Genomic DNA, 57,671 nt, shown 5'->3' on the forward strand with positions numbered 1-57,671 from the left:
CGCCCGATTGCGCGAACCACCGCCAGTGGCAATCAAGCGCGTAATCGCCATGCCGGACTGCTCCAGCAAAGCCAGATTGAGCTTCATCTCCAGCGCCACGCCTTCAAGCAGGCCCTTGAGCACTTCGCCGCGCGGCGTACTCAAACGCCAGCCCCAGATGCACCCCGGCGTATGCGGGTCGAAATACGGCGTCCCCGACGGCGTGAAATACGGCAGGGCCAGCAGGCCGCTGGGCGCGGCCGGCATCTCGGCGAGAATCTCGTCGTAGCTGTGACCGAAGCCGAACTGGTCGTGGCAATACTGCAGCAGGTTGCTGCCGGTGAGGCTGTACGCCACCGACGTGTAGCAGCCCTTGATGCTGTAGTCGTAGCTGCAGAGATTGTTCCGGCAGAGCGCCTCGCTGCGCGTCAAAGCCGGCACAACCGGGCAGAGGCATTCGACCGTCCCCGCCGCGTACATGGCCGTGCCCTGCTCGATCACACCGGCGCCCAACGCGCCAATCGTCTGGTCGTGCCCCCCCGTGACAACCGCCACGCCGCGCGGCAAGCCGAGCTCGGCGGCGACCGCGTCGCTCACCGTCCCGGCGATGCTGCCGCTGGCCAATGGCCGGGCGAGTTTGTCCGGCGACAACGCCAACGCGCCTAGTATCTCCGGGCTCCAGCAATGCTTCTCGACGTCGAAAAGCATGGTGCGGCCAGCCATCGGCCAGCCCATGGCCGGGTCGACGCCCAACCGCAGTTCCAAGAGGTCCTCGTAGCACAAGAATGCGCGGGCGGACGACCACACCGCCGGCTGGTACTTCTTCAGCCACAGCAGCTTGAAGAGGCTGAACATGGGCGACGGCGTGTGCCCGGTCAGGTGGTAGAGTTGTTCGAGCCCAAAACTGGCCACAAAGGGCGCGACCAAGTCCAATGCGCGGCAGTCCGACGACACCAGGCCATTGCCCAGCATTTCACCGTGCGCGCCAACCGGCGTAAAGGCCTCGCCTTGACTAGATATGCCCAAGCCGCGCAGCGGGTCGCCGGCCGGCGCCTGCGCCGCCGCCTCGGTAATCACCGCGCAGCAGGCGTCCATCACCTCGCTGGACGACAACTCGGCCCAGCCGGGCCGCGGCGTCTGTACAGCGTAGGCACGGCGCGCCGAACTAAGCTGCCGGCCCGCGTCGGAAAAGACCACGGCTTTGCAGCCGCTGGTACCAATATCCACGCCCATGTAACTCATGGTGGCGGTCCTCCTGTCAGTATGCGAAAATGGTCAGCGCCGCGCGTGCGGCATCACAGCTCGGTAATGTCGTAGTTGAGATAGCGCGTGAAGGCCTCCCGCAAGGCCACGGCGACCCGCCCCGGCGCCACACTGACGTGATGCCGATAGCCTGCGTAGGCCATCTTGTAGAGTTTCTGCTGCAGATCGGGAATGTGCGCCACGCCCGCGCAGCCGAAGAATTCCTCCGGAATGGGATCGTTGGTGAACTCGCCCTCGCCGAGGTAGAAGCGCAACTTGCCGTCCTGGGTGGTCGCGCTGGCGAAGGAGAAAGGCATGGGGCTGATACGGCCGACATTGCAGCCGTAACTGCAGCCGGCGCCGAGGCTCTTCACGAACATCGGGTGGTCAATGACTTTGCCCTTGGCGGTCATCAACGACTGCGGCACCGGCCCGCAGTGGAAGAGTATGCACTTGTCGTCGTCGTCGCCGTAGTTGTTGTTCCAGTCCAAGCAGGTGGGAGTCTTCTCAGTGGCCAGGTTCAACGCCCGCATCGCCACGGCGTTGCAGACGTCCAGCTCGCAGGCCGCTGGGAAGCCGCGGTCATTCAATTCACTCAGCAACACGCAGGGCGCAACGCCCAGCGATTTCTCCAACTCAAGCCAGCAACGCAGGCCCAGGGCGTCCAAGCCATTCTCGGCAATGATCTCATCCAAAACCACACTCAGTCGAACCATCGCAGAAAAATTCTTTGCGGGCACGCCGGAGAAGTCCGTGTAGGCCTTGAGGCGCTTGGCTTTTGCCTTGCACGCCGCCGTGGTGTCTTTCATGTTGTTGACGCGGAGGACAACTTCAGCCAGGTCGTTGGTCTCAGTAGTGATGCCGTACTTCTGCAGGGTCAATTCGTCAAAACGGACAGTTTTGAAAGGGCTGGTCCGCGCGCCAATGGCGCCGACGGTAAAGCGCTTCATGCCATTGACCACCCGGCATACCGCCGCAAAATCGCCGATCTGCTCGTCGAATTTCTTTGCTGACGGGTGCAGGGTCTGCGGCGGAAAGACCGTATAAGGCAGGCCATACTGGTAGAAGACGTCCATGACCGAGAACTTGCCGCAGAAGGCGTCCCGGCGGGACTCGAAGCCCATCTTGTCAAAGGTGTCCGGATAGGCCTGGATGTAAATGGGCACACCGCAGTCCCGCAGGGCGGCAATAGCACCATTTTCGTCGCCGAAATTGGGCAGGCTGAGGATGACACCCTGGAACTTGCCACGGTTCTCCTCCAGGAATTTGGCATAGACGCGGCCTTCTTCTGACGTCTCAATAGCGCCATTACGGGTGGCCGCGGCGTCGAGCATCAGCACGCCGTAACCCAGCTTGCGCAACTTCGCCGATATCTCTTTACGAGCCGATGCAATCAAACTCTCGGGAAAGAAGCCGCGATTGCCGAAGTACAACGCAAAGGTCATTTTTTCTGCCATGTCCGTCCTCACTTTCGTGTGTTGATGTGACTTCGACTCTGTATCTAAACCCAACGCTCTTCACTTAACGATTCGTTAATGTGCGAAGTTTTGTGATGAAACCTGTAGTTGCCAATCGGTGATTCCTGGTGCAAATATGATCTAACCTCTTCTTTTGCATAAAGAACTTTTACAATAACCTGCTTGTCAAACATTTGTGCATGAATTTGCCCCGTAGGGGCACTACCATGCTTAACCCCAGGCTTCAGCCTGGGGTAAGGTATCCTATCGAAATTAGTGCCTCGTAGAGGCACAACAGTTACGAAGTCGTGGTTAAAAATTGTTTGTAATCGTTTTCAGATTGTGTTTGTCAGGCATCCAGTAGTGCCCCTACGGGGCACGATTGGCAGGAGAGCATTTTTCCCCAGGCTAAAGCCTGGGGTTAAGCATGGTTAAGCGCCTACGGCGCAGACAAAGGATCCAGAACCACTGTGTCAAGTCTCTCTTTCTATCACAAGATTTCGCACATTACCAACGATTCGCCTGGTGCTTCTATGCTTCAACAATAAATACCTATTATCGGCGCAGCATTCCATCGCCGCGAAGCGGCAGAAACGCTGAAAGCGCGCGCCGCCCTGGGTACAACGGCGACTATGTCCAACGCTCTTCACTTAACGATTCGCCTGGTACTTCTATGCTTCAACAATAAATACCTAGTTATCGGCGCTGCATTTCATCGCCGCGAAGCGGCAGAAGCGCTGAAAGCGCGACACATACCAGCCCACGGCAAGCGCGCTGAAAGCGCGCGCCGCCCTGGGTACAGCGCCTATTGCGCTCGTGTTCCTCGGCCTCTTTGGCCCCAGTCGGCGAAGCTGACTGGGGCCAAAGGGGCAATGGAACTCACTTTTCTTGCTTGCCATGTCGCACCCCTCCAGGGTGCCATTTTGAGAAGGAACCCCAGGCTGGTATGCCTAACGCTTTCAGCGTGCTTATTGGTGTCAGCCCCTATGTTTTTGAATGATTTCACACTGGGCCGAAGATGGATAGGGAGGGGGCGCGGGGGAGGGGAAGGCGCGAGCGCCTTCCCCTCCCCCGCAAAACCTACCTATTCACCTTGGCCGAGGTCGGTGCCGAGGAGTTTCGGGGCCGACCCTTCGATATGCAACTCATCGCGGATGATGGTGAGCATTGCGTCATAGACCGCCTGTTGTGCAGCGGCAGTATCGCCGCCCTGCGCCAGCGTCCGCTCGTATGGCTGTCGGATAGCCGTCGCCACATTGATCTTGGCGATGCCGCGCTTGATGGCCTGCTGGACATACTCCGCGGCGATGCCGGTGCCGCCATGCAGCACCAGCGGTATTCCCGTGGCCTTCTGCAGCAGCGCCAGATGATCTATATCCAGCCGCGCGCGCGGCTTCTCCTTCTGCTTGCCGGCCGCTGAAATCGCCCCGTGGATATTGCCGATAGCCACCGACAGCCAATCCGCGCCGGACTCGGCAACAAAGCGCCGCGCCTCATCGGCGTCAGTAAAGCCCTTTTTGCTGGCAAAGAGCTCCTCGTATGGCGGCAACGGCCCGGCCTCGTGACCCATGACGGCGCCCAGTTCGGCTTCCACCGGCACGCCGTAGTCCTTGGCCAGCGCCGCGACCTTCGCCGTGCAGGCGATATTCTCCGCCAGCGGCAGCCGCGAACCATCGACCATCACCGACTCATAGCCCAGCGCCATCGCCTCACTGATCACGGCGGCATAATCAACCCGCAGATTGTCCTCGTCAATCACCGGCACGTGATCCAGATGCAGCCGGGTATGCCCAAGGTCCTTGACCTTCTCGTACTCATCGCGTATCGCCCGCAGACTCCCGGAGGAAAATTTGATCCATTCCAGCCTGGCGACCATCACCAGCCCAAAACTGTCGCAGTCCCGCAGTGCCTGCACCACCGGCGCCATCATCGGCAGGTAGGGTATGTTGAAACCAGGCACTGCCAGGCCCTGACGCCAGGCGTTCTTCACAATCGCATCCGTCCGTAAAGTCGACATCCACAACTCCTTACTCGCTCATTAGCAACCAGCCAACACCACGCGCCAGCTCCGACGCCCCTTGCGCGCTAACAACATCAGAAACGAAAGTGTAATCCAATATTGGCTATTTTCACCACCCATAGCCACTTTTTAGCCAGGACCGATGACAGGACCGCGGTAACGCCTTACACATGCAAAGCTGAAGCACCCCAATGCGCCTCTTCTTCGCATGAGTGAGGGAATACCAGGCGGAAAAATCTCCCACACAAGGCGACTTGAACGAACCAGACATCCAATTACATTGTCTTACAAGCTATTACAATCGTTTACAAAAAAGAGGAGTATTAACCATGAGTGTTGCCATATCCGTAAGACTTCCCGACGAGCTTGCCAAAGCGCTTGCCGACGTTTCGCTTGCCTCGGAGCGTTCCAAATCGTTTGTGTTGCAGAAGGCCCTTGAGGCCTACCTGGAAGAGCAGGCCGACTTGCAGATTTCCCTTGATCGGTTGAAAGATCCCACCGATGCCGTCATTTCACTGGAAGCGATGAGGTCCGAGCTTGGCCTATAGGATCACATTCAAGGCATCCGTATCACGGGATCTCAAGAAGCTCAGTAAGGACGAAGCTGACCGCATCCTGCTGGGCATTGCCGTCGATTTACCAGGGATGGCAGATAGATTGCCGGAACTCAAAGGCAAGTTTGCCGGCCTGCGAAAATACCGAATCGGCGACTACCGAGTGATCTTCGTCATCATCGGCGACGCCATACTGATAACGCGCATCGGACATCGGCGAGAAATCAACAAACACTGAGAAAGTGTACGGAATGCACCCGCCGGTTCCACCCCTGGCGCGCTGCCGGGCGAAGAAAGTGCCCGGTGGTAGCTAGTAAGTACAGAGTGACGGTTGTAACTTCCCCCATTTACGCACACGGCGTCCTCTGGCGCCACTATCACCACCAATCCAGGAAACACGAGGCGAAACCGATGCAAGAATGTCCGCTGATTCCGATGGGCGCCATTACCGGCAAGCCGAGCAAGGCCATATTGACCGAGACGCTGGAGGCCTATCGCGCACAGGGCATAACCCAGTTTCTGATCTATCCGCGTTCGGGCTGCGAACTGGAGTACCTGAGCGACGACTGGTTCGGCGTCTGCGAACATATCATCACCGAAGCCACGCGCCTGGGCTTCACTTCGCTCTGGCTTTATGACGAGTACAACTGGCCCAGCGGCACCTGCAACAAACAAATACCACAACTGCATCCCGAATTCGCCGCGCAGCAGCTGTGCGCCTATCCAGAAAATGGCGACATCAAGACCGTCGTCCGCAAAAACCCGCGCATGACTGATCTTATGAATCCAGACGCTGTCGACTGTTTTATTGCCATGACCCACGATCAATACGCCCGCCGTTTCAACAAGTACATGGGGACACTGATCAAGGGCTTTTTCACCGACGAACCCGACATCGCCTTCTTTTCCTACGACCACAAGGAAGATATTCTACGCATGCCCTTCTATTCCGGACTGCCGGAAGACTACCAGCGCGAAACCGGCAGCGATCTCTTCGCCGATATCCGCACCGGCCTGAACAACCACAGCAGCTTCTATCAGCCCGTCTGTAATCGCCTCTGCGCCGAAAAGTTCCGGGCGAACTTCGCAGAAAGAATCTCCGCCTGGTGCGCCCGCCACAACCTGGTTCTCACCGGCCACCTGATGAACGAATATTCATCCAACCTGGCCTTGCGCTGCAACGGCCATCCTCTGCGCGTGCTCAGCGCGTTCTCACAACCCGGCATGGACGAAATTTTCACCCAGCGCAGCGTCGCCACCATCGAATGGCTGACCCTCGGTACAGTCATGTACGCTGTCGAACAGCGCGGCAACCACGGCGGTCTGGCGGAATTATTCGCACTGGGCCCTTGCGATCTGACACCAGCACAAATCCGCCGGCAGCTCTGGCTAACGGCACTGTTCGGCATCAACCGCTATGTCATGGCCGTGGCCCATCTGGACAGTCGCGGCAGCGCCGAAAGAAAAGCATATTTCCATCCCTTCACCCGCACGCAGCCGTGGTTCCTCGCGTATGACGCACTGGGCGCCGAGGCAACACGAGCGGCCGCCTACGCCACCAAGAGCCGCAAACACCGCATTGGCGTGCGCTATCCCTACGCGCCCGCGCCACTCACCGACCTTCTCAAACACCTCACCGCACTCCAGTACGACTGGACGCTGCTACTGCCGGACGAAACGACCGACTGCGACGCCGTTATCCGCTGCCAGGACGGGGGCATTTACGAAGAACGGACGCAACGGGCCTTCTTCGATATCGGTTGCCTGGAACACGACCTGCTCGCGACCATGCCGCTGCGTTCGGCATGGATCAGCGACGCGGATGGCCAACTCGCCGACGAACTGTTCATCCGCTGCTTCCAAGACGGCAGCGTGGTCGTGCTCGATTTTTCCGGCCGGGACCGCCAACTCCGCCTCAACCGCGCCGGCATGCAGACCGTCTTTTGCCTCCCCGCCGAAGGCGTGATCTGCTTCCCCGGCTGGGCCGTCACCCTGGGCCACCCCAATACCCTGCGTGCCGATTTCGTGGACGGTCAATTCGCCTTCGACCTCCTCGCGCCCTGCCCGGACCTGCATATCGCTCTGCGCCATTGCGCCGACCTACCCGAAGTGCTGCTCGACGGCGCGCCACTGCCAGCGACGCAGCCCTGCACCGGTCTGCCACAGGGCTTCAATGAAATCTACCTGGCCAGCGAAACCCTGGCACTCGCCGCCGGGCCGCATATGCTGGAGCTGAAAAATGTCTGCGACGACCTGCCCTATCTGCCGCTGGCATGGCTAGTCGGGACGTTTGCCCGCGAATCCCAGAACCGCCTCGCACCCTATCAAAACGACGGTCTGGGCCTGGCTGGCTACGCCGGCGCCATCACTCAGCGCGCCAAGATGCTAATTCCAACCGACACCCTACGCCTGAACGTCGATCCCCAGGGTATGGCCACCGAACTGCGCATCAATGGCCAGTCGCTCGGCAAACGGCTCTGGCCCCCCTTCACCTGGATTTTACCCAGCGATACCCCCGGCACCAGCGCCGACATCGAAATCATCCGCTACAGCTCCTGCGGGCAAATCTTCGGCCAAAAAGCATTCACCAGCGACGACCATGCCCACCCCTGGCTGAAAGCCTACGCGCCCAACAACGCCACCGCCCCAAAGCCCTTCTGCGAAGTGCACCTGCTGTAAGTCAGCACGGCATGCCATAATCTGCATGTCAACAACGAGCACCTACACTCCGCCAGTGACGCCACCCGTTGGTTGCGGCAATGGCCGACGCCAGCACCACGCCAGCCAACCAGCAGGCGTCACCCAGAGGCTCTGGCGTCCTGCCGTGACTCGCCCCAGCAATGCCGTGCGTCAATTAACTGCATCGCTGAGAAAACGTAATCGGTCAGTAACCACCCCGGTGAATTCCCTGCCGGGGTGGTTACTCCTATGAAACCGATGCTCTGCATTTTACGGTATCCATGGCACTTGTTGTTTCAACCAAGCAGCCTTTTCTCGTCGTGCATTTCCGCCGCGAAGCGGCAGAAGCGCTGAAAGCGCGGCCTAAGATAGCCCAGGGCAAGCGGCGCCGAAGGCGCGCGCCGCCCTGGGTAGCGCGCCATATTGGTCCGTGTTCCTCAGCCTCTTTGGCTTCAGTCGGCGAAGCTGACTGGAGCCAAAGAGGCAATGGAACTCATTGATTGCTGCAGCAATTTTGCGCTGTGACCCTTCGTCGCAGGTCTTTTAGGCCGCCCCTTCAGGGCTCTATTGGGATGGGGCACCTTACCCAGGGCGACGCGCCCTGCGGGCGCTTGCCCTGGGCTATCTTAGGGCGCACCTTCGGTGCTCAAAACCTCGGCGAATGATCACGCGAACGGTCACCAATCAACTCATCGCCAACCATTGCCAGTACACCACGTGAAGAGCATTAATCCTATGAAACCCGTTGCCGTATAGGTCGGCGGAAATCAAGGTCGAATGGTTGGGCGGCGGCGGGCCGTGGGTTTCCTGCAAATTGTCCCCGGTGTTATCCCCACCAAGATAGTTACTTACCGATTACGTCTCGCGGCCGTGGAGTGGGCGTCTCGCCCACTCCGACAAGACGGCTCATTAAACCGTCCTCGTCATCCACGCCGACCGTACCCGGCCCGTCTCCGCCGCCCGCACGAGCCGCTGCTACTCTGGGCCCGCTATGAATTCGCAGCCGTAAAGGTCGGCGGAAATCAAGGTCGAATAGCTGGGCGGCGGCGGGCCGTGGGTTTCCTGCAAATTGTCCCCGGTGAATTCCCTGCCGGGGTGGTTACTCCTATGAAACCGATGCTCTGCATTTTACGGTATCCATGGCACTTGTTGTTTCAACCAAGCAGCCTTTTCTCGTCGTGCATTTCCGCCGCGAAGCGGCAGAAGCGCTGAAAGCGCGGCCTAAGATAGCCCAGGGCAAGCGGCGCCGAAGGCGCGCGCCGCCCTGGGTAGCGCGCCATATTGGTCCGTGTTCCTCAGCCTCTTTGGCTTCAGTCGGCGAAGCTGACTGGAGCCAAAGAGGCAATGGAACTCATTGATTGCTGCAGCAATTTTGCGCTGTGACCCTTCGTCGCAGGTCTTTTAGGCCGCCCCTTCAGGGCTCTATTGGGATGGGGCACCTTACCCAGGGCGACGCGCCCTGCGGGCGCTTGCCCTGGGCTATCTTAGGGCGCACCTTCGGTGCTCAAAACCTCGGCGAATGATCACGCGAACGGTCACCAATCAACTCATCGCCAACCATTGCCAGTACACCACGTGAAGAGCATTAATCCTATGAAACCCGTTGCCGTATAGGTCGGCGGAAATCAAGGTCGAATGGTTGGGCGGCGGCGGGCCGTGGGTTTCCTGCAAATTGTCCCCGGTGTTATCCCCACCAAGATAGTTACTTACCGATTACGTCTCGCGGCCGTGGAGTGGGCGTCTCGCCCACTCCGACAAGACGGCTCATTAAACCGTCCTCGTCATCCACGCCGACCGTACCCGGCCCGTCTCCGCCGCCCGCACGAGCCGCTGCTACTCTGGGCCCGCTATGAATTCGCAGCCGTAAAGGTCGGCGGAAATCAAGGTCGAATAGCTGGGCGGCGGCGGGCCGTGGGTTTCCTGCAAATTGTCCCCGGTGAATTCCCTGCCGGGGTGGTTACTCCTATGAAACACGCTGCCGCAAAGGTCGGCGGAAATCAAGGTCGGATGGCTGGGCGGCGACTGGCCGTGGGTTTCCTGCAAATTGTCCCAGCGAAGCGCCGGGGTGTACACTGACCGATTACAGAAAACGTAAAACCCTATATTCTGCAAAGTTGGCTATGCAAAAACATAGCATATGTTGTATACCACATTGCCACGGCTCAAGCACGGCCGCAGGGCAATTACCCGCATGCGACACCCAGGCGCTGCCCCCGAGAGTCCACAACAGCCGACCGACTGCGGAGCCTTTGCGGCATTCCCTGCCAGCCCAAATTTCAGGTTCAACCGCCGATCTATTGAAAAAAAGAGCTCCATTGCCAGAAATTCTCAATAGAACAATTGCAGAGTGTCTTTAGGAGTCGTGCGATTTCTTATACTGAACCAAGAGAGCGTATGAGGGTATTGAAGGGATCAAGGGAAGAATTTTTCTGGTGCTTCACCCAGGGCCTTGGCGAATTTACTAGCCGCTTTCATGGTCAGCTTGCGCTTGCCGGTTTCATACTCGCTGATCATCACCTGCGCAATACCGGAACGCTCAGCCAAGTCATTCTGGGTTAGGTCATGTTTCAAGCGAAACCCCATCAGCAGTGAGCCGGGAGTGACCGCCGTCCGCCAATAGCATGACTCTTGGACCTTGACAACGCTATCATCGTCCTCATCCGTGGAAAGAATCTCCACGTTGAATCCCTTCTGGAGACAATCCAGTATTTCTGCAGCCCCATCGCCATGAATGGATATCTCAGTACGGGGCGTTTTCACGACTGCCAACAGAGTACACATCGATGATTACACTGCCCCACCGTTGTCTCCCTCGCGTAATTAGTACGATTATCTCATTGCCTCATATGCCCCCCAAAAGACAGCTCAAAAGTCAATTCTTCAAGGCAGTCAAGGGCACGACAAATACGCCATCTGGCCTTTGGTAGGCGGCGTTGGTCAAGCCACAAACAACCGCCAGAACCGATGCTGGCGCACCGCCTGATTTTTCTATACTCGCGTTGACCGACAACAGCTGGTTGGCAGCACTGTCAATTTGATTTGCCCCAAGTTTGATCTCGAAAGCGCACCAGCTTTTATCAGGCAATTCAATTACGGCGTCGATTTCGTTGTTCTTGTAATCCTGATAATGATAGAGTTCGCCGCCAAAGGAATTTGCGTACACCCGCAAATCACGCTCAGCCAGCGCCTCAAACAGGAAACCATACGTTTCCAGATCATTGATCAGGCCCTCGGGGTTAAGTCTCAGCAGGGCACAAGTCAATGACGGATCGGCCAAATGGCGTTTTTCTGCTTGCTTGATGCGAATGGACGACCTGGTTGCAGGCGAAAAAGGCAGCTGGTTATCCAACAGGAACAGCCTGCGAAACGTTTCCAGATAGGCTGCAATGGTGTCATCATCAATATCTTCCGCATCAATTGCCCTGATGTCGTTCTTCAAAACCTTGTTCGTGGCCGTAGTGCTTTCGTTGCGCGCCAGCGATTTCAGCAACAAGGTCATCTTCTGAACATTTTTCTTACTGCCATCCAGTCGCGCGATGTCATTTTCCAGAATTGCCGCGAGGTACTCTTTCGCCAATAGCCCGGCGTTCGCAACTGGTACAGACAAATTACCCGGCCAACCACCGCGAACGATATGCTCTGCCAATGATCGTAATTCCACCTCGCCAGTCAAGGCGGGAGTCATTCGGCCTCGACATAACTCCGCCAACGATACCACGCCTGATGAAAGGCCCGCTTCAAAAAGACTCATCGGCCGCATCCGCAGCCGTCCAATACGACCGGCGCCACTATGCAAGACTCCCTTCTGGTTGGGAGTGGCAGAGCCAGTCAATATGAATTGACCTTTGGCGTTGCGCTTATCAACCTCAGCACGGACGGCATCCCATAACAGCGGGACCTCCTGCCACTCATCCAGCAGGCGCGGCACAACACCATCCAGAACCAAAGCAGGTGATAGTTCCGCTAGCCGCTTGTTCTGAAAATTGCCATCTGGACTGCCAAGCAGAAATTCACTCTGGCTGTGCTGGCGCGACGTCCAAGTCTTGCCACACCACTTGGCGCCTTCAATCACAACCGCGCCAAACGCAGTCAGATAGTCGGCAACGGCGACGTCGAGCAATCGGGGTAGATAAGTGTCTTTCTTCATGGCAGTACCTCGCAACTTATTGATCAATCGCAAAGTAAGATACTGCGGGGCAGCTCCTCATACAAGAAAATTCGGTCAGATTTCAGATTTTCATTCGGTCAGATTTCAGATTTCCATTCGGTCAGATTTCAGATTTCCATTCGGTCAGATTTCAGATTTCCATTCGGTCAGATTTCAGATTTCCATTCGGTCAGATTTCAGATTTTCATTTGGTTGGATTCTTCCAGGACATTCCACTGGCTGCCTGGCCCATGCGTGTAATGCTCTTTATGATACGGTTCTGCAGGGCTTTCAGCTTCCGCAACAAGCACAATGTACATTTCTACACCGGCGCAATTTCATCGCCGCAAAGCGGCAAGCACCACCAGGGAAAATACCATGCGAATGCGTGGCGGGCATTCCATCGCCGCGAAGCGACAGAAGCGCTGAAAGCGCGAAACATACCAGCCCACGGCAAGCGCGCTGAAGGCGCGAGCCGCCCTGGGTTAAGCGCCATTTTTGTTCTTGTTCCTCGGCCTCTTTGGTCCCAGTCGGCGTCGCCGACTGGGACCAAAGAGGCACTGGAACCTACTTTTCCTGCTTGCTATGTCGCGCCCACCGCATGCTTTTGGCCGCCCTTTTAGGGCTCCATATGTAGTGTGCCGTGCTCCCAGCGTCAGCGAGTGGCGTTGAGTTCCAGCAGGATGGCACTATGCGCGGCGATGCGTTCGGGCATGGCACCGGCGAGTGTCCAGCCGGGAGCGATGCTCAGCGGCGGCGGTACTTCTTCCGTGTGATTATTGACGGCGACGACCCAGAGATGCTGATCGCCGTCGGGGTGTTCCGTCAGAGTGACCAGCGGGTGGTTCGACCGGACTGCACGTTGCGCCAGCACGCGCCCAGCAAAGGCCTGGTAGAGCTCAAACCACGGCGCCTCACCCGGACGATGGAAGGCGCCCGCCCGGCCGGCCAGGTAACGCTCCAAAGGCAAGGTCAGCAGATAGACTTCACCCAGGCCAAAGGCGTGGCGAATATACACCGGATTGCCGTCGGCTTCCGTTGCCAGTATTTCGGCGTCATCGCAGAGCAATGCCAGGCGGAAAGGCGCGTCGATGGCGTACTGCACCCCGCCACGGGTGAATTGCGCCGGCCCACGGCGCGCCTCGCGATAGTCCACGCTGGCGCCGAAGACCTCCTCGAAGGGACTCAGCGCGCCGTCGTCCATGGACAGATACAGCGTCGCACCAGCCCGCACCCGTTCCAGCAGCGCCTGCATTTCGTGATTGCGCGACCAGTTGGCGCCGCAAATGCCCGGAACCACATAAAGTGCGCTGTCGACCAGGGGTTCGTCCACATACTGGAAACGCATATCGAAGCCGGCCTGCTTAGCCAGCATAAAAGCGCTCCAGCCATTTTCCATGAAGCGGTTGAAATTCATGTCGCGGCTAATGATGCACACGGCGTCCTGCCGGCAGGGCGGCAGAGGCGACACCGGCAGCGCGCTGACAAAATCGCCGAAAGCGCGGATTTCCTCCCCGACGGGCTTGAGCTGGAAGTCAGGCGTGTAGAGTCCGAGCTGCCGTTCCCAACTGCTCCAGTCGTAAGGCGGGTGTTTGAGTTGCGACTGGTCAAACGCGCACCACCAGACAAAATAGTCCGACCCGTGCGCCCAGGCGTTGAGCATGGCGTTGCGGGCAAAGGCCGCCTTGGTCTTTTCATTGCAATAACTCGGCGCAAAAGTGCCGATCTCCTCCACAAAGGCCGGCCGATGACCGAAATCGCGATAGAAGCACGTCTCGACCGTCGCCTGAAAGACCGCCCGGATCGACGTGTGCGCGTCCACCCGCGCCGGCAGCTTCGACGGCGAATGCGGATAGGGATGGGACGTCAGCAGGTCGCAGAGCTCGCCCTGCGTCTCAATCGCCCAATTTGCCCCGGCGGCGAATTCGGCGTCGGCAGCCGGCAGCAAGCCATGCATGCCCGATGCCACCGGCCGGCTGCTGTCCTCCGCGCGAATAGCGGCGGTGATGGCGTTGGTCCAGTTCCAGGCCTGCTCGGCGCTGCTCACCGGCCCCATGCAATTGCATTCGTTGCCCAATTCCCACATGCGTATCGCCGGCAAATCCCGCCATGCCCGCACCAAGCATCGCACCATGCGCACCTGCCATTTGATTGCCAGCGGGTCGGTGAGTGGATTAAGCCCCGCAAAGGCCGGCGGCATGTACAGCTCGCCGCTCATCCAGCCTGTGACCAACCCAACGATCAAGCCCATGCCGTGCTCCGCCGCAATCTCCGCCAGCGTGCGGAAGCGCGCCAACTGCACCTCGTCCACGCCAGCCTGGCCACTGGCCGTAGCCGGCAAAGGCTCGCCATGCAGGCGCAACTCAATCTTTTGCCCGCCAAAGCCGCGCAGGAGTTCCAACGGCTGGAATTCCGGCCAGCGCGGAAAAACCCGCACGACCTGCATCCCGGCGGCGGCCATCAGTGCGAAGTCCTGGCGCACCACGTCCTCCCGCCAATCCGCCCACATCTTCACACCCGCATGGGACGCCCAGTAGTTACAGCCGACCTGCATTGCCGCCTCCGTCCTTGTTTATTCTGACATCCTAGCAGTTCTCACCTTGTCAATAATTGGCAAAATCACCAATCAGGAACATATTCCTAGTTTGCCTTATAACCAAGTACCGTTCCAGGAGAAAATACTGCCATGGATTGCCTGCTGACCGACATCGAGGCCCGTATCCTCGGTTGCCTGATCGAAAAACAAGTCACTACGCCCGATAGCTACCCGCTGACCCTCAACAGCCTGATGCTGGCCTGCAACCAGAAATCCAACCGCGACCCCGTTGTCGACTATGACGATGTCACCGTGGTCAAGGGCCTTGACGGCCTGCGAGACAAAAAGCTCGCCATGATGATCGGCATGGACGGAGCTCGCGTCCCCAAATACGAGCACAACTGCGACTACACGCTGCCCATGCCGGCCGAGGAGCTCGCCCTGCTCGCCGTGCTCATGCTGCGCGGCCCCCAAACCGCCGGCGAACTGAAGACCCGCACCGAACGCTACCACGCCTTCGCCAGCGTCGAAGAAGTCGAAGCCATCCTCAGCCGCATGGCCGATCAACCCACGCCGCTGATCGTCAAACTGCCCCGACAGCCCGGCAAGCGCGAGGGACGCTTCGCACACCTCCTCTGCGGTGAACCCGTCGTGCCCGAAACGCCCAGCGCACAGCCCCAACCCGAAGCGGCGCGCCTCGAACTTGAAGCCAACAATACTCGTATGGACCTCATGGCCGACCAAATCAGCCAGCTGCAGGAAAAAATCGCCGCAATCCAGGAACAACTTACCGAACAATATTCCATCATCGAAAAGTTGCGCGAACTGCTCTGAAGTGCCGCCAGCCACGACACGAGCTGTTGCAGCAGCGAACACAAGCAGATATATTGGCCCCTAACATACGCTGGCTTCCGAAAAAAAGATGGATCACATGGATACGCCTCTGGAGCTTTTCATTTTCATCGACGCACTAGGCTGGCGTATTGCGCAGCACCATCATTTTCTCGAAGACCTGATGCCCTACCGGCAGCCCGTCACCATGCAGTTCGGCTACTCCTGCACTGCCCTGCCTACCATCCTCAGTGGCAAAAAACCCGTCGATCACGGCCACCTCAGCTTCTTCTACCTCGATCCGGCAAATTCGCCCTTCAAGGCCTTCCGCTTTCTCAAGCACGTGCTGAAGCCCGCGTCACTATGGGACCGCGGCCGAGTCCGCCACCAACTCTCCAAGATCTTTCGCGCCGCCTACGGCTATACCGGCTATTTCCAGCTCTACGCCGTGCCCTTCGACCGCCTACCCTACTTCGACTACTGCGAAAAAAAGAACATTTTCGGCCCCGAGGGCCTCGCGCCCGTGCCAAACCTCTTCGACCTTCTCCTGCGCTCAGGCCTGCAATTCCACATCACCGACTGGCAGCTGCCCGAAGCGCAAAACTTCGCCCTTGCCGGCGATGCCGCCGCACGCAAGGACATGAACTTCATCTTCCTCTACACGGCGTCGCTCGACGCGCACCTGCACAACCACGTCGGCGACGACAAGGCCATCCAGCAAAAACTCGATTTCTTCGACTTCAATATCCGCAAGCTCATCCAAGTCGCCAAGAGCCACCATCCGCGCTGCCATGTCACCGTGATATCCGACCACGGCATGACGCCACTGCGGGGCGTCTTTGATGCCAAAGCCCAGATTGCCGCCACACCGCTGCTCTTCGGCAAGGACTACACAGCCTGCTATGACGCCACCATGGCCCGCTTCTGGTTCCATCGTCCCGGCGCTGAAGAAAAAATCCGCCAGGCCATGGCCAAGGCCCCCGGTCATTGGCTCAATGACGACGAAAAATGCCGCTACGGCATCGACTTCCCCGACCACAAGTACGGCGATGCCATTCACCTGCTTGACCCCGGCTGGCAAATCGCACCCTCTGACATGGGCGTCAAGCCCCTCAATGGCATGCACGGTTATACTCCCGACGACGAGCTGTCCAACGCTAGCCTCCTCTCCGATACACCGTTTGACGACTGCCCCGTGCAGGAAGTGGCTGATCTCTTCACGCTGATGAAGAAACGCATTCAGGACATGCGCCTGGACGCCCTGGAGCACATCACCCTCTAGAGACCCGCAGCGCCGTCCGCACGTCAAGCCCCCGGGCACCACGTGCCAACAACCCTGACGAACGCCGCGACCAGCCCAGGCAGCCATGAAACACAATGCCCATATTCTCAAAAACACCCTGACCAACTACCTTCTCGTCGGCCTGCGCATCGTGCAAGGCGTCCTAGTCACCCGCTGGCTGTTCAACTCCCTCGGCAAAGAATACTACGGTTTCTGGTCACTGATCTGGATGATTCTGGTCTATGCGCTGCTGCTGGACTTCGGCTTCAGCAAGGCCGCCCAGAAATACACCGCCACCGGCCTGTTCAAAAGCAACCCCGATACCTACAATCGCTACCTGACGGCGGTCTTCTCACTACTCACGCTGATGGCCACCGCCATCGTCGCCGGCAGCTTCATCGCCAGCCACTTCCTGGCTGCGCTCACCCGCATCGACTCGCCAGAGCAACTCGCCTACTGCCAGCTCACACTGCGCGTCTTCGGCATCGGCTGTGCACTGGTTTTCCCCACCGGCATCTTCCCCGAAATACTCGTCGGCCTGCAAAAAATCTACCTGCGCAACTACGTCCTCATTGGCACGCGCATTGCTGAGACCATCGGCATCGCTGTCATCCTGGCCATGGGAGGCTCGCTGCTGGGCCTGGCCATCTTCTCCGTAACCCTTAATTTGAGTACCAATCTGGTGATGTACGCGCTCTGCCGGCGGGAAATACCCCACCTGCGTCTGCGCTTCCGCTGGGACCCGACAACGCTCAAAGAGCTCGCCAACTTCAGCGGCTTCATCTACCTCATCTCCATCAGCCGCCTCGTTCTCCTCAAAACCGACCACATCGTCCTCAGCGCCTTCGCCGGCCTCAACGCCGTTGGCGTCTACCAGCTCGGCAGCCGCCTGCCCGAACTCTGCGGCAATCTTGCCACTCAGTACCAGGAAAACATCGCGCCAATCAGCGCAGCCCTCCACGCCGACAATCAACAGCAGAGCCTGCGCGACGTTATCTTCTTCGCCATGCGTTTTAGCAGTTTCATGGCCGTAGGCGGCATCGCCCTGGCCTATATCGTCTGCCAAGACCTTATCGCCCTCCTCTTCAATGTCCACGACGCCGATGTCATCACTGCTTGCCGCTGGTTGCTCCTCAACGCCACTTTCACCATCGCCGTCCGCAGCGTTTCCGATAAATTTCTCATGATGTCCGGCCGCCACCGCCTCCTGACCGGCATCTATTTTTCCGAAGCCGCAGCCAATCTGCTCATCAGCCTGCTGCTGGTCCGCCGCTACGGCGTCACCGGCGTTATCATCGGTACACTTATTCCCAACGCCATCATCGCCATTCTCGTTCTGGTGCCTTATATTATGACCTTTACACATAGATCGCCCTTGGCTTTTTTGGACAAGGTGTATTTGCGACCAGTGCTGGCTGCGGCGCTGATGACCCTGGCAGTCATCGGTACTAGGCACGGCTTGGCAGGTACCATGCCACAGCTGCTACAGCTGAGCGTCACCATAGCAGTAGGCGCCTTGGTTTACTGCGCGGTCTCTTTGGGCATCAATCCCGACGACTGGCAGGCTTTGCATAGGGTTTTTCGTCATAAACTGAAGAAACAGGGGCAATCAGACACGACTGCCGGACATTGAACCACCGCCCAGAAACGCGGTCCGCAACAGGGAAGGAACGACGACGATGGAGATTACCCAGAATAACCAGAATGGCGTGCAAGTCATTGAAGTCAAAGGCCGCCTCACCGCCGACTGCGCGGAAACCTACAAGCAGACGCTGACGGACGTCGTCGCCCAAAACAATCGCCTGGTCATCGACCTCGCCCAACTGGAATATATTGACAGTACCGGCCTGGGCGCCATGGTCTATATCCTTCAACAGACGCTCGATAACGGCGGCGAGCTCAAACTAGCGCGCCTACAGGGCAAATCACGCATCGTCTTCGATATCACCAAGGCCTACAAAATCTTCGATATTTTCGACACCGTCGAAGAGGCCGCCGCCGCCATCAAGAACAAATAAGTACCGGGGCCACCCCTCGACCCGAATGCGCCAAGGGCACCATTCTGCCTGCCCCACTTTCCACCCCGTGGAAAACCACCCCCATTCGCGCCGCGGCCCCGACAGCATGTCGTCGCCGCGGCGCTGTGGTATTCAGCCACGACAGACACCGCACCATGTCCGCCATATCAATTATCATCCGCGCCCACAATGACGCTGTCTACCTCCCGCAGGTCTTGGCCGGTCTCCGTCGCCAGACCCGCAGGGACTTCGAGCTCATCGCCTGCGACGACCGCTCCAGCGACTGCTCGGCCGATCTCCTGCGCAGCTGGCCGGGCGTCGTCGTGCTCCCGCCCGAACAGAACGGCTACGTCCCCGGCAAAGTCCTTAACCGCGCTGTCCGCGCCGCCCACGGCGATATCGTCGTCTTCAACAATGCCGATGCGGTCATCCAGGACGAACGCTGGCTCGAAGAACTTGTCGCCCCCCTGGCCGACGATCACGTCGCGGCGGTCTATGCCCGACAGTTGCCCCGGCCAGACGCCTGGCCGATGGTCCAACGCGATCACGAACAAGCCTTTGGCGACAACCCGCAAGGACCCGGCTGGCGCCATTTCTTTTCGCTGGCCAGCTCCGCCGTCCGCCGCGATCTGCTGCTGGCAACGCCGTTCAGCGAATCCCTGCAGTACTCCGAAGACGTCGACTGGACCTGGCGCATGCGCAAACAAGGCTGGCTCATCCGCTACGCCCCCAGCGCCCGCGTCGAACACTCACACAACTACCCGCCAGCGGCACTACGCAAACGCTTCTACAACGAGGGTCTCGCTGACGCCGCCATCTTCGGCGACAAGCCGCAGCCCCTCCGCGCCTGCCTGCAGGCCGCCACTGACAGCGCCCGCGACCTCAAATACTGCGTCGCCAACCACCTCTGGACCGGCCTCCTCATGGCCGCACCCTACCGCTGGCGACAAAAACTCGCCCACGACCGCGGCCTCAGAGACTACCGCCCAAAACAGCAGTAGCCCAGAAGTCAGGCGAAATATCACCGCCTTGCCCCAAACCTGACAACACTTCGCCCACCGGGGTTCACTCGCCGTCGGGGAGGAATTTCTCCAGGTGTATGCCGTGTGAGGCCTTGAGGAACACCCAGCTGCCTTTGGGGAAGTGGCCGGCGAGGGCCGCCTTGGCCATGGCCGTATCGGGATAATGCTCCAGGCCCAGCGTGGCGGCGGCGGCGGCCATGTGCGGTCCGACGGTGATCACACGGGCGTCAGGCATCTTCTCGCGCACCCAGCGGAGCAGATCGCGATGCGCGGCTTCGCAATGGTCGCCCAATTCCAGCATGTCGCCAAGGAGGAGAATGCGCGTGGTCACCTGCCGGCTGATTTCGGCGAACCAAGTGATGCTGGCGCGCATGCTGTCCGGCCCGGCGTTATAGGCGTCATTGACCCAGTGAATGCCCTGGCGCTCGCATTCGGCCATGCGGTTGTCCGGCAGTACACACTGCTGTAGGCCGCGGGCGACTTCCGCCAGGCTCAGGCCGTAAATCATACCGACGGCGGCCGCGCCGGCGGCGTTGCGGGCCTGGTGCTCGCCGCCGATTTGCCAGGTCAATTCGACGCGTTCGCCGTTGTCTCGTCGCGTCAGCGCCAGCCCGTAACCGCCCTTGCGCTGGCCGAGATACTCGCAGCGCATATCGGCTTCAGCTGCGGCACCGAAGGTAATGATGCGGCGTGGCGCGGCATGCGCGCGCAGGATGTCGATGCCCTCGGCTTCCACGGGAATGATCGCCACGCCGTCCAGCGCGCTCATGGCCAGCAAATCGCCTTTTTCCTCGGCGACGCCACGCAGGTCCCGGAAGAATTCCAGGTGTGCAGCGCCGATGCTGCAGATCAGTCCGTGCTGGGGCATGGCCATCTTGGCCAACGTGACAATCTCGCCCGGGTGGTTGCTGCCCATCTCGATGACTGCGGCGGCCGTTTCACGGGTGATCCGCAGCAGATTGCGCGGCACCCCGAAGTGATTGTTGGTGTTGGCGATGGTCTTGAGAACCCGCCCCGGCCAGCGCTGCGCCAACACCGCCGCGCAAAGCTCTTTCGTGCTGGTCTTGCCGCAGCTGCCCGTAATACCCAACACTGGCAACGCAGAAAATTTCAGGCGATGCGCGCGCGCCAGGGCCTGGAAGGCCGCCAGGCCGTCTGCAACCCGCAGACAGCCGCAGCCGGCGGCCTCTGCGGCCGACCGCTCTTCGGCCGTCAGATCACGCTGCACACACAGCGCGGCCGCGCCGGCCTGCACGGCTGGCAAGATATAGCGATGGCCGTCGGTTAATTCGCCAGCTATCGCCACAAATAACGCGCCGGGACGCAACTCGCGGCTGTTGTCCTGGACGGCATTCACGCCCGTCCGCAACGACGACGGCGGCAAGAGCCACGTGCCCTCGGTGATCCTGGCAAGATCCTGCCACGAAAAAAATAAATCGCTCATTGACTAATCTCCACTGGCGATGTGAAAACAACCCGTGCCGCCGAGCTTGAGACGGCCTGTGCCTCTGCGGCGGCGAAAAAACGCATATTGCCTCAAGAATACTCCCGGCTTGGCGGCGGACAAAAACCATAAAGACTCAAGAATACTCCCGGTGCGGACACTTTGCAACGCTATACACCGGCAATTCCCGCTGGGACGGCGGCGCTCCCAGGACTATTGCCGCCGGGACGGCGGCGCGCCCAGGATGATTGCCGCCAATACTGGCGCGACGCATTGGACACCCAAGCTTCTCCCCCCCCAAATAATAATCTGCGTCAATCTGCGGCATTTGCGGATAGAAAGCACCCCGGCCGCGACACACGCGCTGCGACTGGACGATAGACCATGCCGCTTGCCGAATAGCCGTAAGCGGTCAGCCATTGATAACGGATGCTAGGCATGCCGCCGACGTCAACCCCAGGTATGCAAGTGAGTTCCATTGCCCCTTTTGGCCCCAGTCAGCTTCGCCGACTGGGGCCAAAGGGGCCGAGGAACACGAACATAGTCGCCGTTGCACCCAGGGCGGCGCACGCTTTCAGCGTGCCTGCCCTGGACTGGTATGTTTCGCGCTTTCAGCGCTTCTGCCGCTTCGCGGCGACTGAAATGTTGACCAGTGGCAAGGCATGACATCAAAGAGCGTTTGCCCTGCAAAGTGTATACGTAATTTGTGAACGGCACCTTACCTATTTCCGCGAGAGAAAAGTTGTCCGGCCACGTTGATCCCGCAATACGGGACTACTTGCCGCCGGACAGCGGTTGGATTTCGTCTCCATAGTGATGGAGCACGGGCTGAGCGGATGGGACGGTTCATGTCCTTGCCGTGAATCGTGCTCACGAGGCGGAAGCCCAGATTGTTGTTCCGGTTCGACGGCCAGTTCCTGTTGCGGTTCGCCGAACGGCAGTTGTTCGCGTTGTTGTTCCAGCTGCCGCCCCGGTTGACGCGATTGGACCCGCCGGCAGCGCCTCGACTCCGCCAGCCCAAAATGAAAATTGTCAATTAATGCCTTCGTCTATCTGCCGATGCCTGGGCGCACGCCCAGAAAAACCGCGTCAGCACAAACAGCCCGCACATAATCAACCATTTTTGCCTCGCTGATCACCCCCTCCGTAAACTGCTGCTCACGGTGCCGCGCCTGACGCTCCATGCGGTGGTATCTGCGCTGTTTAAATCGCAATATGCCGGGAAACACCCGGAGACCGAGGTATGGAATCCCCTCTGAACACGGTGCAAACAGCCGGGCCTCGGCCTTGATCGACAGCGCCCTCTCTCTTGTAAGCCACTCGGTGAGAGCATCGCAATACCCCCAAAGTGCAGCTTTGTTGTCAGCGAACAGCAACATGTCATCCATATAGCGGATAAAACCCGGTACGCCCCTGTCATCCAGGATGAAATGATCCGCTCCATCCAGATAGAAGTTGGCAAACCACTGACTGGTCAAGTTGCCGATGGGCAGCCCTTTGCCGGAGTTCTGTCCAGGAAAAGGGTGACAGACAATACGGGTGAGCAGGTCGAGCAGCTTTTGTTCTCGGAAGAGCCGGCCGAGCAGGCCCAGAAGAATCCCGTGGTCCACGCTGTCGAAGAAGCGCTTCACGTCCAGTTTGCAGAAGTATCCGAACCGACGCGCAAACTCGAGCGCCCGCAACACCGCACGATGGGTTCCCTTGCCCTCCCGGCAGGCGAACGAGTCGTAGATGAACCGCCGTTCGATCACCGGCCCGATCACGCTGCAGACCGCATGCTGCACCACCCGGTCACGGAACGGCGCGCAGCTGATCCGTCGAGGCTTGGGGTCCATGACACGGAACTGGTCGTAGCCAGAGGGCTCATAGCCGCCGCTACGCAGATCGTATTCGAGGGCAGACAACTCGCTGCCCGCATTCGCCACGAAACGCGTCACCCCCGGACGGTCCATCTTGCCGCGAGCGGCACGATCCATGGCTGACAGGAGGTTCTCCCGCGCGCAAACCTGATCGAAAAGACCGCCGACCGATTTCATCGCCCTTCGTCTCCTTCTTCAGGTGTTTTCCCAGCCGCCGCAGACGGTTCCGGCTGCAGATCGTCGGGGATCAACTTGAGGATATCCTGACCATACTTTTGACAGGTCCCCTCGCCAATCCCCTCAATCTCTTTAAGCGCGGCCAAGCTATGCGGCAGGCGGCGGCAGATTTCTGCTATCTGCACATTGCGCATGATCACGTAGCTGGGAACGCCATCCTGCTTTGCGCGTTCATTCCGCCATTGCCGCAGGTCCCGGTAGAGCTTCTGAAGGTGTTCCGACAGGGCCGTGCCGGGATCGTTCTCCGGCCGGAACTTCGTCTCCGGCTTCGTATTGTCGCCGTTCAGGAGTAAAACCAGGGCCAAATGCGGCACATTCCCATGCATGAAAAAGTGGTCGCGCACCTCAAGCACGTCGCACCCCGAGACAACCTTGGCAAGATCATCCTCGGGAAATCCCTGCAAGCCTTCGCTATAACGGAGGGTGATGACACGTGTTTTCACGGCCTATGTCTCCTGAAACAGAAATCCGAAAAATTGAATCGACCAGGGGCTGCGCCCCTGGACCCCAACGCCGCTTGCAGCGGCTTGCCGCTGCGGCTGCGCCGCCCCTGCCGGGACGCGGCAAGACCGCGCAACACGGCGAAAAGGACGGCAAGGACTACTGAACCGCCCTCACGAGGCGGAAGCCCAGAATGATGCCCCGGCGCGACGGCCAGTCCCTGTTGCGGTCCGCCGAACGGCAGTCGTACGCGTAGCGGCCCCAGCCGCCGCCCCGGGCGACGCGATCGGACCCGCCGGCAGCGCCTGGGGGATCGGTCTGAGCCGCACTCCCCAGTTCGCTCTGATACCAGTCCAGGCACCATTCCCATACGTTACCGTGCATGTCATAAAGCCCCCACTGATTCGGCAAATAGCTGCCGACTTTGGCAGAGCCAACGGATGTGTCACCATCAGATGAATAACCTGATCCGCCATTGTACCAGTATCGCCCGACCTCGGCTACATTCGGGCATTCATATTCATCGGTCAAATTCTTCCCCGAATTCAAGGCGGTCGTGGTCCCTGCCCGGCAGGCATACTCCCATTGTGCTTCCGTCGGCAGGTCGAAGTCCAGGCCGGTTTTGGTCCGCAGCCGCCCCAGGAAGGAGCCGGCATCAACAGCATTGTTGCCCGGCCAGCCTGCTCCGGCGCTACTTCCACGAATGTCGTCGTAACTGATCTGTTCCACTGGGCGGGCATCGCGATAGGATGCGTTGGAAAACCAACTTGGCCAGTTGCCCATCACCCGCTCCCATTGCTTCTGGGTCACTTCAAAGACACCCACATAGAAGTCCTTGGTCAGGGTCACCGGATGCTGGGTCTCGTCAGGATCTCGCCCCAGTTCATTTGCTGGCGACCCCATGGTGAAAGTACCAGCAGGAATTTTTCGTAGCACCAGCTTCGTGGTCTTGTATTCGTCAGTCCAGCCGCCGGCCGGGGCGGTCGTGCGAGTGCTAACCGGGTAGCTCGCGGCGTCAGGCCCTGCTGACAAGTCAATAACGAGATAGGTATCCTCAGGCGGCGCAACATATCCACCTGGCCAATATAGCCAATAACCGTTCCCGGCAAGCAGATTTTCCGTCGGATAAAAGCGCTGCCCATTCCACCCCCAGGCGACGGCACCGGCGCTCCACAGGCTGCGGTCGCACAGCGGGCCCACAAAATTCCAGCCCAATTTCAGGCTCGCCTCGAAATCAAAGCTTTCAAGGGCAGTACCAAAAAGTGTGACTTCATCCGCTGCCTGACAATAGATCCAATATGCCTGGGTTGCAGCCAGGTTGCCGCTGAGAGCATAGGCCTTGCTGCTTGCATCCAGCGTCATCGCCCCTTTATTCAGCAGCAGAGACTGGGAATCCTGGTCAAGATTTAGACTGGCGCTGATCAGGTTCCAGCCGGCAGTGAGTTTACAGGAGTAGTAATACGCGGTAGGCAAGCCTGCGTAGTGAGTACCCCAGCCGGCAGTCCCGAAAACATGGTAGGCCGTGCCGGGGACGCCCAAAAAATGGTTATCGCCCTCAGTAAGCGGCGGAACACCGGCAAAATAGACTGCCAGGAGACTCGAACACCCATCGAAAGCCCAGCCGCCGATACTGGTCACGCTGGCGGGAATGATCACCTTGGCGAGCTGTGCGCAATAGGAAAACGCCCCTTCACCAATGCTGGTGACGCTGTCGGGTATCAACACGCTTGCAAGCAGTCCACACTCATCAAAGGCCCAAGCGCTGATGCTGACAACGCCATCGGGAATCTGATAGGCGCCGGATTTTGCGGCGGGATACAACAATAAAATCGTCATGTTTTTGTCGAACAGAACGCCATCTACGCTGCTGTAGGCGGGATTGGCCTGGGACACGACAAATTCAACCAGCCTCAGGCAGAGATCAAACGGGTATTCACCCATGGTGACAACCCCGGCGCCTATACTCACCTTGCTCAGATTGTCGCATTCGGCAAAGGCCCAATCCCCGATACTGATAACGCTGTCGGGTATGGCCACGCCGGTGATAGAGGCTAAATAAGCGAATGCCTCCTCGCCAATGCCGGTCACCGGCACGCCGTCAATCGTGTTGGGTATGACGATGTCGCCGCCGGCGCCAGTATATTGAGTTATGGTGACTTCGTTATTGCTGATGGTATACTCGTAATCGTCGTCACTTCTGACGGCACTGCGCAGGATGCTATTGCCGTCTTGTTGCGGAGCTGTGCGACGAGAGGCGAGTCCTAGTGCCATGTCAACGCTGGATGCAAAGTCCACGGCGTTACTCGTGCCGGCAGGCAACATCCGTGATGGCTCTGCAGACACAGACAGCATGAAGAAAAGCAAAAAAGTCAATGAACAGACTCTGGCCACTCTACAGATTGATTTGCGTGCTGGTCGCAACGCCTTTGCGTTCATGTCACGCATCGCCACTGAATGTCTGAGTTGTCTGAAGAATTCCATCCTTCGCCTCCTGATTTTGCTCTTTCCACGGTTTGCTTTCAACACCTCTCCCGGTTGCGGTGTGAGTTCTGTCAAAAATCATACTATTGTTTCATCGCAACTTACTATTTTTGAGTAACCTACGCTTAGTTATCACCATCCTGCAATTTACTGAAAAACCTCTTTGCACATTTGGTTTGACAACGGTCATGTGGACGGCAACAGCCACGCGCCCTCGGTGATCCTGGCCAAGTCCTGCCACGAAAAAAATAAGGCTCTTCAGGAAACTTAGTGGGTAGATTTTTCGACGTTTTGTGCTCAGAACCAAGACAACGCCTTGTCACATGGGGGGAAAAAAGCCAGCTAATCGTACGCATAAAATAGTGTAACTTGTTGATATTCAACGATCAATTAATGTTCAAATTATGATGCCCGCCCAGCTTTCCATGTCAATTTGTATGGAAGGCAGTCGGAGCAATCTTCCGCTTCGGTGTTTCTTGTTATTGCAAGAATGCCTTCACTTTTGTTGCACCCGATCATTTTTGTGTTTCATTACCTCATGGCCACGCAATGCCCAGTCAATCACCTGACCTCGTCATTCACATTGAGCCATGGGAGTCCGCCATGAACTTGGAGTCGTTTTATCAACGCGTGATTAATCCGCCATCGCCCTGGACTGTCTCCAAGGTCGAAATTTCCGACGACAGTACCCGTGTTGACGTCTGGCTGATCCATCAGGAGCATTATCGCTTTTCGTGTCATGCCTGTCACACCCCATCACCTACTTACGACCATGCTCCGGAAAGAACCTGGCAACATCTGGACACCTGCGAGTGCAAGACCTACCTTCATGCCCGTATTCCCCGAGTTCAATGCCCCAAGCATGGGATCGTCAACAGCGACTTTCCTCTGGCTGATTCACAGATCTCAATTACATACAAGATGGAAAGCAAGTGCATCAAGACCATCCAGGCCTCCAATTTGACCGATGCGTCCGAACTAACGAGGGTGTCTTGGGACATGTTGGAAAGTATCCGCGATCGGGCCGTCAAGCGAGGGCTTGAGCGACGTGGCGATACGACGCCGGTCATCATGGGACTTGACGAGAAGCAGGTGTTTTCCAGACATCGCTATTTCACCATTATCACTGACATTGGCAATGGGAGCGTGTTTGACGTGGTGGACAAGCGGCGCATTGATGACATCAGCCCCTGGTTTGAAAAACGCAAGGAAAGTTTGAAAAACGTCCAGATCGCGGCCATGGACATGAGTGCGGGGTATGAGCGTATTGCGTCAAACTTCATGCCCAATGCCGAACTGTGTTTTGATCATTTCCATGTGATGCAGGTCGTCCAAAAGGCAGTGGACAGCACACGAAAGCAAGAACAGGCCACGATGAGCGATGAGGACAAGAAAAGCATGTTCGGAGCGCGCCATGATTTTCTGTATGGCAGGGAGAATCTTCCTGACAAAAACAAGGCCAGGTTCGAAAAAGTTAGACAGATTGCCAAGAAAACGGCGCGGGCATGGGCAATCAAGGAAAACCTTCGCGACATGTGGACAACTTGCCCCGACAAAGAAGAGACGCCGAAGTATTTCAAACACTGGTACTGGTGGGCGACGCATTCACAAATTCCGGACATGGCAAAAGCCGCCCATACGCTGAAAAACCACTTCTATGGCATAGTGGCTGCAATCGAACATGGGGTCAGCAATGCCCTGACCGAGGGGCTGAACAGCAAAATTGAGGCTGTCAAGAGAAGTGCATGTGGTTTCAAAAACAAAGAATCTTTACGCAATGCAATTCTGTTTCATTGCGGGAAACTTAACCTGCTGCCAGAGGCCGCCAACTAGCACTTGCACTCAAATTTGCAACCCACGGAATTGCCTGAAGCACCAAAAATAAATCGCTCATTGCATCAATCTCCACTGGCGACGCGAAAACAACCCGTGCCGCTGGACATGAGACTGCTCGAGCCTCTTGGGCGGCGGGAAAACGCATATTGCCTCAAGAATACTCCCAGCACGGGTACTTTGCAACGCCATACACCGGCAAATGCCGCCGGGACGGCGGCGCTCCCAGGACTATTGCCGCCGGGACGGCGGCGACACGGGCGCGCTACGATCGACGTGGATGACGAAGACGGTTTTATGAGCCGTCTCGCCGGCGCGGGCTGAAAGCCCGCACCACGGCCGCGATACAAGTGCGCGAGGGAGACGCTGAAAACACGCGTGCGAGGGGACGCGAGCTGACCTCATGCACCCCGGCCGCGACACACGCGCCGCGACTGGACGATAAACCATGCCGCTTGCCGAAAAGCCGTAATCGGTTAGTGATTGATAACTGATGCACGGCATGCCTCTCGCTGGCGCGTGGGACGCGGCGTGCTAGCCAATGTGGCGCCCTCCGGGCGCAATTCCAAGTTGTTGTCACACCCCTGGTTGCGGCGCCCTCCGGGCGCCTCGCCAGGGGTTATGCATGGTACGGCCCTCCGGGCCGAACTTGGCCGATCTGACGACTTGCTTTGTCCGATTCGGGTCGAAAACCTCCATCATTTAATATCCATGTTTTTGCGCCGTAGGCGCTTAGCCATGCTTAACCCCAGGCTTTAGCCTGGGGACGCAGCCTGCCAACAGACAGTGCCTCGTAGAGGCACCACAGTTTTGGTTATCAATCACTGACCGATTACCAAAAGCCTGTCAATGGGCAACCAGCCCAAGTGCTATTTTTATGTCATGAACTACAGTAAGCGCCTTGCGACTCCGTAGCCGCTGAAACAGCGTTTTGACTACAGTTTCACATGTGGGATAGGTATGAAAATTGAGTTGGTGCTCAGCCCCGGCGGCCGCCTGCGTCTGGAAACGACCGTGGAGCCCGAATTCGATTGTTGGGATGCGCCTGATGCCATCGTTCAGAAACTGACAGACGGCTTTGCACGTGGCAATGCCGATGGCCTGCTGGCTTTGGTCAATGAGGACATCTCCGCCAGCGCCCCCCTCGCCTGCAGATATTTCCGCCAGTTTACGCGCGAAATCATCACCGCGCTATGCCGCGTGCAGTGCGGCAACGCCAGCGAGCTTCCCCGGGCCCTGGCTGAGCTCAGCCCAGAACAGTCAGCCCTTGACGCCGAGATTATGGCTGCACCGCCCATGCGCGGTGCAGAATACATCAACGCCGACTGGCTGCAGTCCCTCCATGGCGAGCTCATCACCTGGGTAACGGACCAGTACAAACCCCGCTTCGGGCCCTTTGCCGAATGGGTCAGAAAACTGAATCCGGCGTGGAAGAGCGTCGGCAAAGTCAGTTTTCACCTAGCCGAAAACAAGCAGGACACGAGCGGCGCGTATCCCTTTGCCTTTTTGGCGACATTCATCCATCGGCTCTCCGAAAATGACGTCCCCCGACACCTCCCCCTCGGCACCGCCATCAAGACCTACGTCAATGATCGCAACGCCCTGCTGGCCCTGCTCAAACCCGTCCAGGACGCTGCGGCACGTAGCAAGCTAATCGCCGGCCTGTTGGAAAAGCGCGAGATATTCCGCCCCCAGGCGTGGACGGCCCGTCAGGCCTTCGATTTTCTCAGCGACCTGCCCGCCATCGAGGAATCCGGCGTCATCGTCCGCATCCCGAACATCTGGAAAAACAACGCCCCGCCAAAGGTCAAAGTGTCCGTCGCCGTGGACCTGCGCAAGAACCAGCAACTCGGCGTCAATGCCCTCCTGGACTTTTCCGTCCAAGCGGTTCTTGACGGTCAAGAGCTGTCACGGGAAGAGTTGGCCGCCTTGCTGAATTCGAACGACGGCCTAGTCCGTATCAAAGGCAATTGGGTCGCAGCCGATTCTGACAAAATCCGCGAGCTTTTGCAACAGTGGGACCAAGCTGCCCGCAGCAACCAACAGGGCATGAGTTTTATTGACGGCCTGCGCCTTCTGGCCGGCGCTCAGTTGCCCGGCTCGCCCAACAGGCCAGCCGACGAAGCCAACGTCTGCGAAGTCCACGCCACCGGGCAGCTCCAGCAGCTCCTGGCCGAACTGGCCAGCCCCTCAGCAATCCCCTTGCCGCCCATGCCGGCGCCTCTGCAAAGCAGGTTGCGACCCTATCAGCTGGACGGCGTCCGCTGGCTCTGGCGCATGTCCGAACTGGGTCTGGGCTGTTGTTTGGCTGACGACATGGGGCTGGGCAAGACTCTGCAAGTCCTCTGCCTCCTCACCTTGCTGCAAGCGCGGGGCGACACCCGGCAAAGCCCGGCCTTGCTGGTCGTACCCGCGTCGCTGCTGCAAAATTGGTGCAAGGAATCCGCGCAATTCACTCCCCATTTGCGCTTTGGCATTCTCCATCCCATGGCGATGAGCGACGACGACACCCGGGCCTGCAACGACAACGCCGCCCAGTACGTGCAGCGCTTCGACGCCGTGCTCACTACCTACGGCATGCTCTCACGCATCAACACGTTGCAGACAATCACCTGGGCCGCCGTCATCGCCGACGAAGCCCAGGCCATCAAAAACCCCGCCTCCAAGCAAAGCAAAGCCGTCCGCGGCCTGCAGAGTCCGCGCCGCCTGGCCCTGACCGGCACGCCCGTCGAAAACCGCCTCTCGGACTTGTGGAGCATCTTCGACTTCATCAGCCCGGGCCTGCTCGGCAGCCCGAGCTCCTTCAAGACCTTTGTCAAAAATCTCAATGACGCCGGCGGCAACGCCAACTTCGGGCCTCTGCGCCGACTCACCCGGCCCTACATTTTGCGGCGATTGAAGACCGACAAGCGCATCATTGCCGACCTCCCCGACAAAACGGAAATGAAAGTCTTCTGCCAGCTGACCAAGCCCCAAGCCGTCTTCTACCAACAGGCCGTCACCGCCATGACCAGGGAACTTCAGGAAAGCGACGGCATCCAGCGCCGCGGGCTGATTTTCAAATATCTGATGATCTTCAAGCAAATTTGCAACCACCCCAGCCAATTCACGGGTGATGGCGACTACGACGCGGCTTCCGGCGGCAAATTCCTCCGGCTGGCGGAAATTGCGGAGGAAATTCGCTCGCGGCAGGAAAAGGTGCTGGTCTTCACCCAGTTTGCGGAGATGACCGAGCCCCTGCACGAACACTTGACGCGATGTTTTGGCCGCAGCGGCTTGATCCTGCACGGCGGCACGGCCATCAAACAGCGCCAAGTGCTGGTTGAGGATTTTCAGCGGGACGCCGGCCCGCCCTTTTTCGTGCTATCAGTGAAGGCCGCCGGCACGGGCCTGAATCTCACCGCCGCCAACCACGTGGTCCATTTCGACCGCTGGTGGAATCCCGCCGTGGAAAACCAGGCCACCGACCGTGCCTACCGCATCGGTCAGCACCGCAATGTCCTGGCCCACAAATTCATCTGCAAAGGCACCGTGGAAGAAAAGATTGACGCGCTCATCGATGAAAAGAAAGACCTCGCCGATTCGCTGCTCAGCCAGGGCGCCGAAAAATTGCTCACAGATATGAACAATGACGAGTTGCTCAAGTTTGTCGAACTCGACCTGAAGTCAATGATGTAAGGAACACCAGCACATGGCCGCCAGAAGACGATACAGCAGCAAAAGCTATTACGGTTATCCCCGTTACGTGACCATTGCGGAGCGTCAGTACCAGGCCAGCGAGGAGATCAACGCCATGCACGCCGACGGGGCCAACCCGTCGCCCGTTGTCATCCAGGGCAGGGCCATCGCCAGCACCTTCTGGGGCAAGGCCTGGTGCGATAACGTCGAGTCCTACCAGGACTACTCAAATCGCCTGCCCCGCGGCCGCTCCTACGTCCGCAGTGGAGCGGTCATTGATCTGCAGATCAAAGAAGGCCATGTCAGCGCCAAGGTCATGGGATCGTCACGCTACAGCATTGAAATGGACATCCAAAAGCTCTCGAGCAGCAAATGGCAACAAATAAAACACGCTTGCGCAGGCAAGATCAGTTCGCTAGTCGATCTGATTAGTGGCCGACTGAGCCCGGAAATCATGGCCGTCCTCTGCCGCAAAAACGACGGCCTGTTTCCGACGCCAGGCGAAATCAAAATGACCTGCAGTTGCCCCGACTGGGCCAGTCTTTGCAAGCATCTGGCAGCCGTGCTCTACGGCATCGGCGCCCGCCTGGACACCGAACCCGAACTGTTCTTCCTCCTTCGCGGCGTTGATCAGAAAGAGCTGCTCTCTACCAGCATCGTCGAAGCCGCCGTCGCAGGCGCGACGCAAGGCGCAATCAGCGATGGTGACCTAAAGGGTATATTCAATATCGATCTCGATGGGCTCGATGGGCTCGATGGGCTCGATGGACAAACACCTGTCCAAGAAAAAACGCCCGCCAGCAAGGCTGCAACAGATACGACTGCGGCGACCACAGCGGGGACAACGCCTGCCCCCGCCGCCAAGCGCAAGCCCGGACGACCGAAGAAGGCGTCCGCAGAAACGACTCCAGCGACCGCCGCCAGGCGCAAGCCCGGACGACCAAAGAAGGCGTCCGCAGCGGCAGCAAGCATAAACACGCCGCCGACTGCAGCGAAGACGACAACGGCCGTAACAACGACGACGACGGCGACGGCCGCCAAACGCAAGCCCGGGCGACCGAAGAAGGAGCCGGCAACCACAGTAAAAACGACGCCAGCGACCACAACCAAGCGCAAACCCGGGCGACCGCAGAAAGCAGCCGCAACCGCTCTCGATGGCAACTCCGCGACCGCCGCCAAGCGCAAACCCGGGCGACCGCAGAAAGCAGCCGCAACCGCTCTCGATGGCAACTCCGCGACCGCCGCCAAGCGCAAACCCGGGCGGCCGCGCAAATCCGATGCTGCAGCGCCGCCTGCGGCAGAAAAAGGTCGGCCGCGCAAAGGCCATTGATTAACTTGGCAACATGTTCTCACTGCCCCTAACACCCCCCCGGAGGACCGTCATGAGCAACCTCGCCATTCTACCCGTCGGCAACGCGCAGCCAGCCCTGCCCTGCCAGCATTTCCCCATGCCATACCAAGCCGTAATCTGGCGCAACTGGGGCATGGTGCCCATGGCGCGTCTGGCGCAGATTCTTGACTGCAGCGAGGACCAGCTCGTCCACGCCGCCGGCGCCATGGGCCTGCAGCCACAGGACGATCTCTGCGACACCTGGTGCCAGCGGGGCTACCAGACCATCATCCGCCAAAACTGGCATCTGCTCAGCTACGAACAGCTCCTCGTCGCCATCGCTTGGACGCCAGAAAAACTCGATTTCATCCTGCGCGAGGACGACTTCTTCTGGCACAAGCTCGGCTACTTCAAGCCGATTGTTGACTCTCCCCGCTACACGCCACTCAACGCTGAGCAGGCCCGGGCCACGGCGCAGCTGCGCCACTGGCTCGAGGACGCCCTGGCGCCCCTGCCACCGCAGTCAGCAGCGCCCTTCGCCTTCCTGCATCAGCGCCTGAACCACGCCGCACCCACGCCGGCGGCGGCCGACGGCGGCCTGCGCATGATCTACTCCTACTCGGCGCTCTACGGCGATCCGTTGCTGGACAGCGCGGCCGATCCCTTCCCCGACGAGCTTCTAGCGGATTATGCGGCGGCCGGCGTCAACGCCCTGTGGATGCAAGCCGTGCTCTATCTGCTGGTGCCGTGGTTTGGCGACACGCCGTACTCCGCGCAACACGAGCTGCGCATCGCGAATCTTCGCCAGCTCACCGCGCGCTTACGCAAGCACGGCCTCAAGCTCATGCTGTACATCAACGAGCCCCGCGCCATGCCCGAGCCGTTCTTCCAGTTCCACCCGGACTGGCGCGGCTGCAAAGACCGCAGTACCGACCTCTATACACTCTGCACCAGCCTGCCCGAAGTCCGCGAGAAACTCAGCCAGGGCGTGGAAACGCTTTTCCGACTAGTCCCCGACCTCGGCGGCCTCTTCTGCATCAGCATGTCCGAAAACCTCACCAACTGCTGGTCCCGCAGCTCATTGGCAAAGCCCACGGCCTGCCCGCGTTGCGCCCAACGCCCACCCGCCGATGTCGTGGCCGAGGTCATCAACGCCATCAACGACGGCGCCCGCCGCGGCAAAGCCGACGCTGACGTCATCGCCTGGAGCTGGGCCTGGCCGAGCGCCTGGGACGCCGATGTGCTCTGCCAACTCCCCAAAAATGTCAAAGTGATGAGCGTCAGTGAAACCGCCGTGCCCACCCATGTCGGCGGCATCGACGGCGTAGTCAGCGACTACTCCATCTCCAAACCCGGCCCGGGCCCCGTCGCCAGCCGCCTGTGGGACCTCGCCAGAGCCCAGGGCCTCGACGTTGTCGCCAAGACCCAGCTCAATAACACCTGGGAGAACTCCGCCGTGCCGTACCTGCCGGTGCCCGACCTCGTCGAAGAACACCTGCAGGGCCTGCGCGCCAAAGGCATCAGCAACTTTATGCTCAGCTGGACCCTCGGTGGCTTCCCTGGCGGCAACATCCGGCTGCTGCACCACAGCAAGGAAGAACTCGCACAGATGGACTTCGGTAAGGCCGCGCCGGACATTCTCCGCGCATACCGCTGTTTCTCCGACGCCTTCCGCCATTTTCCCCTGCACGGCACCAGCCAGCTGTACCTCGCACCACAGAATTACGGCCCGCATAACCTGCTCTACGACAGCCCAACCGACTACCGCGCGACCATGATCGGTTGCCCATACGACGACCTCAAAGCCTGGCGCGGCGGCGAGCATTACCCCGAAGACGTCTTCGAAAACGAATTCCGCCTCCTCAGCGACGGCTGGCAAGACGGCCTGGACATCCTCCGACGCGTTGCCCCGGCCATCGCCCCGACGCAACGCCAGTGCTTCGACGACCTGTGGCATGTCGCCGAAGCGGCCTACTGCCATTTCCGCAGCAGCTATCTGCAAATCGCCTTCGTGCGCCGACGCCAGGCGGAAGACCACGCGGCCATGCGCGACATCCTCCACGATGAAATAGCTCTTGCCCAGCGCCTCCTAGCCGTCATGAACGGCGACTCCCGCATCGGCTTCGAAGCCAGCAACCATTACTACTACACCCGCAATAGCATCATCGAAAAAATCTTTAACTGCCAACACCTGCTCGCCACACTGGGCAACAACAACCAGAACTGACCAGACCGCGAAAAATGATCGTCGATCGGACTGATCGGACTGATCGGACTGATCGGACTGATCAATCCGACGGATCGGTCCGATCGGTCCGATCGGTCGGATCCGTCAGATCCGTCCGCAAAGAGGACCACTAGGACCGTGAGGACGCCTTGGCTCCTGGGAGCGCCGCCGTCCCGGCGGCACTTATTGGCGACTGCGCGCACTGCGGTGAGGACTCACGGACTCATGAGGCATGGTCCCATGGATTGGACCGTGGGGACTTTCTGGACCATGGGGAATGACGCCTTGGACGCTGGGGACCGGTTGTGGACTACTTGGACACCAGGGACTGACTGGCAGCGTCCACAATGTCCACAATGTCCACAATGTCCACAATGTCCACAATGTCCACAATGTCCACAATGTCCACAATGTCCACAATGTCCACGATGTCCATAGCGTCCATTTCAGCGCCCAGTGTCCCGCCAGGCAAGAGGCGGCGCTGGCGGCCAGCTATTCGCAACCGACCGATTACGTCGATCAGGCCGATCTTTGCGTTCTTTGCAGGAAAAACGGCTTGGCTGGCCTACATTATGCGACCAGCAAAACCCCGGCGACAACCAATCGTTCTGTTTACCGCCGGCCGTTTTCCCTCGCTTCATCTGCCCCCCTATTTTTCCTCGTCCTCATCCCCCTTTCCTCGACAATCTCGCCCATGCCCACGTCACTTCGCCCCACCATATCGCGCGTCTTGAGTCCCTCGTCGCTCACCCTCGGAGTTGCGGCTCTGCAGCAGACCATGGCGATGTTTGCCGGGCTGGTGATGGTCCCGTTGATCATTGCCCGCGGCATCGGCGTCAGCGCCGAGGACAGTACGCGGCTGGTGGGCATCGCCATCCTGGTATCGGGTCTGACGACCTTTCTGCAAGTGAGCCGCTGGGGGGTGCTAGGGTCGGGCTATTTGCTGGTGATGGGCTCCAGCAGCCTGTTCATCGCGCCGTCCATCATGGCGGGCAAGGCCGGCGGCCTAGCGCTGGTCTGCGGCATGACGCTGGCCATGGCGCCGGTTGAAGCGCTGCTCAGCCCAGCGGCACGTGTTCTCAAACGCCTGGCGCCGCCGCTGGTGATCGGCGTCATTGTCATCCTGCTGGCCTGCTCCATCGTCCCGGTTAGCATCCAGCAGTTCATGGGCGGCTTCAACGCCGGCGACGACCTGGCCAGTTGGCGCATGCTCGCGGTGGGCAGCTTCACTGTTGTCTGCACCTTCCTGGCCAATGCCTGCCCCTGGGGCATCGTCCGCGTCGGCTCCGTCATTGTCGGTCTCCTGGCTGGATCGGCGCTGGCGGCGCTCTTCGGCATGGGCGATGTCAGCCACTTGCGCGAAGCCGCCTGGCTGGCCTTGCCGCAACCCGGCTGGACCGGCCTGGCCTTCTCGCTGGATTTCGCCCTGCCCTTTGCCATACTCTACGTCATTAGCGCCATCGAGACCTTTGGCGACATCCACGCCATCGCCGTCGTCAGCGGCGAAAAAATGAGCGCGGTAGAGAATCGCCGGCTCAGCGGCGGCCTCATGGCCGACGCCGTGGGCAGCGCCCTGGCCGGGCTCTTCGGCACCGTTGCCAACACCAGTTTCAGCGGCAACATCGCCATCGCCGAATTAAGCGGCGTGACCTCGCGCAAAGTGGGCGTCATCGTCGCGGCGCTACTGATCGTGCTGAGTTTCTTCCCCAAACTGGCGGCGGCGTTGACGATCATGCCCGCGCCGGTGCTGGGCGGCAGCATGCTGGTCGCTGTGGCCATCCTGCTCAGCGTGGGCCTGCGCATTTTATTCAGCGGCCAGCCCAGTCATGGCGAATTGATGGTCGCCGGCATGGCGCTGGCCATCGGCTTGGGCGTCCAAAGCAGCCCGGCCATCGCGACGCACGCGCCGGCGTGGCTAGCGCCGCTACTGCGCTCAAGCATCTGCATGGGCACCCTCGTCGCCATTGTCGGCAACACCTGCCGCCGCTGGTCAAAAGCATAGTCTGCCAACCACCACCTGAACCGCCATGCCGAACCATCCGACCCCATCCCCAGCCGACGCCCCTCTGGCTCTCACGCCCATCGGCACCTTCCATGCCGATGCCAAATACGCCTACGATGTGCCCCGCCAAGCCGTCCTGGCTGACAGCAACCGCGGCGTCATCACCCTCCGCCCTGACGGCAATTTCCAGGACGCCCTCCGCGACCTCGACGGCTTTTCGCACATTTGGGTGCTGTTCTGGTTCCATCGCAACCAGCATTGGCGCCCCGTGGTGCGACCGCCCTGCCATCGCAATCGCAAGGTCGGCGTCTTTGCCAGCCGCGCGCCCTACCGGCCGAACCCCATTGGCCTCAGCTGCGTCGAGCTCGTCGCCATCAAAGGTCTCGACATCATCATCGCCCGTCATGACCTCCTTGACGGCACGCCCATCCTCGACATCAAGCCCTACCTCCCCTACGCCGACGCCTTTCCCGACGCCGATCCCGGCTGGACCAGGGACGACGACAACGCGCGCTTCACCGTCCGCTTCGCCGACAACGCCCACCAGCAGCTCTGCTGGCTGGAGATGAACGGCCTAACCTGCCTGCGTCCTTTCATCCTCAATCATCTCAGCTACGAGCCTCTCAACCCACGCCGGCATCGCCTGGAAGCCGTCTGCGACGACTCGGCCATCCTCGCCTACCGCACCTGGCGCGCATTTTACCACTGCGACCCTCAGCAGCGCAGCATCACCGTCCTCAACGTCTTCTCGGCATACAACAACGATGAAATCAGCGACAGTCAGGACAAATACCGCGACAAGGCCCTCCACCGCCGCTACACCCAGGCGCAACCCGGTGCAGGCCCCGCCAGCAAATAAACGCGCACCCGCCCCGCACGCACAACGGCACCCTCAGGCAATGATCCAGCGGGTGTTTTTGACGCCGAGCTTCTTCAGCCCAAGCTGTACGGCCACGACGCCGGCAGTCATCAACAGAGTCGTCAGCACTGCCGCCACCAGCAACGACACCAAGATCAACGGCTCGGACAAAACGGTGACATAGCGACGGAAAATCGGCGCGACTATCACGCCAATGAAGCTGTTGTGATAGAGATAAATGCCAAAACTGGTCGGCGATATCCGCAGCAGTAGTTCCCGCATGGACTTGCCAATCCCCGCCGTCGCGGTGGCCGCGTTGCGAGCCAGCGTCCCGATGTATGCCAAGCTGAAGACCAGCCGGCACAGAGTCTGGATATGCGCTTCATCCGGCAGGACGCAGGCAACAAAAAAGAGTACCACACTCAGGCTCGCCAAAACAAGCTGCCGTCGTCGCAGCCACAGCAGCCAGCGTTCGTGGTCCAACGCGCCGGCCATGCCCAGCAGGTAGAAGGGCAGAAAATAAAGCGTATTGTGCAACACCTGCAGGTAGCCCGCCCGGCCAATGACCAGCGACAGCACGAAAAACAGCGCAATCACGACATGGTGCCACCTCTGCCGCATAAGCCACAAGGTCAACGGCGTCAACAGGAAAAAAATCATGAGCATCGGCACAAACCACAGGTGCACGCCGCCACGCCCCGCGAGCAGACTCACCAGTACCTCACGAACGAAACTCAGCAGCTGATAATTGCCACCACGAATGCACTGCATAAGCTCCAGCAACACCGTCGCAATCGCGTAGGGACACAATATCGTCAGCGCTTTCTTGCGCAAAAAAGGCAAGAAACGAAAATTTGTCGACTGGTACTGGCACAGAAAACCCGCCAGCAGTGCAAACAGCGCCGTCCCGCTGTCCGCCAGCGCCCCCACGCCGCCATACACATGGGGCAACTGGCGAAAGACTAGAAACAGCAGATGATAGACCACAATCAGAAACATCGCCAGCGCCCGCCAGTCGTCCAGTACGTCCAGATGTCCCGTCGCCGGCCGGTGTAACGCCGGGTCAGTGGACAAACGCGGTACTGCCGGCGCTGCAGCGGCAGCGCTGGCCAAGCCCTCCCTCTCCGGAGACGGCCTATGATCAATCATTATTCGGCGTTTACTCCCTTGAGTTGCTCTTTCCAAAAGGCGATCTGCGTGGCGACTTGCGCCGGCGCGGTCCCGCCGGTAAGATTGCGGCCGGCGATGCTGCGGGCGCAGTCAAAAAGCGCCAGGCATTCGTCAGTGGCCAGCGGCAAGAACTGCCGCATATCATCCAGGCTGGCCTGATTCAAGGCGATGCCCCGTTGCTGGCAGAAGCCGACGAAATGTCCCACCTGGTGATGCGCGTCACGGAAAGGCACGCCCTGCTTCACCAGCCACTCGGCCAGGTCCGTCGCCATCAGCGACGGATCGCTGGCAGCCTCGCGCATGCGCTGCGCTCTGGGCCGCAGGGTCTTGAGCATGGCCGCCATGGTCAGCAGAGTCAGACTGACGGTGTCAATGGCGTCGAACAGCCCCTCCTTGTCCTCCTGCATATCGCGATTATAGGTCAGAGGCAGGCCCTTCATCGTCGTCAGCAGGGCCATCAGATGCCCGTAGACCCGGCCAGTCTTGCCGCGGGCCAGCTCGGCCACATCGGGATTCTTCTTCTGCGGCATGAGGCTGGAACCCGTCGTAAAGGCGTCACCGAGTTCGATGAAAGCGAACTCCTGACTGAACCAGATGATGACGTCTTCGGCCAGACGAGATAGGTGCATCGCGCAGATGGCCAACGCCGAGAGAAATTCCACCAGGCAGTCGCGGTCGCCGACGGCGTCCATGCTGTTGCGCAAGACAGCATCAAAACCAAGTTCGCGGGCGACGCCTTCGCGGTCCAGCGGCAGCGTGCAGCCGGCGATGGCACCAGCGCCCAGCGGTAGGCGGTTGATGCGCTTGCGGCAGTCCGCCAGCCGCTCGCGATCGCGGGCGAACATCTCCACATAGGCCAGCAGATGATGTGCAAAAAGCACCGGCTGCGCATGCTGCAGGTGGGTAAAACCCGGCATGATCACTGCGGCATGCGCATCGGCCAGGCCGACCAGCACGCGCTGCAGAGATGCCAAGTGGGCACGCATCTGGTCGGCTTCGTGCCGCAGATACAGGCGTTCGTCCGTCGCCACCTGGTCGTTGCGACTGCGGCCCGTGTGCAAACGCGCGCCGGCCGTGCCGATGCGTGCCGTCAGCTGCGCCTCGATATTCATGTGGATGTCTTCGAGATCCTCGCGAAACTCGAACGTGCCGGCGTCAATATCGGCTTTGATGGCAGTCAAACCGGCGACAATCGCCTCGACATCTGCCGCGGGGATGATGCCCTGCCGCCCGAGCATGCGTGCGTGCGCGATGCTGCCCTGGATGTCAAACGGATACAGACGCCGGTCGTAGGAAATCGACTCGGTGAAACGCCGGACCAACGCGTCGGTCTCTTCCGCAAAGCGGCCACTCCATAGTGCCATGACTCAACCTTCTTTCTGCTGGTTGCCGTTGCCGTTGCCGCAGCTGCAGCCGCCGTTGCCGGCCGTGCAGTCCTTGCCGGCCGCGCCACCGCTGGCTGGCGGCGTGCAACGGGTGAGGCAGTCGAGTATCTGCGCAGCGGCGATAGTGATGTGACCGGCATTGAAGCCCGCACGCACCAGCTCCTTGTAAAACGACTCCGCCAGCAGCCGCACCACCTTGGTGGGGTTGTTCAGCGACAGCACCATCAGATTCTTCAGTCGCTCATCTTCGCTGATGTTCTTGCCGGCGGCGCAGTTCGCCGCCTGAAACTCCTGCGATTTGATGGCGAAGTGCTGCCGCAGGTAATCGTACACTTTCGAGTTCTCAATGACCAGTGACGCAAAAGAGCCGATCAGCGAAAAGAGCCGGCGCCGAATGGGATCGTAGGGCTTGTTGCTCTCGGACTTGGCACCGCTGGCGACCAGCAGGCCAATCCGCTCGCCCTTGACCGTGACCGGCATGACAATCATGGGGAAACGCAGGCCCTCAATACCGGAATCAACCCAGTTGATCTGATGGAGGCTACGCAGCCGCCACAGTATGCTGTGCAACCGCGCCGGCAGATCCACTGGAAAGCCCACCCGCAACTTATCGCCCTCAATGCCCACGGCAGAACGCAGGATGAGATTGTGCGTGCCCTCATCCCGGAACAGAAAACCGGCCTGATCAGTGCCCATGAGCTTCCGCGTCATGCTGGTGATCTGATCCAGGCCGTCGTCCAGCGAACGTGGTACCGTCAGGGCTTCCGAAAGAATCTTCAACACGTCAAGGCTGTTTTCAAAGTCATTCGTGCTCATATCGTTTATTCCTGCTTGGGCTTGTTGCGGTTGCTACACCTAATTGCTTGCGGGACTCTATCTTAACGGCGGCCACAGCCGACGATGCGAATCAAGGCGTTTTCCAGGGACACTCGCGCCGCCGTGGCCGACGACATGCACTGCCACAACGCATCGCGCAGCACCCGGATGGCCTCAATCATCTCCTGCGGCGAAAAACGGCCAATCTCCTCGGCCAGTTTCATCGCCCGGTAGGGATGGTAGTTGACAAAGGTCATGCCTTCGGCCACCAAGGCATTCTTCTCCTCGGCACTCGCGCCTTCAAGGAAACGCTTGAGCCCCGGCGCATTGCTTATACGCTGTTCAGCCATGAAGACCTTAATGCGCAGCGCCTCGCGAAAATAATTAGCCGCGTTGATGATCAGCGAGCGCGCCGCCCGGTCGTCGTCCTTCTCCTGGCCGACCAGGCTGTTCACCACCTGCAGCACGGATGCGAGATTACGGCTGCCGAGGGCACTGCCCATCACCCAGATCATCTCTTCAGCCTGGCCCGTGCAGACGGCCGCGGCATCAGCCATCGTCACCGGCTGCTTCGTGCCGCCGCAGTAGCAGATCAGCTTCTCCAGCTCGACGTCGATCCGCGAGGTGTCGGTGCCGACAATGTCCACCAGGAAATTGCACACGTCATCACGCAGGGTCAGGCCCTTGTCGGCGGCTGCCTGTTGGATGTAGGCCACCATCGTGCGCTCCCAGCCCATCTTTTTCCGGTCAGGCTGGTTGAAGAGACGCAATTCGCCCACGGCCTCGCAGGCCTTGCCCAGCGCCCGGCGCCGGTCGATGCCGACGCCATCCATCACCAACACGATGTCCTGCCCGATGCCTGCGCCGATCAGCTCGGCCAAATCGCGCAGCGCACCGCCAACAGTATCGCCGCCCTTCTTCTCGCCTTCGGCGTCAAACCCCGTGAAATGCTTGAGCCATACCGTCTTTTGACCGCCTAGGAATGGCGGCGACTTCAGTGACCGCAGCATGCCGTAGAGCATCGCCGCCGTCGGCCCGGCATCGCCCTCCTGAAAAAGCTCAAAAGCAAAGGGATCGGGATTTTCGCCCGCAATGGACCGCACCAGCTTGTCCGCCTCAGCATGGATGAGACTGGCGTCGTTGCCACTGAGCAAAAATACATTGACCGATTTCTTTGCCAACTCCAAGACCTTTCCCGCACCGTCGTCGCGACCCTTAGGCCAGCAGCCCCGATGCCTGCAACACCACGCTGTACAGCAGCCAGCACATGGCCGCCGCCGAAAATAAATAACCGGCACGCTCCAACAGCAGACTGCGCGGCGGCATCTCCTTGATGTCCAGCAGATTCACCACGCCGGTCGCCGATTGCCGCCAGGCCATACGCAGCATCACCCCGATGTAGATGACATCTTTCAGCAGCACGGCCAGCGCCAGCGGCCGCTGCGTGCCGCGCCACAGCAAATAGCCCATCAGCACCATTTCCAACAGCAAGGCCAGCATCTCAAAGAGACTGCTAAGGACCAAACGCCGCATATAACGCCACTCGCTATCCTCCAGTTTGATCTCTGCACCTGAGAAGACCGCACTGGCACGATCAAGCAGTCCATCGTCTGCCACCCGCAACAGCCCGTAGGTGAAAAGTCCCTCCACAGTCACCCGCAGGGAATACACCAGATTGATCCACACAACTATGCCCAATAACAACATGCGTATGCCTATATAGTCCGTACCACAAACATGCCTGCCTGGCCCGACCAAACCACGGCCGGACTGTGACTAGTAGCCCGCAGAGCCGCCAGTGAAACCAATAATATAAGGCCATTTGCGCAAAGAACAGAAATTTCTCCGCCACGCAGTAGCCAACACCTTCTTACAGAGCCACACACAGCGCGGCACTCCACCCTGTCCACGCTGTCCACGTTGTCCACCCTGTCCACACCTCCAACCTGTCCGTCCGCGCCGCTTTTTTGCGTCAGGCGGTTGTTTTCGAGCTGGTGTTAGCTACACTATTGGCCTGTCGCCGCGCCTTCGCCAGCGGCGTTACCCAGTCCATCTTGACAGTCTCGTCCAAAGCCTGGAAGGCCGTGGTCATGACCTCATCAACGAGTGCCTTTTCCCGTAACTGGCGTTACGGCAATATCCTGCTTCTTGTGGCCGTCTACGCCTGGTCGGCGGTCAATCCGGCGGACCGCGCGGTGTGGTGGGTGGAGATGGCGTCGGTAATCGCCATCAGCGCGCTGCTGCTGGTCAGCAGTCGCTGGTTCCGTTTTTCCAATACCAGCTACGCCATCGTCTCGTTGTGGCTGATCATGCACAGCATCGGCGCCCATTACACTTTTGAGAAAGTGCCTTTCGACTGGGTCAGCAACGCCTTCGGCTTTGAGCGCAATCACTACGACCGCGTCGCCCATTTCGTCATCGGCATCAATGCTTTCCTCTTTGCCGAATTTGCCTACCGCAAAGACTGGCTGCGCACGCCGCTTTTGGCCGCTACTGTCGGCCTGGCCGCCATCATGGCCATGGCCGCCGCCTGGGAAATCATCGAGTGGCTCTACGCCGCCATGGACGGCGGCGAAGTCGGCGCGGCCTTTCTCGGCTCCCAAGGCGATGTCTGGGACGCGCAGAAGGACATGCTCGCCGATACCCTCGGCGCCATCCTCGGCACCGGGCTTTTTCTCGCCCTGCACCGCGTCGTCAGCCCCACCAAAGACACCACTAGCGCCGCCCCGGCATCTTCGGAGGCATGACCATGGCCGCCTTTTTCACGACTTGGCTGCAGTTCACCGTCCTGCTCACGCCCTTCTTTGTCCTGTCGATGTTCCTGTCCATGACCATCGGCTGGCCGGAGAGCGACCGGCGGCGCCTGGCCATCCGCATCGGCGTGGCGTCCTTCGCGGCTAGCATCATCCTCTTCTACTTCGGGAACTGGATCTTCCACGTCTTCGGCATCACGGTCGATGCCTTCCGCATCGGCGGCGGCGCCCTGCTGTTCCTGACGGCTGTCGGCCTAGTCCAGGGCGATCACCAGAGCAGCAAACCCCGCCCCATTGAGTCCAGTGACATCGCGGTGGTGCCGCTGGCCATACCCATCACCGTCGGCCCCGGCACCACCGGCGCGCTGCTCGTCATTGGCGCGCAGACCACCGACGTAAATCTCCGGCTGATCACCACGGCGTCGCTCATCGCCGCCATCGCCGGACTGACAGGAATCCTGCTGCTGGGGTCCTTCTTAGAACGCGTCCTGCGCCTCCGCGGCATCACCATCATCAGCAAACTCACCGGGCTCTTCCTCTCGGCTATGGCCGCCGAAATGCTCTTCACCGGCATCCGGTCATTCTTCAAATAACCGCCATTAGCCCGCCGCATTGCCCCCCGACCGCTCTAGCCGACGCCCATAGCGCCACACCGCCAGCAGGAATTTGGGGTTGCCGATGACGTAGCGGCGAAACATCCGCCGCGGCTCCAGCATCAGCCGGAAAACCCACTCCAAGCCCATCTCCCGCAACCACAAGGGCGCCCGACGAATCGCCCCGGAATAAAAGTCGAAGAGACCGCCGACCGCGAGCCGCACCGGCACGCGCAGCTCATCGCGGTGCTCAATCAGCCACAGCTCCTGCAGGGGCACCCCGAAAGCCACCAGCAGGATGTCCGGCTGCGCGGCATTGACCGCGGCAATGACCCGAGCGCTGTCCTCCTCAAAATTGAAATAACCGTGCTGCGTGCCCACTATCTTCAGGCCGGGAAATTCCCCCGTCATGCGTTCTTTGACGCGTTCGGCAATGCCGGGCTTGCCGCCAAGCAGATACAGCGAACGGCCCTGCTCCTGCGCCGACCGGCACAGCCGCGGAAACAAATCCGTGCCGTTGACATTCTCTTTCAGCGGCGTGTTCAGCATGCGACAGGCCAACACCACGCCGCTACCGTCGGGATAAATGCGATCCGCCTGCAGCAGCGCCGCGCGGTAGTCTTCCCGGGCATTGGCGAGGTTGAAACAGTGCGGATTGACAAAAAAAACTGCGCGCAGCCCGCGAGCGCCGCTGGCGGCCGCGCCCACAATTGCCGCCGTGGCTTCCGCCTGCGTGCTGTTGGCGAAGGGAATACCAAACAACTCCAGACGCTCCGACAGCTGCGGCGCTACCAGCGGCGAGAAAAACAGCAGCGCGAATAAACACCGTAACAGCAGACTCAGGTCCCCACGCAAACTCTGCGAGGCGCAAAATGCGGCTTCGACGCTTTCACGGTCGGCGATGCCCATGCGCGTCGACTGATGCAGCAGCCACGGGCTGAAGATCGCCGGCCGCGCCGCCCCGCTCGCAATCGCCGGCAGCGCCTCGCCCGGCTTGCGCAGCCCCCACCCACATAGCGACATCTTCCCCGCCAGCACCCACAACAGCAAGGGCGCCCAGCGTACCAAAGGCCACGACGACGACAGATACCACACCGTCATCTCACCGCCAGACAAATTTGCCACGACCCGCTCGCGCTCCAGCCAGGGACGCCGGCGGCAACACTGGATCAGCAACACCAGCACGGCAAGCGGCAGCAGCCAGGACAGCGTCGCCAGCAGACACAGTATGTACTCGCAGATGCGTCGCGCCATATCACCCCACATGTCAATGTTATTTACTTAACGATTCCAAGTGCTTAGGAGCTGTTCACAAATTACGTTTACCCTTTGCGACGCAAACGCTCTTTCATGTCATACCTTGCCGTCGGTCAACATTTCCCTCGCCGCGCAGCGGCAGAAGCGCTGAAAGCGCGAAACATACCAGCCCAGGGCAAGCACGCTGAAAGCGTGCGCCGCCCTGGGTACAACGGCGACTATGTTCGTGTTCCTCGGCCTCTTTGCCCCCAGTCGGCGAAGCTGACTGGGGGCAAAGAGGCAATGGAACTCATGTCCTGCAGCCGCATTTTGCACTGTTGTACCTCGTCAAAGCTCTTTTAGGCCGCCCCTTCAGGGCTTTTTTCGGCCGGGCCCCTTACCCGGGGCGGCGCGCCCTGAGCGCGCTTGCCCTGGGCTATCTTAGGTCGCGCCTTCGGCGCTCAATACATCGGCAATATGGTCTCGCGCAGGATGACTAACCAACCCATCCCCAGGCCATTGTGAACACACCATATAAAGAGCATGGCACCCCGCATTCAGCTATGACTCAAACTATCCCACTTAGCAGGCATAACTCGCCAGCCTACGCATTCCCAGCGTTCCCCGTGTTCCCGGCGCCACCCGTCGCGACGGCGATGCGTGTCAACAGCGCGTCGTAGCCGGCCAGTACTCGCTCCTGACAGAACTTTGTTCTGATCAATTCGCGGCCGCGCTGGCCCATCTGCTGCCGCAGCGCCGCATCGCCTAGCAGGCGGTCGCAATGCCGGGCCAACTCGGCGAGGTCGCCGGGCGTCGCCATCAGGCCCGTTTCGCCGTGAATCAGCGATTCGCCCACGCCGCCCAGCGCAAACGCCGCCACCGGCAAGCCCGCCGCCGCGCATTCGGCCACCACCAGTCCAAAGGGCTCCTGCCAGCGAAAAGGCAACACCGCCAGATCGGCCGTGGCCATCTTCTCCTCAGGCGTCAGGCACCAGCCGCTGAACTCTACCCGGTCCGCAACGCCCAGCGACAACGCCAGCGCCTCCAACATCGCGCGGTCCTTGCCGTCGCCAATAATCTCAACGCGATAGGGCTGCCGCAACAGCGGCAACAGCCGCAACAGCATGTCGGCGCCCTTACCGCGTATCAGCTGCCCAATGAAGATGATCCGTGGCGGCGCGTCAGCTGTCGCCGCCGACCGCACTGGTGCGGGCTCCGCGACGGGTATGTGCGGCGGTATCAACGTGATGCGCTCTGGCGCAAAGCCGTTGGCGACAAGATTGTCGCGCATGAACTGCGACAGCACCACCAAATGGGGGAAGTGACGATAGCACGCAAAACGCTCGGGAAAAAGCGAGAATTTCTCCCGCAATTCCCCCCGCAGCCCCCCCGACCAACGCCGAGGTGATATCGCCATACCGCAGCAGCCACAGAGCAACCGCGCATACGGCAGCTGGCAGTTCCGCCGAGTAAAAGGAAAATACTTGTGCGAACGCGGGCAATACACGTCATGGTCGTGGACAAACAAGGCCAGTCGCTCGCCATAACGCTCCAGGAGGTCCTGCAGCAGCGTGTTGTCGCTTAGCTTGTGCACGCCGACCAGTGCAAAGTCCCGGTCCAGTTCCGGCAACTCAGTGATTGGCAGCAACCGGTCAAAGCCGGCGCGAAAGCGCTCGCTGTCCCGGGCCATCTCGGCGAAAGCGCCCCACAGCTCCACGCCCTGCTTACGCAGCAACGCCCCGACCTGGAAGATGTAGCGCTCAACGCCGCCGAAAAATCCAGCCTTTTGTGAGATGAACAGCAGCTTCCGGCCGCGTAATTCCATGGCAACTCGCTCTCCTCCTCGGGTTGTCAGCAGCAGGGCCGGGCAGTAAGCACCGGCTGCCGCGCCGCGGACACTTCGTCCAGCCGGCCAATCGGCATGGTCAACGGGCAGCGCTTGATTGCCTCGGGGTCGCTCTCGGCTTTCTTGGCAATGTCGATCATCGCATCGCAGAAGCGGTCGAGCATCTCTTTGGACTCCGTCTCCGTCGGCTCAATCATCAGCGCTTCAGGAATGATCAACGGGAAATAAATGGTCGGCGCGTGAAAACCCGCGTCCAACAGCGCCTTGGCGATGTCCAGCGCGTGGACGCCAAAGCGCGTCTGCGGGCGCGCCGACAGCACGCACTCGTGCATGCAATAACGCGTAAATTTCTGCTCGTAGTACGGCGCCAAACGCGCCCGGATGTAGTTGGCGTTGAGCACGGCGTTCTCGCTGATGCGTTTGCAGCCATCGCGACCGCACATCGTCAGGTAGGTATAAGTCCGCAACAAAATCCCGAAATTGCCGTAGAACGGCGCAATGTAGCCAATGGACTGCGGATAGTCGTACGCGAGGCTGTAACTGCCGTCAGCGTGCTTCACCACCCGCGATTTCGGCAGAAAGGGCACCAGCTTCTCCGCCACGCCCACCGGCCCGGCGCCGGGTCCGCCACCGCCGTGCGGCGTCGAAAAGGTCTTGTGCACATTCACGTGCATCGCATCGAACCCCAGATCGCCCGGACGCACCCGACCGACAATCGCGTTGAAATTGGCGCCATCGCAGTAGGCCAGCCCACCGGCCTGATGCACCAGTTCGACGACCTTCTCCACATGCTTGTCAAAGAATCCCAACGTGTTCGGACAGGTCAGCATGATGCCGGCGACGTCGTCGCCCAGCGCGGCCCGCAGCGCGTCGAGGTCCACATCGCCGTCCGCGTCGCTGGCGATTTCCCGGCAATCGAAGCCGGCCATGGCGGCCGATGCCGGGTTGGTGCCGTGCGCGGCATCCGGTATGAGCATGACCGTTCGCCGCTGGTCGCCGCGCGCCTTGTGGTACGCCGCGAACATCATGACGCTGGTCAGCTCGCCATTGGCGCCGGCCATGGGCTGCAGCGTCGTCGCCGCAAAGCCCATCAGCGCGGAGAGCATCCGCTCGGTTTCATAAAGCACTTCCAGCGATCCCTGGCACAGCGACCCGCCCTTGCGCAGCTGCGACAGCAGCGGGTGCTGATTGGCAAAACCCGGCAGCGCCGCCATCCGCTCGTTGATCTTCGGGTTGTACTTCATGGTACAGGACCCCAGCGGGTAAAAATGGGTGTCCACGCCCATGTTCAAACGGCTGAGCAGCGTGTAATGCCGCACCGTCTCCAACTCGCTCACCTCCGGCAATGCCGCCGGCGCGCCGCGCCGCAGGGACGCCGGCAAGTCGCTCGTCGTAAAAGGCCGCACATCGCATTTGGGCAGGCGGACGCCGCGACGACCAGCCGCGCCTTGATTGAATATCAGTTCCATAGTACCGCCTCCAGGGAATTGGCAAAGCCGTTGATCTCTTCGCGGGTACGCTTCTCCGTCACCGACACCAGCAGCTGATTCTGTCGCTGGGAATAGTAACGCCCCAGCGGGAACCCCGCCGCGTAGCCCTTCTCGACCATGCGACCGCTAGCCTCCGCCGCGTCTACCGGCAATTCCACCACGAACTCATTGAAAAAAGGCTGTGAGCCGACCCGCCGCACGCCACGAATGGAACTGAGTACATCCAATGCGTAGCGCGCCTTGGACATGCACAGCTCGGCCACCTCCACCAGCCCCTGCTTGCCCATCAGGGTCATGTAGGACAGCGCGCAGAGCGCGCAGAGATTCTCGTTGGAACAGATGTTGGACATCGCCTGCGCCCGCCGAATGTGTTGTTCGCGCGCCTGCAGCGTCAGCACGTAGCCGGTGCGCCCCGACGCATCCTTCGCCTGGCCGACAATGCGCCCGGGCATCTTCCGCATCAGCTTGCTGGTTGTACACATGAAACCCAGGTAGGGCCCGCCAAAGGACAAGGGCATGCCCAGCGGCTGGCCTTCGCCCACCACGATGTCAAAACCGCATTCGCCGGGCGTCTTCACCACGGCCAGCGCCGTCGGATAGGACGCGCAGACTGCTAGCGCGCCACGAGCCTTGATGGCCGCCACGCACGCCGTCCAGTCCTCAATGGTGCCGAACGCGTTGGGATATTGCACGATCACACAGGCTGTATCGTCGTCCACGGCCGCCAGCAACGCGTCTTGATTGCTGCGTTCGTCATCAGTAGCCACCGTAGTGATACGACAGTCCAGATTGGCACTGTAGCATTTGAGCATTTCCCGGAAGATCGGCGAAACCGCACTGGCAAGCACCACGTGCCGCCGCTGCGTGCTGCGCAGAGCCATCACCATCGCCTCGAAAACCGCCGTACCGCCGTCGTAGAGCGATGCGTTGGCCACGTCCATGCCCGTCAGGCGGCAGATGGCCGTCTGCCATTCGAAGATGGCCTGCAGCGTCCCCTGCGATGCCTCTGCCTGGTAAGGTGTGTAGGCGGTGTAAAATCCCGACCGCCCCAGTATTTCCGACACCGCCGCCGGTATGAAATGATCGTAGTAGCCCATGCCCAGAAAACACACCAGCTCGGTGGCGTTCTTACCGGCCAAATGCGTCAGGTGCTTGGCGACTTCGTACTCCGAACGCCCCGACGGCAGCATGGAAAAATCGCTCGTCGGCGCCGGCACGTTGGCTTTGTCCCACAGCTGATCCAGACTGGCACAGCCGATGGCCGCCAGCATTTCCCGCCGGTCGGCATCCGTATTGGCAATGAATGGCATGGTCGTCGCTCCTCTCTACGCAAGGCAAAAATGCTCAGAGACAACTGCCGCCGGCAGCACCATCACTCGGCGATGGTCTTCTGATACTGCTCGGCCGTGAGCAGCGTTTTCAGCTCGTCTTCCTTGACGTCCTTCAGGCGGCAAATCCAACCGTCGCCCTCGGGCGCTTGATTAAGCAGCGCCGGGTCGGCGGCCAGCGCGTCGTTAACCTCGCTGACCGTCCCGCCAATGGGCGCAAAGATGTCTGATGCGGCCTTGACGGACTCAACCGTGCCGATGACGGCGCCCGCCGCGAAGGCCTTGCCCACCGCCGGCATCTCCACGTAAGTCAGATCGCCGAGCTCCTCAGCCGCGAACGTGGAAATGCCCATGGTCGCAATGCCGTCAACGACCTCAATCCACTCGTGAGTTTCTGCGTAGTATTTCATCTCGCTGCTCCTTCCTGGGTTGGCACATGGCCTGCGCCGTTCTGTCATTCACAACTGCAAAAGTACGAATATAGCGCCGCGGCCGCACAAGTTCACCGCGCCGGCATGGCTAATTCACCGTTCGCCGTAAGCGGTCAGTGTACACCCCGGCGCTTCGCTGGGACAATTTGCAGGAAACCCACGGCCAGTCGCCGCCCAGCCATCCGACCTTGATTTCCGCCGACCTTTGCGGCAGCGTGTTTCATAGGAGTGATTGTTATCAGTCGGTCTCAGGGGACGCAAGGGACCGGGGCCCTTCACGTAACGATTACCATGGCGCCTGTTGTTTCTTCAAATCAGCCTTATGTCATCGCGGCATTTCATCGCCGCGAAGCGGCAGAAGCGCTGAAAGCGCGAAACATATTAGCCCAGGGCAAGCACGCTGAAAGCGTGCGCCGCCCTGGGTGCAACGGCAACTATGTTCGTGTTCCTCGGCCCCTTCGGCCCCAGTCGGCGAAGCTGACTGGGGCCGAAGGGGCAATGGAACTCACTTTCTTGCTTGCTATGTCGCCCCCTTTCAGGATGCTTCCTGCAGCAGGCATAAACGTCGGAGGCATATCGTCCATCCAATATCAATCACTGATCGTTCACCGTCCGGCGAGCTCCATGCGGGCGCTGCCGGCGCCATAGAAGGGCAACGCCGCCACCGTGCCGGCCAGGCGCACCCGGCCGTTGTCCAGCTCCAGCGCCGCGCCCACCGGTAGCTCCAGGTCGGCACGGACATAGCCCATGGCGACCGCGCGGTCCAGGCTCGGCGCGACCGCGCCAGAGCTCACCGTGCCCACCTGCTCGGCGCCGCAGTAGATCGGTGCGCCAGCGCGCGCGGCCCGTTTGTTCTCCAACGCCATGCCGATTAGCCGGCGTCGCGGCTTGCCCGCGACCGGATCACGCAGAACGGCACTGCCGATGAACTCGCGCGGCTGCCCCAGTTTCAGCATGGCGCCAAAGCCGGCTTCTACCGGCGTCGTCGTTTCGTCCATTTCATGACCATAGAGCGGATAGCCCATTTCCAGCCGCAGAGTGTCGCGTGCGCCCAGATCAGCGGGCTTCACCGCCGGATCTGCCAATAGCAGTCGCCACAGCTTGACGGCGGCCGCGGCCGCAAAATACAGCTCAAACCCCAGCTCGCCAGTGTAGCCCGTACGGCTCAACAGCACCGGCACGCCGGCAATGGCCGTCTGCTGAAAATGATAGTAACGCGGCAATGACGCCGTCGCCAACCCCAGCCGCCCCAGCACGGCGGCCGCTTCCGGCCCCTGCAAGTCCAGCTTGGCCGTGGCGGCCGATTCGTCCGCAAACGCGGTCGTCGTCGACAAGTGACCGCCAATCCATGCCGCATCGCCAGCGCAAGGCCCGGCATTGACCACAAGATAAAACTCGTCCGCCGCGAGGCGATAGACAATGAGGTCGTCGCGCACGCCGCCCTGCTCATTCAGAGAGAAGTTATATCGGCAGCTGCCCACGGGCTGGTCGGCCACCGGCCGAGCCAGTATGCGGTCGAGGTCCGCCGCCGCCAGCGCGCCCTTGACCCGAAACTCGCCCATGTGGCAGATATCGAACAGCGCAGCGTGCTGCCGACAATGATGGTGCTCCGCCAATATGCCCTCAGCGTACTGCACCGGCATCAGCCAGCCCGCAAAAGGCACCATCCGCGCACCCAATGCGCGATGCTCCGCAGCCAACGGCGTCTCCAGCAGTTTCTCGTCCATTCACACACCTCATCTGATCTCAGTGGCCCATCGCCTCGGCGCGCCGACACCGCCGCAGAAACACGCACGGCGCCGCGCGCAACACTACCGCCAATGAATGTAACGCCCGCAGCCCATTGCGCCACATGGCCTTCGCGTGAGAAATAAAGCCTATGGATAGACCCACAGGCCCGCCCATGCCAACTCGCGTCCTTATATCGGCGGCGTGAATTGCCGCGAAGCGGCAAGACATGCCGCCATTCTTCTTCACATTTGTCTTCTTCGCGCCTTCGCGTCAGTTTTATCTTCTCGTCTTTTCTCGGACCGATCGGACCGATCCGACGGATCGGACTGATCGGTTTGATTGATCGGTCTGATCGGTCCGATCAGTCCGATCCGTCCGCGAAAAAACAACCACGAGGCAAACCGTCCCCACCTAGAAATCTGCGGACAAAAAAAGGCGGGCATGCTGGCCCGCCTCGACACCTAGCCAATTACCTGGCGCCGGCGCCGTCGATATAGAGCCACAGGCCGCCATAGGCGCCAATCACATCCGTCTTGACAAAGCGCCTGAGCTGGCCATCCCAGCGGTACGCAAGGAAATAATTCGGCACGATAAATTCCCCCGTGCTCGGCGCGCCAGTGAACTGCCACTTGCCTATGGTGCCGCCAATCGCCTCAATGGGCGCCATCGCAATGCCACTGATCGGCGGCTTCACTCCGAAGGCCCAGTAGGCCTGGCCGCCGCGAATACGCGACGCCTTGGCGTACACCCGCCGCTGCGCGTCGTAGGCCACCGGTTGCCTGGCCGCAATGATCGCATCACTGCTGCTTTGGCTGATTTCCCCCGGCACCGCAAATACCTGCCAGCCACCACTGGCCAACGCCGGCACTATCACCTGGGTAGCGGCCCTGATCACCCGCGACATCGCTGTATCGCTGCTGATCATGCCCTCCCGCCGCGCCTGCGCGGTTAGGTACGCGCTTGCAGTCAAAACCAAGGGCGCCGTGTAAATTTGCTCGGCGCCATCGTCAAGCTTGTAGTAGATCGTCGCCCCGGCCGGACCGGCCAAGGTCACCGTCGCCTGCTGATCAAATACGGGCGGCTCGCTGTAGGCATGGCCGTCCAGCAGACAAGTCAAAGCCGGCTTCGCCAGCTTGCTGAAGGTCCTGGTGACGACCTCGCTGTTGACGGCGCCAGGCGCCACCGCCATCACGCTAATCGTCGTGTCGCCATTCAGTGGGTATGACGCCCCACGAAAAGTCCCCGCCCCCGGCGTGCCATCGGCATTCACCTGCGGCTGCGCGCCTCCCAGCGCGTAATAAAAAACTGCGCCCACCGTCTCGCTGCTGAAACTAAGCTGTGCAGCGCCGCTATACGGCTGCTGCACAACATTCAGCTGCGGCGTGCCGGCTTTCTTGGTGTAGAGGCCTGTATACACCGTATCATTGATCGGCTGCCCATTCTCATAGATCACGACCGACACCATGGCCGTCTCGCTGATCACAATGCCTTTCATCGGGTCGTACAACGGCGAAGCGCTCGTCGGCCTACTGCCGTCCGTGGTGTAATATAAGACAAAATTGCTGTAATCACTGTAGCACAACACATTGAGCGTGTCGGCAAAGGTCACCGTGCCACCAGGCGAGGGATTCATCTGGAAGAAGATGTTGTAGACATCCGGCGTCCACACAAAATTGTCCAGCCACGCTTTGTTATACAAGACTTCATCCCACTCTTTGTCTACCACTGGCTTTTCGTAGTCCACGCTGGTGGGGCCAAACAAGGCTATTGTGATGGTCCGTGAATACTTGTCGGTGTTGAAATAGATCTCTTCGTCAACCCACCATTCGTCGTCTTCAAGCGGGTCCCACTTGCCGTTTTCATCCAAATCAGCCTCGCCCTTGACCCACCAGCCACTGGCGCTCCAGAGATAGCCGGTGACATAATCCGTGTCGTATAAACACAACTCCGACCAGTTCAAGTCGTCAAGAGATACCTTGTAGCGAAAGGACAAAAAACCCGATCCTTGAAAAGACGCCGTAAAGAATGACTCTTTCCGAGGATTGGCCTTGTCAGGCGCGCCAGCCGCCAGATAGTCGCTATTGACAGTGCTGATGCCACTGAGATCAACGCTTGCTACCGAGCCGGTCTTCCGAGCCCAGTCGCCGCCAGCCGCAGAAAACGTGACCCCCGCAGGCTGATCAAGAGCCCGACCGACATCGGACGCCGAAGCCCCCGCCCGGCTCAAAGACGAAAATGCCAGGAACGCCAGAAAAAAAACACTCCGACTGCAAAAAAAAGCAGTAATATTCATTTTTGGTTGCCTCCTGTGACTTCGTTCCATATCATGCCAGCGTCAATACGTCAATAATAGAACAGACTGCCAAATATAGTGGTTATACCGGGCTTTTTCCGTGAAAGGACGATTGTAGGCTCATTTCACCCATAGGACATGCGACGTTCACTGCCACACCCAGCATATTTTCCTTGCCTACGCAGAGTCGGATCAACACCGGCTGGCGCCCAGCGCAGGCAAAAACGGCTGGCATGCATGCATACATGCTTGTATTGAACAGAAACGCCGGTATATTCTGTCCTAAACATTGGGCTTCTGGTGTGCAACCCGCAACTTTTAGCCTCCTTTAGGCAGAAAAGTTGATTTTTTGGCCTTGAAATGTGTTCTACGGGTTGTATTGTTTGCTTCCAGACGTGGCTAGAGACACAGGCTGCGTGGCTCCTATACAAACAATAGCCCACTTTCAAAATGTGATCACGTCATTGAATCGTCGCTGATTGGCCTAATGAAGGAAAGGAGGCGATAGACTGCTAGAACGATAAAAAATTCTTCAGTTGGCGAAGGTTTTGTTGTTTGTTCGAGGTTAGTTTTTTGTTCCCCAAGAGGTAAATGGCCACCATGGTTGGTGGTCGGAGTGGTAGTGGAAACTGTATTGAGGTTGAAGAAAGGAATTACAATGAAGAAAATTCTTGCCGCAATTCTGGCTGGCGCATTCGGTCTGACCGCTGTTGCCCAAACCGTCGTCTATGATTACAAGGCCTCCTTCAAACGCGTTAACCCGATCTACAAAATCCGCAAGGTCAGCGGCGCTGAAGTCGTCACCGAAAGCTACGGCGTCACCAGCGACTCCATCAAGGGCTATGTGATCCTGCCCCTGTGCACGGACTGTGGTGGCGCTGCTGCCACCTCCCTGGTCATGCCGGGCACGGCTTACCTCACCCGCAGTGGTGACAAGTACTCCGCCAAGGCCGATTTGGCCAACGTGCTGAAGACCAGCGTGTTTGCCCAGGCCGCCATCTTTGGCAGCAACGCCTTCATCATTGGTGGCGCCACCCCCAATGGCGACCCCCATGCTCTCAAAGATCTGAAGAGTGCTTGGATGTTCATGAGCTTCAGCACCCCGAACCCCACGGCCGCTGACGTTGTTGACTCCGGCCTCATCATTCCCAAGGCCGCCGGCCAGGACGTTTGGTATGGCTTCATGGGCCTTGACAACTACCTCGGCGGCAGCATCACGGGCGCTGGCTTCGGCTCGGCTCGCGTACTGACCCAGAGCCAGGCCGCTACGCTCGGCTTCTGCGGCGGCATTCCCGCCTCCAGCTCGAGCTGCCGTATGGTCCAGAGCATCTCTGGCTCCACCATCGGCTTCTTTGGCTATGATGGCCTCTGTGGCAATACCCCCATGTGGGACGTCTGCGTGTCCGACGCCACCGGCATGGTGACCTCCGCCCCCATCAGCGGCACTTGGACGCTGAAGTTCAACAACAGCCTCTCCAAGGTTGCTCCTGCCAGCCAGGAAGCCGAAATCTACAAGAAGCTCAAAGTCAAGGCTGCTGCCACCGATGTTATTGATAACACCATGGTTGACTAATTCTTGCAGACAAGGTTGCTGTTCCAGCGAAGGCTAAAGTTCAAAACATAGCCAAGTTGAACAGTTAACTGGAACCAACTCGGGGAGGGGCCTGTCATAAGGGCCTCTCCCCTTTCTTATTCTTTCAACTCGGAGTTCCCGGAGATTACTATGCATGCCTCCAAACGTGTGACTTTCCTGCTACTGGCAACCATGGCCCTGGTCCTTGTATTTATGGCCTGGCGCACCAGAATGAACAACAGCCGTCACACGCCCGGGACAGCAACAAACGCGAATAAGCCGTTGACAGCCGCTCAGCCTGAGGAATCATCCGCTGCCGCCCCTCAAACAACAGCCGCCTCCGGCGGTCTCTTCTCCGGCGATGAACTCGTTGTTCAGGAGTTGCAAGATCTCCTCGACGACGAAGATAAGCACGATGAGGCCCTGCAAAAAGCATTGGCTATGTGCAACGGCAGCGCTGTTCAGCAGCTGGCCGCCATTGATGCCTTCCGCTGGCTTGGTGGCAGAAAGGCCATGAAGTCCCTCATCGGCCTCCGCAACAATGCCTATTTAGCCGTCGCTGACGAAGCAGGCCGTGTGCTCACCCATCTTCTTACCGAAAGTAACAACCAGGGTGGCAATCGCCATGACAGTGACATCCCTGACGATGGCCTGGTGATTCTTGACGAGGGGGTATACGAAGAGGATCCCCTTGGTGATGAACAGCATGCCGACCTGGAAACATGGATTCTGGCGCTTACCGAGGCTCCTAGCCCCGAAGCCCGTGAAGAGCTGCTGTTGATTCTTTCCACCTACGCTGTTGATCAATCCGTGCCCATACTACTGGAGCTTTTTGATAATCCCAACGAGGCCTTGCGTGAGGCCGTCA

General features: G+C 59.7%; 45 protein-coding genes (2 of these 45 cut by a window edge). 18 read left to right on the forward strand and 27 right to left on the reverse strand.

Translation table 11 applies throughout. The features are described from left to right. The 3 genes from J3R75_RS02405 to J3R75_RS02415 all read right to left on the reverse strand — a co-directional run. Positions 1-1,221, reverse strand: the 5' portion of a protein-coding gene (locus J3R75_RS02405; RefSeq protein ID WP_307259721.1) for an FGGY-family carbohydrate kinase. It extends 267 nt beyond the left edge of the window; only the first 1,221 of its 1,488 coding nucleotides appear in the window; it begins with the start codon at positions 1,219-1,221; its stop codon lies off the left edge, out of view. Positions 1,222-1,274: 53 nt separating this feature from the next. Beyond that, positions 1,275-2,678 (reverse strand): L-fucose/L-arabinose isomerase family protein, encoded by a 1,404-nt coding sequence (locus J3R75_RS02410; protein WP_307259722.1) that lies wholly within the window; start codon positions 2,676-2,678, stop codon positions 1,275-1,277. A 1,084-nt stretch (positions 2,679-3,762) separates the two neighbouring features. After that, the gene (locus tag J3R75_RS02415; RefSeq protein ID WP_307259723.1) at positions 3,763-4,695 is read right to left on the reverse strand and encodes a class II fructose-bisphosphate aldolase; all 933 of its coding nucleotides are present in this window, start codon (positions 4,693-4,695) and stop codon (positions 3,763-3,765) included. A gap of 332 nt (positions 4,696-5,027) precedes the next feature. On the opposite strand from J3R75_RS02415, the gene J3R75_RS02420 reads away from it, so the two are divergent. The 3 genes from J3R75_RS02420 to J3R75_RS02430 all read left to right on the forward strand — a co-directional run bounded on the left by J3R75_RS02420 (position 5,028) and on the right by J3R75_RS02430 (position 7,931). Next, the gene (locus J3R75_RS02420; protein WP_307259725.1) at positions 5,028-5,246 is read left to right on the forward strand and encodes a YlcI/YnfO family protein; all 219 of its coding nucleotides are present in this window, start codon (positions 5,028-5,030) and stop codon (positions 5,244-5,246) included. Further along, positions 5,236-5,490: a type II toxin-antitoxin system RelE family toxin gene (locus J3R75_RS02425; RefSeq protein WP_307259726.1), complete on the forward strand. Its 255-nt coding sequence runs from the start codon at positions 5,236-5,238 to the stop codon at positions 5,488-5,490. Before J3R75_RS02420 ends, J3R75_RS02425 begins: the two co-directional genes overlap by 11 nt. A 173-nt stretch (positions 5,491-5,663) precedes the next feature. Then, positions 5,664-7,931, forward strand: a complete 2,268-nt coding sequence (locus J3R75_RS02430; protein ID WP_307259727.1) for a hypothetical protein — start codon at positions 5,664-5,666, stop codon at positions 7,929-7,931. 684 nt (positions 7,932-8,615) lie between these two features. Here J3R75_RS02430 and J3R75_RS02435 read toward each other — a convergent pair. From J3R75_RS02435 to J3R75_RS02460, 6 genes are all read right to left on the reverse strand, one after another. Beyond that, a complete protein-coding gene (locus J3R75_RS02435; protein ID WP_307259728.1) occupies positions 8,616-8,744 on the reverse strand; it encodes a hypothetical protein in 129 nt (42 codons plus the stop codon). A 729-nt stretch (positions 8,745-9,473) separates the two neighbouring features. Next, a complete protein-coding gene (locus J3R75_RS02440) occupies positions 9,474-9,602 on the reverse strand; it encodes a hypothetical protein (protein WP_307259728.1) in 129 nt (42 codons plus the stop codon). 162 nt (positions 9,603-9,764) lie between these two features. After that, on the reverse strand, positions 9,765-10,004 hold the full coding sequence (locus J3R75_RS02445) for a hypothetical protein (protein ID WP_307259729.1): 240 nt from the start codon (positions 10,002-10,004) through the stop codon (positions 9,765-9,767). 339 nt (positions 10,005-10,343) lie between these two features. After that, positions 10,344-10,691 (reverse strand): helix-turn-helix domain-containing protein, encoded by a 348-nt coding sequence (locus J3R75_RS02450; protein WP_307265474.1) that lies wholly within the window; start codon positions 10,689-10,691, stop codon positions 10,344-10,346. Between the two features lie 112 nt (positions 10,692-10,803). Further along, complete coding sequence (locus J3R75_RS02455; protein WP_307259730.1) at positions 10,804-12,078, reverse strand: ATP-binding protein; 1,275 nt, start codon at positions 12,076-12,078, stop codon at positions 10,804-10,806. A 655-nt stretch (positions 12,079-12,733) separates the two neighbouring features. Next, positions 12,734-14,632: a glycoside hydrolase 5 family protein gene (locus tag J3R75_RS02460; RefSeq protein ID WP_307259732.1), complete on the reverse strand. Its 1,899-nt coding sequence runs from the start codon at positions 14,630-14,632 to the stop codon at positions 12,734-12,736. A gap of 132 nt (positions 14,633-14,764) precedes the next feature. On the opposite strand from J3R75_RS02460, the gene J3R75_RS02465 reads away from it, so the two are divergent. From J3R75_RS02465 to J3R75_RS02485, 5 genes are all read left to right on the forward strand, one after another. Further along, complete coding sequence (locus tag J3R75_RS02465) at positions 14,765-15,448, forward strand: YceH family protein (protein ID WP_307259733.1); 684 nt, start codon at positions 14,765-14,767, stop codon at positions 15,446-15,448. Between the two features lie 97 nt (positions 15,449-15,545). Further along, positions 15,546-16,727: an alkaline phosphatase family protein gene (locus J3R75_RS02470; RefSeq protein ID WP_307259734.1), complete on the forward strand. Its 1,182-nt coding sequence runs from the start codon at positions 15,546-15,548 to the stop codon at positions 16,725-16,727. 85 nt (positions 16,728-16,812) lie between these two features. Further along, positions 16,813-18,360 (forward strand): oligosaccharide flippase family protein, encoded by a 1,548-nt coding sequence (locus J3R75_RS02475; protein ID WP_307259735.1) that lies wholly within the window; start codon positions 16,813-16,815, stop codon positions 18,358-18,360. Positions 18,361-18,406: 46 nt separating this feature from the next. Next, entirely contained in the window at positions 18,407-18,745 is a 339-nt protein-coding gene (locus tag J3R75_RS02480; RefSeq protein WP_307259736.1) for an STAS domain-containing protein, read from the forward strand. Positions 18,746-18,900: 155 nt separating this feature from the next. Continuing rightward, the gene (locus tag J3R75_RS02485) at positions 18,901-19,746 is read left to right on the forward strand and encodes a glycosyltransferase family 2 protein (RefSeq protein ID WP_307259737.1); all 846 of its coding nucleotides are present in this window, start codon (positions 18,901-18,903) and stop codon (positions 19,744-19,746) included. A 64-nt stretch (positions 19,747-19,810) separates the two neighbouring features. Here J3R75_RS02485 and J3R75_RS02490 read toward each other — a convergent pair whose 3' ends face one another. The 5 genes from J3R75_RS02490 to J3R75_RS02505 form a co-directional block, all read right to left on the reverse strand. Continuing rightward, positions 19,811-21,211: a UDP-N-acetylmuramoyl-tripeptide--D-alanyl-D-alanine ligase gene (locus tag J3R75_RS02490; RefSeq protein ID WP_307259738.1), complete on the reverse strand. Its 1,401-nt coding sequence runs from the start codon at positions 21,209-21,211 to the stop codon at positions 19,811-19,813. A 718-nt stretch (positions 21,212-21,929) separates the two neighbouring features. Continuing rightward, a complete protein-coding gene (locus J3R75_RS19805) occupies positions 21,930-22,247 on the reverse strand; it encodes an SUMF1/EgtB/PvdO family nonheme iron enzyme (RefSeq protein ID WP_370882359.1) in 318 nt (105 codons plus the stop codon). A gap of 13 nt (positions 22,248-22,260) precedes the next feature. Further along, positions 22,261-23,247, reverse strand: a complete 987-nt coding sequence (locus J3R75_RS02495) for an RNA-directed DNA polymerase (protein ID WP_307259739.1) — start codon at positions 23,245-23,247, stop codon at positions 22,261-22,263. Next, positions 23,244-23,750 carry an HRDC domain-containing protein gene (locus J3R75_RS02500; protein WP_307259740.1) on the reverse strand — a complete coding sequence of 169 codons (507 nt, stop codon included), beginning with the start codon at positions 23,748-23,750 and terminating at the stop codon, positions 23,244-23,246. The genes J3R75_RS02495 and J3R75_RS02500 overlap by 4 nt, the downstream gene beginning before the upstream one ends. A 157-nt stretch (positions 23,751-23,907) precedes the next feature. Beyond that, positions 23,908-26,229 (reverse strand): SUMF1/EgtB/PvdO family nonheme iron enzyme, encoded by a 2,322-nt coding sequence (locus tag J3R75_RS02505; RefSeq protein ID WP_307259741.1) that lies wholly within the window; start codon positions 26,227-26,229, stop codon positions 23,908-23,910. Between the two features lie 549 nt (positions 26,230-26,778). Here J3R75_RS02505 and J3R75_RS02510 point away from each other — a divergent pair. The 4 genes from J3R75_RS02510 (at position 26,779) to J3R75_RS02525 (ending at position 35,297) form a co-directional block, all read left to right on the forward strand. Continuing rightward, positions 26,779-28,062, forward strand: a complete 1,284-nt coding sequence (locus J3R75_RS02510; RefSeq protein ID WP_307259144.1) for an ISL3 family transposase — start codon at positions 26,779-26,781, stop codon at positions 28,060-28,062. A gap of 960 nt (positions 28,063-29,022) precedes the next feature. Continuing rightward, complete coding sequence (locus tag J3R75_RS02515; protein ID WP_307259742.1) at positions 29,023-31,740, forward strand: DEAD/DEAH box helicase; 2,718 nt, start codon at positions 29,023-29,025, stop codon at positions 31,738-31,740. A gap of 13 nt (positions 31,741-31,753) precedes the next feature. Further along, the gene (locus tag J3R75_RS02520) at positions 31,754-33,070 is read left to right on the forward strand and encodes an SWIM zinc finger family protein (protein WP_307259743.1); all 1,317 of its coding nucleotides are present in this window, start codon (positions 31,754-31,756) and stop codon (positions 33,068-33,070) included. 52 nt (positions 33,071-33,122) lie between these two features. Next, on the forward strand, positions 33,123-35,297 hold the full coding sequence (locus J3R75_RS02525; RefSeq protein ID WP_307259744.1) for a hypothetical protein: 2,175 nt from the start codon (positions 33,123-33,125) through the stop codon (positions 35,295-35,297). Positions 35,298-35,607: 310 nt separating this feature from the next. Here the strand turns inward: J3R75_RS02525 and J3R75_RS02530 are convergent, their stop codons facing one another. Then, on the reverse strand, positions 35,608-35,733 hold the full coding sequence (locus J3R75_RS02530) for a hypothetical protein (RefSeq protein ID WP_307259746.1): 126 nt from the start codon (positions 35,731-35,733) through the stop codon (positions 35,608-35,610). A gap of 258 nt (positions 35,734-35,991) precedes the next feature. On the opposite strand from J3R75_RS02530, the gene J3R75_RS02535 reads away from it, so the two are divergent. Continuing rightward, positions 35,992-37,299, forward strand: coding sequence for a uracil-xanthine permease family protein (locus tag J3R75_RS02535; protein WP_307259748.1), 1,308 nt, complete (start codon positions 35,992-35,994; stop codon positions 37,297-37,299). A gap of 25 nt (positions 37,300-37,324) precedes the next feature. Then, positions 37,325-38,158: a tRNA (N6-threonylcarbamoyladenosine(37)-N6)-methyltransferase TrmO gene (tsaA, locus tag J3R75_RS02540; RefSeq protein ID WP_307259749.1), complete on the forward strand. Its 834-nt coding sequence runs from the start codon at positions 37,325-37,327 to the stop codon at positions 38,156-38,158. A gap of 33 nt (positions 38,159-38,191) precedes the next feature. On the opposite strand, the gene J3R75_RS02545 is transcribed toward tsaA, so the two are convergent. The 5 genes from J3R75_RS02545 to J3R75_RS02565 form a co-directional block, all read right to left on the reverse strand. Next, positions 38,192-39,271: an acyltransferase family protein gene (locus J3R75_RS02545; RefSeq protein WP_307259750.1), complete on the reverse strand. Its 1,080-nt coding sequence runs from the start codon at positions 39,269-39,271 to the stop codon at positions 38,192-38,194. Positions 39,272-39,306: 35 nt separating this feature from the next. Continuing rightward, positions 39,307-40,692 (reverse strand): argininosuccinate lyase, encoded by a 1,386-nt coding sequence (gene argH, locus J3R75_RS02550; protein ID WP_307259752.1) that lies wholly within the window; start codon positions 40,690-40,692, stop codon positions 39,307-39,309. A 3-nt stretch (positions 40,693-40,695) separates the two neighbouring features. Further along, positions 40,696-41,529, reverse strand: a complete 834-nt coding sequence (locus J3R75_RS02555) for a GAF domain-containing protein (RefSeq protein WP_307259753.1) — start codon at positions 41,527-41,529, stop codon at positions 40,696-40,698. A gap of 62 nt (positions 41,530-41,591) precedes the next feature. After that, complete coding sequence (gene holA / locus J3R75_RS02560) at positions 41,592-42,710, reverse strand: DNA polymerase III subunit delta (protein ID WP_307259754.1); 1,119 nt, start codon at positions 42,708-42,710, stop codon at positions 41,592-41,594. Between the two features lie 34 nt (positions 42,711-42,744). Further along, positions 42,745-43,236, reverse strand: coding sequence for a hypothetical protein (locus tag J3R75_RS02565; RefSeq protein ID WP_307259755.1), 492 nt, complete (start codon positions 43,234-43,236; stop codon positions 42,745-42,747). A gap of 383 nt (positions 43,237-43,619) precedes the next feature. On the opposite strand from J3R75_RS02565, the gene J3R75_RS02570 reads away from it, so the two are divergent. Beyond that, positions 43,620-44,276 (forward strand): DUF2238 domain-containing protein, encoded by a 657-nt coding sequence (locus J3R75_RS02570; protein ID WP_307259757.1) that lies wholly within the window; start codon positions 43,620-43,622, stop codon positions 44,274-44,276. A gap of 2 nt (positions 44,277-44,278) precedes the next feature. Next, positions 44,279-44,875: a MarC family protein gene (locus J3R75_RS02575; RefSeq protein WP_307259758.1), complete on the forward strand. Its 597-nt coding sequence runs from the start codon at positions 44,279-44,281 to the stop codon at positions 44,873-44,875. Positions 44,876-44,881: 6 nt separating this feature from the next. Here J3R75_RS02575 and J3R75_RS02580 read toward each other — a convergent pair whose 3' ends face one another. The 7 genes from J3R75_RS02580 to J3R75_RS02610 form a co-directional block, all read right to left on the reverse strand. Next, a complete protein-coding gene (locus tag J3R75_RS02580; RefSeq protein WP_307259759.1) occupies positions 44,882-46,129 on the reverse strand; it encodes a WecB/TagA/CpsF family glycosyltransferase in 1,248 nt (415 codons plus the stop codon). Between the two features lie 586 nt (positions 46,130-46,715). Next, a complete protein-coding gene (locus J3R75_RS02585) occupies positions 46,716-47,936 on the reverse strand; it encodes a glycosyltransferase family 4 protein (RefSeq protein WP_307259760.1) in 1,221 nt (406 codons plus the stop codon). Positions 47,937-47,962: 26 nt separating this feature from the next. Next, on the reverse strand, positions 47,963-49,426 hold the full coding sequence (gene gcvPB, locus J3R75_RS02590; RefSeq protein ID WP_307259761.1) for an aminomethyl-transferring glycine dehydrogenase subunit GcvPB: 1,464 nt from the start codon (positions 49,424-49,426) through the stop codon (positions 47,963-47,965). After that, a complete protein-coding gene (gcvPA, locus tag J3R75_RS02595; RefSeq protein WP_307259762.1) occupies positions 49,417-50,757 on the reverse strand; it encodes an aminomethyl-transferring glycine dehydrogenase subunit GcvPA in 1,341 nt (446 codons plus the stop codon). Before gcvPA ends, gcvPB begins: the two co-directional genes overlap by 10 nt. Positions 50,758-50,819: 62 nt before the next feature. Beyond that, positions 50,820-51,185, reverse strand: a complete 366-nt coding sequence (gcvH, locus tag J3R75_RS02600) for a glycine cleavage system protein GcvH (RefSeq protein WP_307259763.1) — start codon at positions 51,183-51,185, stop codon at positions 50,820-50,822. Between the two features lie 626 nt (positions 51,186-51,811). After that, positions 51,812-52,933, reverse strand: a complete 1,122-nt coding sequence (gcvT, locus tag J3R75_RS02605; protein WP_307259764.1) for a glycine cleavage system aminomethyltransferase GcvT — start codon at positions 52,931-52,933, stop codon at positions 51,812-51,814. 473 nt (positions 52,934-53,406) lie between these two features. After that, the gene (locus tag J3R75_RS02610; RefSeq protein ID WP_307259765.1) at positions 53,407-55,230 is read right to left on the reverse strand and encodes a chitobiase/beta-hexosaminidase C-terminal domain-containing protein; all 1,824 of its coding nucleotides are present in this window, start codon (positions 55,228-55,230) and stop codon (positions 53,407-53,409) included. 658 nt (positions 55,231-55,888) lie between these two features. On the opposite strand from J3R75_RS02610, the gene J3R75_RS02615 reads away from it, so the two are divergent. Together J3R75_RS02615 and J3R75_RS02620 are read left to right on the forward strand one after the other, a co-directional pair. Next, positions 55,889-56,803, forward strand: coding sequence for a hypothetical protein (locus J3R75_RS02615; protein ID WP_307259766.1), 915 nt, complete (start codon positions 55,889-55,891; stop codon positions 56,801-56,803). A gap of 150 nt (positions 56,804-56,953) precedes the next feature. Further along, a protein-coding gene (locus J3R75_RS02620; RefSeq protein ID WP_307259767.1) for a hypothetical protein crosses the window boundary here: on the forward strand, positions 56,954-57,671 show its 5' portion. Its footprint extends 113 nt past the window's final position; only the first 718 of its 831 coding nucleotides appear in the window; the start codon lies at positions 56,954-56,956; the stop codon falls past the right edge of the window.

This window comes from Oligosphaera ethanolica (assembly GCF_030814695.1).
Lineage (GTDB): Bacteria > Verrucomicrobiota > Lentisphaeria > Oligosphaerales > Oligosphaeraceae > Oligosphaera > Oligosphaera ethanolica.

Bases quoted from the DNA above. Each gene is read 5' to 3' on its own strand.
- J3R75_RS02580 (WP_307259759.1), bottom strand. From the start codon at position 46,129: ATGGCGCGACGCATCTGCGAGTACATACTGTGTCTGCTGGCGACGCTG.
- J3R75_RS02515 (WP_307259742.1), top strand. From the start codon at position 29,023: ATGAAAATTGAGTTGGTGCTCAGCCCCGGCGGCCGCCTGCGTCTGGAA.
- J3R75_RS02585 (WP_307259760.1), bottom strand. From the start codon at position 47,936: ATGGAATTACGCGGCCGGAAGCTGCTGTTCATCTCACAAAAGGCTGGA.
- J3R75_RS02535 (WP_307259748.1), top strand. From the start codon at position 35,992: ATGCCCACGTCACTTCGCCCCACCATATCGCGCGTCTTGAGTCCCTCG.
- J3R75_RS02570 (WP_307259757.1), top strand. From the start codon at position 43,620: ATGACCTCATCAACGAGTGCCTTTTCCCGTAACTGGCGTTACGGCAAT.
- J3R75_RS02505 (WP_307259741.1), bottom strand. From the start codon at position 26,229: ATGGAATTCTTCAGACAACTCAGACATTCAGTGGCGATGCGTGACATG.
- argH (WP_307259752.1), bottom strand. From the start codon at position 40,692: ATGGCACTATGGAGTGGCCGCTTTGCGGAAGAGACCGACGCGTTGGTC.
- J3R75_RS02460 (WP_307259732.1), bottom strand. From the start codon at position 14,632: ATGCAGGTCGGCTGTAACTACTGGGCGTCCCATGCGGGTGTGAAGATG.
- J3R75_RS02555 (WP_307259753.1), bottom strand. From the start codon at position 41,529: ATGAGCACGAATGACTTTGAAAACAGCCTTGACGTGTTGAAGATTCTT.
- J3R75_RS02465 (WP_307259733.1), top strand. From the start codon at position 14,765: ATGGATTGCCTGCTGACCGACATCGAGGCCCGTATCCTCGGTTGCCTG.
- gcvH (WP_307259763.1), bottom strand. From the start codon at position 51,185: ATGAAATACTACGCAGAAACTCACGAGTGGATTGAGGTCGTTGACGGC.
- J3R75_RS02530 (WP_307259746.1), bottom strand. From the start codon at position 35,733: ATGGACATCGTGGACATTGTGGACATTGTGGACATTGTGGACATTGTG.
- J3R75_RS02455 (WP_307259730.1), bottom strand. From the start codon at position 12,078: ATGAAGAAAGACACTTATCTACCCCGATTGCTCGACGTCGCCGTTGCC.
- J3R75_RS02565 (WP_307259755.1), bottom strand. From the start codon at position 43,236: ATGTTGTTATTGGGCATAGTTGTGTGGATCAATCTGGTGTATTCCCTG.
- gcvPB (WP_307259761.1), bottom strand. From the start codon at position 49,426: ATGGAACTGATATTCAATCAAGGCGCGGCTGGTCGTCGCGGCGTCCGC.
- J3R75_RS02610 (WP_307259765.1), bottom strand. From the start codon at position 55,230: ATGAATATTACTGCTTTTTTTTGCAGTCGGAGTGTTTTTTTTCTGGCG.
- J3R75_RS02475 (WP_307259735.1), top strand. From the start codon at position 16,813: ATGAAACACAATGCCCATATTCTCAAAAACACCCTGACCAACTACCTT.
- J3R75_RS02420 (WP_307259725.1), top strand. From the start codon at position 5,028: ATGAGTGTTGCCATATCCGTAAGACTTCCCGACGAGCTTGCCAAAGCG.
- J3R75_RS02615 (WP_307259766.1), top strand. From the start codon at position 55,889: ATGAAGAAAATTCTTGCCGCAATTCTGGCTGGCGCATTCGGTCTGACC.
- J3R75_RS02410 (WP_307259722.1), bottom strand. From the start codon at position 2,678: ATGGCAGAAAAAATGACCTTTGCGTTGTACTTCGGCAATCGCGGCTTC.
- J3R75_RS02470 (WP_307259734.1), top strand. From the start codon at position 15,546: ATGGATACGCCTCTGGAGCTTTTCATTTTCATCGACGCACTAGGCTGG.
- J3R75_RS02495 (WP_307259739.1), bottom strand. From the start codon at position 23,247: ATGAAATCGGTCGGCGGTCTTTTCGATCAGGTTTGCGCGCGGGAGAAC.
- J3R75_RS02525 (WP_307259744.1), top strand. From the start codon at position 33,123: ATGAGCAACCTCGCCATTCTACCCGTCGGCAACGCGCAGCCAGCCCTG.
- J3R75_RS02485 (WP_307259737.1), top strand. From the start codon at position 18,901: ATGTCCGCCATATCAATTATCATCCGCGCCCACAATGACGCTGTCTAC.
- gcvPA (WP_307259762.1), bottom strand. From the start codon at position 50,757: ATGCCATTCATTGCCAATACGGATGCCGACCGGCGGGAAATGCTGGCG.
- J3R75_RS02510 (WP_307259144.1), top strand. From the start codon at position 26,779: ATGCCCAGTCAATCACCTGACCTCGTCATTCACATTGAGCCATGGGAG.
- J3R75_RS02430 (WP_307259727.1), top strand. From the start codon at position 5,664: ATGCAAGAATGTCCGCTGATTCCGATGGGCGCCATTACCGGCAAGCCG.
- gcvT (WP_307259764.1), bottom strand. From the start codon at position 52,933: ATGGACGAGAAACTGCTGGAGACGCCGTTGGCTGCGGAGCATCGCGCA.
- tsaA (WP_307259749.1), top strand. From the start codon at position 37,325: ATGCCGAACCATCCGACCCCATCCCCAGCCGACGCCCCTCTGGCTCTC.
- J3R75_RS02490 (WP_307259738.1), bottom strand. From the start codon at position 21,211: ATGAGCGATTTATTTTTTTCGTGGCAGGATCTTGCCAGGATCACCGAG.
- J3R75_RS02575 (WP_307259758.1), top strand. From the start codon at position 44,279: ATGGCCGCCTTTTTCACGACTTGGCTGCAGTTCACCGTCCTGCTCACG.
- J3R75_RS02520 (WP_307259743.1), top strand. From the start codon at position 31,754: ATGGCCGCCAGAAGACGATACAGCAGCAAAAGCTATTACGGTTATCCC.
- J3R75_RS02415 (WP_307259723.1), bottom strand. From the start codon at position 4,695: ATGTCGACTTTACGGACGGATGCGATTGTGAAGAACGCCTGGCGTCAG.
- J3R75_RS02480 (WP_307259736.1), top strand. From the start codon at position 18,407: ATGGAGATTACCCAGAATAACCAGAATGGCGTGCAAGTCATTGAAGTC.